Here is a 55,977-nt window from a genome sequence, read left to right as displayed (position 1 = left end):
TCAGATCGCCCGCCAGACCCTGCACTTCGGTGATCTGGCCGTAAAGCTGAACCGCGGTCGTGTCGAGTTGCGTGCCGTCGCGATAGTTCTCGACGGTCAGATCATAAAGCCCGTCCGGCAGGGCGCCCCCAGTCATGTCGGACGGGGTCCAGTGATAGCTCTCGGCGTCAACGGGCAGGTCAATCCGGTTGACCACCATTCCATCCTCGTCCGTGACGACAAGGACAGCCCGGTCCGCCCCATCTGCGATCTGCGGCAGGATCGGAATCGGCGTTCCCCCTTCGACAAGCGCCGGCATCACCGCGCGCGCCTCGCTTCCGACCCAGGACGCCGCCTGCGCAAGGCCAAGTGCGCCGATCTGCATGTTCAGTGCCGAGAGTTGGCTGTTGGTCAGAGTCTGCTGCTCGACCGCAGAGAAGCTGGCGAGTTGCGACAGGAACTGTGTGCTGTCCATCGGCGACAGGGGATCCTGTTCCTGCATCTGCGTGGTCATCAGGCGCAGGAAGGTCTGGAAATCCGACGTCAGTGAACTGGAGCCGGTGGTGCCGCTGGCGGTGGTCTGGGTGGCGCTGGATGCGCTGCTGATCTGCATGTGCTGTCCCTTCAAACTCGGATGCATAGGCCCGTGTCGCCTGCCGGGATCGGCGCCGATTGCAACGTCGATGTCACCGGGCCCGGAGGCATCTCTTCCAGTGCATCCATAATCGCAGCTTCCGCAGCAGACCGGTTCGTGTGGGACGGGTCACGCCCCATATCAAAGCTCATCTGCGCATCGCCGATTCCGGCCGCGCGCAACTCTGCCAGCAACTGATCCGAATTGCGGCGCATCAGATCAAGCGTATCGGGCCGCTCGGCCGTGATTCGCACGACCAGCGAATCTTCGTTGCCCTGAAGAACGATGGAGACCGCGCCCAGTTCCGCCGGATCAAGGCGAAGTTCGATCTGCCGGTCCGTTACCTGCCCCGACGCGACATCGAGGGAATGGGTTACGACGGGAGCGGGCAGTGCAGATTGCACAGCGCGCCGGATCTGCGAGGCAACGGGCGGTGGCGCGGATCGGTCGACCCCTTCAGCCCGCACCGCAAGAATGGCACCGCTCGATGGCGCCGACGCTTCGGTCGGGGCAGGCCTGGCATCATCGGGCATCCCGAAGGACGCGACCTCGGAGCTTTCTGCCGTCTCAACCGATCCGTCAGAGCGTGCAGCACCCCCACCGGCAAGCGCCGCACCCGATTCTTGCGGCATGAACGCCAGATGCCGACCCTCAAACAATATGCGCCCGGCGGACTCGGCGCGCTCTGCGGTCTGCGGGGGCAGGTGCCGGGCGCGGACCTCGGCCAAGGCATCTTTCGGCGTATTGAGGGCAGAATCAGGTATAGCTACCTTTTCTGATGAGTGTGGATCAGCGGCGATCCCGACCAGTTCCGGCTCGGCCGCTGTAGCCCCAGGCACGGCAGAAGTCAGGGACACAGACGGCGCACCCGGCATTGTACCGGGCTTGCCCGGTACCTCTGCCATCATCGCGTCACCGGAATCGGGCAACTGGGCTGGCGGCGGCATAAGCAGGATCTGCGCTGCGACCAGCGGCGGGCATGTCTCGGCAGATAGAGGTTCGGTCGCCTCATCCTCTTCAACCGCCTCGCCCTCAAGCGGCAGAAGTGCCGCAAAGGTGCCATCGCCCAACAGGGCAGGCGCGGCTACAGGCTTGGGCAAGATGGCGGCCATGGCATCAAGGGCGGGAATCATCGGCGGCATGCTCCGGTCAGCGATACCGGCAGTCTCGGATGAATGAGTTACCGAGTGTTTACCCACCTGCAGCCAGACTGCCGAAATCAGCCATGGAGACGCAGATGATGATCCCGACCAGCCTTCCGGCCCCCACGACCACACAGGCCACAGCCGACCAGCGCGAATCCCGGATGCGTCACAAGGCGCAAGAGCTGGAGGCGGCATTTCTCGCCGAGATGCTGGCCCATGCCGGCGTCGCCGAGGCGCAGGGCGCGATGACCGGCGGGATCGGGGAAGAGCAGTTCGCATCGTTCCTGCGGCGCGAACAGGCGAACGCTATCGCCCAGCACGGCGGCCTGGGTCTTGCAGAGTCAATTTTCGAGGCGATGAAGGGGGCAGAGGGCAATGAAAACTGACGGCGCGCGCGCAATCGCAGGGCTGCTTGATGATCTGCACAAGGCGCTGCTGACCGGTGACCTGACAAGGCTGGAAACCATCGAAGCCCGGCTGGCAGAAGTGACCCCCACCGCAACCCTGACAACGGCGGATCGACGCAGGCTTGCCTCGCGCGCGGAAGACATACGCCCGTTGCTGCAGGCAAGCGGACGCGGATTGCGCAGCGCCAAGCGTCGCCTGGCCGAGATCGAGCGCGTTCTGGCGGGGCAGAGTTTCTATGATCGCCGCGGCAGACTGGGCGCCACGATGGCGCAAGGTCAGATCCTCGCAAAGCGTTTCTGATCTGTCTCAAATGCCACGCATCTGGATGGCGCTGCCGCTTGTGCCTTAGCGATCTGTTAGCGGTTGGCGGGCATCAATCGAAGGGCATCCCGACCGGGTTGGCGCGGAACCGAACAGACGCTCCGCAGGGCGAGAAAGCCGCAACAGCCACAAGGCAGAGATCGCCGCAGGCATGCCCTCGGCGCATTGAAAGGAACATGAAATGTCGTCCATTCTCACCAACACCAGCGCGATGGTCGCCCTGCAAACGCTGAAGGGCATCAACAGCGGCCTGAACAAGGTCCAGAGCGAAATCTCCACTGGAAAGACCGTGGCCACTGCCAAGGACAACGCCGCCGTCTGGGCGATCTCCAAGGTCATGGAATCGGATGTTCAAGGCTTTGACGCGATCGGAGACAGCCTCGATCTTGGCTCATCGACCGTGTCGGTGGCCCGTCAGGCATCCGAGTCGGTGACCTCGCTGCTGACGAACATGAAGAAGACCATCATCTCGGCACAAGAGCAGAACGTCGACCGCGCCAAGCTGCAGACCGAAATCGAATCGATGACCAAGCAGATCAAGTCGGTCGTCGGCGCGGCGCAATACAACGGCCTCAATCTGGTGAACGGCACCACAGCCAATACCAACGTCAACGGTGAAACCGGGGTGAACGTGCTTGCCTCGCTGGATCGCGACAGCGATGGCACGGTGACGGCGAGCTATATCGGTGTCGATGCACAGAACCTTTCAACCGAACAGGGCGTCACGCTGACGGGCACTATTGGCGCAACGCTGGATGGTGCGAACCCCAGCATCGGCGCCCTCGCGCTGACGGCATCGGGTGGCGCGAACGATGCGATCACCCTGACAGGTCTGGCCCTTCAGGGAGGTGGCACGGCGCTTGCCAGCACCGATGCGGCAGCCGATCCGGCGCTGAACACCGGCCTGATCGAAGGCGATACCATGCGTCTGCGCATTGGCACGGTCGAGGGCACCTACTCGGTGAAGGCTGGCGACACCGAAGATGCGATCCTGGCGGGGCTCAAGAACTCGCTGACCTCCAACGGGCTCGATTCGTCGAAGTTCTCGCTGGATATTGGAACGGCAGGGGAACTGACCGTGACCAATCTGTCGAACGAGACGAATCATGGGGTTGAATTCACGGCAACCCGTGGCGCCGGCGCATTGTCAGGGCTTGAGACGATGAACGTGACGAGTGACGCGGGTGCTGCGGCGGCGCTCGCCTCGGTCGAGACGATGATCCAGGCGGCGACCGATGCCTCCTCGGCCTTCGGTTCGGTCGAGACGCGGCTTGAGACCCAATCGGACTTTGTCTCGAAGATGTCGGATGCGCTGACCACCGGCATTGGTTCCATGGTCGATGCCGACATGGAAGAGGCATCGGCACGGCTGCAGGCCCTGCAGACCCAGCAACAGTTGGGTGTTCAGGCTCTGTCGATCGCCAACCAGGCGCCGCAGAACATCATGTCGCTGTTCCGCTGAGCACGCTGGCCCGTGGCGTGATCGCGCGCCACGGGCACCCCACGAACCTCAGCTTTCAGGGGACTGACCCATGACCACGAACCTTTCCGCGCGCGCCGCCTATGACGGGGCGACATCTCGCGAACGGTCCGCGCGCCAGGTCGAATACGAGGTGTTTGCCCGCGTGACGCGCCAGATGAAACAGGCGAATGCCGCGCCTGCAGATGACATGCCGGGCTTCGCTCGCGCCGTGCATGACAACATGCGTCTCTGGCGGGTCTTGTCGGCAGATGTCTCGCGCCCGGGAAATGGCCTGCCAAGCGAGTTGCGGGCGCGTCTTACTTACCTCGGCGAGTTCACGCGCCTGCACAGCCACAAGGCCTTGAAGGGCGCAGCCGACCTCTCGGCGCTGATCGACATCAACACGGCCATCATGCGCGGCCTGCGTGGTGAGGGGGCAAGGCAATGACGGGCCTCGTTCTCAAACTCGGGCCACATGAGCGTGTCCTGATCAATGGCGCGGTGATCGAGAACGGCGAGAGGCGGTCGCGCCTGTCGATCAAAAGTCCCAATGCCAACATCCTGCGCCTGCGTGATGCGATCCACCCGGAAGAGGTCAATACCCCGGTCCGGCGCGTCTGCTACATCGCACAGCTTGTTCTATCCGGAGATGCCGTCCCTGCCGAAGCGCGGCTGCAACTTCTGCGCGGCATCGAACAACTAAGCCAGGTTCTGACCGACTCCGACAGCCGCGCCTGTCTGGCCGAAGCCACGAGGGCCGTGCTCGACGACCAGCATTATCAGGTGCTGAAATCGCTGCGCGGACTGCTGCCGCGTGAAGAACGCCTGATGGCTGCGCATCCGACATGACCTACAGCGTTTCCCTTCCACTTTCAGGCTACTCCGGGTGGACCTTCCTGAAGCGCACGCAAGATCGGCAGATGGCGGTTCTTGCGAAAGACCCGCAAGTCAGTCGAGACGAGACTTACTTCCGGTCCCGCATTCAGGGCGCAACAACGGCCGAAGCTCTGGTAAAGGACAAGCGCCTGCTGCGCGTCGCCCTGCGCGCCTTTGGGCTGGAGGGTGACGTGGGCAAGACCTACTTCATAACAAAGGTACTCTCCGAAGGCACCGATGCCGCCACCGATCTTGCAAACAAACTGTCGGACAAGCGCTATGCGCAATTGACCGACGCCTTCGGTTTCGCAGACGGAACACCCGCAACCACAGACGAGGGCTTCGCTGACCGCATTCTGCAACGCTATCGTGAACAGACGTTCGAAAAAGCTGTTGGTGATGTCAATTCATCGTACCGGACCGCACTTTTTGCCGAGTCGCAACTGCCGAACATGGCGACGAGCACCAGTAGCGAAAGGACCAAATGGTATTCGGTGATCGGGTCGACTGCGCTGATCGAGGTCTTTCAGACCGCTTTTGGCCTTTCGTCCTCTTTCGGGGCGCTTGATGTGGATCTGCAGGTGGACATGCTGCAGCGAAAATCGCGCCAGTTGCTGGGAAGCGGTTCGGTCGGCCAGTTCTCTGACCCGGCAAAGGTGGAGAAGCTGATCAAGCTCTACCTTATCAAGAACCAGATCGCCGAGGGTGTCACGACCACCAGCACAGCAGTTTCGCTGCTGCAAAACGCAAGCTCTGGCTTTCAGTCCCGCTATTGAGGGTCGGGGCCCCGATCAAGTCTCACCCACCATCGCGGTCAGTTGATCGGCGACATCTGCGATAGCCGCCGGGCTCAGGCTATCGACCGGCAGTTCGTTACGCGGGACCTGCGTCCTTGCACGATGCTTGGCATAGCGCGGATCATAGTGCGCCTGCATCAGTCCCTCGGCCAGTTCAACAAAGTTGCCCCGTTCGGCCAGCCTGATCCAGTCGGCGATCCGCTCGGCTGGATGATACGGACGCAACCGCGCGATGACGCCGATCAACCGGGCTGGCTCGGCGACGAGATCGGTGTAGGTCCGCGCAAGATAGGCGGCACGCTCGGCGCGCGGCGCCACAACTTCGATCCGTGGCGCCGCGCACATGGCCCGCCACAGAACAGGCGGAATGCGGCACTCGCCGATCTTTGAGCTTTCCGCCTCGACCACCACCGGGCGTGCGGGATCGAGGGCGGCAAGTGCATGTGCCAAGCGACCCTCGAACATGCGCTGCGACGGCTGTGCGCCCTTCGCCCCGAACAAGGATCCACGATGGCCTGCCATCGCCTCAAGGTCGATGACCTGCACATTTCGCTGACGCAGGTGGGCCAGAAGCTCCGTCTTGGCCGATCCGGTATTGCCATCCAGTACGCGCAGAGGCGCGCGGATCGGCGCCTCGCCCAGTTCGCGCAAGACGAGCGCGCGCCACGCCTTGTAGCCCCCTGCGATGGTTTCAACCCGCCAGCCGATCTGCGAGAGGATCGAGGCGAAAGAGCCTGACCGTTGTCCGCCCCGCCAGCAGTAGACCAGCGGCCGCCAGCCGCCCGGCTTGTCGGCCAGAGCCCCTTCAAGATGCGCTGCCGCATTGCGCGCCACCAATGCCGCACCGACCTTGCGTGCCGTGAAGGGGGCAACCTGCTTGTAGATCGTCCCGACGCGCGCACGTTCGGCATCATCCAGAACCGGCAGGCTGATCGCACCGGGCAGGTGGTCCTCTGCATATTCTGTCGGGGCGCGGACATCGATGATGTCATCGAATCCGTGCCGGGCGAGGTCAGTCAAGCATGTCAGCGTTATGGCCATGCTTTAGCGATAGACCAATCCGGGCTGCGCGAACAGTGTCGGCCCGGTTTGGCCGCCGTCGGGCGAACCACCCCCAAGGAACACGAAATCGTGAGCGGCGTAACGTCGGCGGCTAAAGGGGCGAATGGACAGCCGTGGCCCGATGGAAGGACCACCTGGTCTGACATGGAGAACGACATGACCCTTATGAAATCGACCCTTGGCCTTGGCGCATCGCTTGCTTGCGCATTGACACTGGCGGCTGCAACCACCGCCAGCGCCGAAGGCGAAATGGAAAAGTGCTACGGCGTGGCGCTTGCCGGCCAGAACGACTGCGCGGCAGGCCCGGGAACGACCTGCGCCGGTACATCCAAGGTGGACTATCAGGGCAACGCCTGGAAGCTGGTTCCGGCGGGCACCTGCGCAACGATGGAACTGCCCGCAGCCAGCGATGGCATGGCACGCGCCGGCTCTCTGGAACCCCTGATGCGCGACATGGCCTCCTGATCACAGCCCGGCGAGGCGGGTCAGCCTGCCTCGCCGTAGCCACGCTGACAAATGGGTGACACGATGCAAGGCCTGCCAAACCGCGCTGGACTGGGCTTCAAGCCCGAGCATTTCGCGGCAATCCGTCAAAGTGCTGCGTCCGTCGGTTTCTTCGAGGTGCACGCCGAGAACTACATGGGCGCCGGTGGCCTGCCGCATGCACAGCTTGCCGCGCTGCGCGCTGACTACGCCTTGTCGCTGCATGGCGTAGGTCTGTCCATCGGCGGTCCTGGGCGACTGAACCGCAATCACTTGATGCGCCTGCGTACCCTTTGCGACCGCTATGAGCCCGAGAGCTTTTCCGAACATCTGGCCTGGTCCAGCCATGGTGCCGACTATCTGAACGACCTGCTGCCGCTGCCCTATACCGAAGAGACCCTGGCCATCGTCTGCGACCATGTCGATGAGGTGCAAGAGGTTCTGGGCCGACGCATGCTGCTGGAAAACCCTTCAACCTATGTGCTGTTCGAACAGTCGACGATCCCCGAAGTTGATTTCCTGACCGAAGTCGCCCGGCGTTCTGGCTGCGGTCTGCTGCTCGATGTGAACAATGTGTTCGTTTCGGCCACCAACCATCGCATGGATGCCCGCGCCTATCTGGCGGCATTTCCGCTGGAGATGGTCGGAGAGGTCCATCTTGGCGGCCATGACGCCGAGGAACTGCCGTCGGGGCCGCTTCTGATCGACGCGCATGGCACCCCGGTGGCAGAGCCGGTCTGGGTACTTTATGCCGAGGCCATTGCGCGCGGCGGTCCGCGCCCCACCCTGATCGAATGGGACAATGATCTGCCCGAATGGCCGGTTCTTCTGGCCGAGGCACATCGCGCGCAGTCGATGCTCGATCATCAGGGGGGAACAGCGCTTGCACGCGCATCGTGAATTCATCGCGGCCTTTGACGCCAGCCTGAAGGGCGCCACTTTGCCGCCCGGCGTGACCGCTTGCGCACCGGACGAGACCGAACGTCGTTTTGCCGTCTATCGCAACAATGTCGCAAGCAGCCTGACCGAGGCTCTGGCCCGGCGGTATCCCGTGATCCAGCGCCTCGTCGGGGCAGAGTTCTTTGCCGCCATGGCGCGGCTCTATGCCGAGGCCAAACGGCCCCGCTCGCCGGTTCTTCTGGAATGGGGCGACAGCTTTCCGGACTTTCTGGCAGGCTTCCCCCCGCTGCAGACCTATCCCTACATGGCCGATGTGGCGGCGATCGAGTTTGCCCGCGGCGTCGCCTTTCATGCCGCCGACGCCCCACCGGCGGCGCCCGAGGTCTTTGCCAGCGCCGACCCGTCGCGGCTGCGCCTGCGGCTGCACCCGTCGGTACAGGTGCTGCGCCTGACCAGCCCGGCCGTCTCGATCTGGACGCTCAACCAGCCCGGCAGCGCGCCTGCACCGCTGACCCAGACACAGCCCGAGATTGCGCTCATCCTGCGCGACCGGGCCTTCAACGTGCCGGTTTTCGCAATCTCGGCCGGAGACGCCGCACTGATCGAGCAGCTTGGCCAGGGGGCGACCCTCATGGCCGCTGCCGAGATGGCGCATTGGGCCGAGCCGCAACATGACCCCCAACCCCTTGTCCTGCGGCTGATCCAGTCCGGGGCAATCCTCGATGCAATGGAGACCCCGGAATGCGCGCCCAAATCCGCACTCTGAATGCGCTGTTCGACCGTATTCCGTGGAATGTCGCGGCACTGGCGCTGCGCGTTTTCCCGGCGATTGTCTTCCTGCAATCCGGCAGAACCAAGGTCGAGGGGCTGTTCTCCATCAAGGAGTCGACCTGGTTTCTGTTTGAGCATGAATATGCCCTCCCGATCCTCCCGTCGAACCTCGCGGCGGTTCTCGCCACCACGGCGGAGCATCTGCTGCCCGCGCTGATGATCATCGGGCTGGGCACGCGATTTGCCGCACTTGGCCTTTTGGGGATGACCGCGGTGATCCAGATCTTCGTCTATCCCGATGCCTGGATCACCCATGGCCTTTGGGCTGCGGCGCTCTTTGCCCTGATCGCGGGCGGACCGGGGGCTTGGTCTCTAGACCGGCTTCTGGGGCTTGATGTCGGGGCAGAGGGGTCCGGCGCCGCTGCAAACCGGGCTGCCAGATAGAGCGCAAACGCAGGCCCGGTTGCGCCGGTGACGCGCCCTGACACGGGCGCGTCACTGCGATTACCGCCCGCTGACGCTGGCCTGATAGGCATCCAGGTCCGAGAGCAGCGCGGCACCCGTTGGCATATTGGCGCGGGCGCAGACCTCGGCCCAGACGGCAGCAAAGGGCAGGTCCTTGGCCTCTTCGGTCAGAACCAGACGCGTAGTGTAATCAAGCGCGGCTTCAGCCGATTTGAGCCTGTCCTGCGGCAGAAGCAATGCGCGCAGAAGCGCCTTTTGCATGTTGCGCACGCCCAGAACCCAGGCAGCCGTCCGGCTGATCGTGGCATCGAAGAAATCGAGCCCGATACTGGTGCGCGCCAGAAGATCAGCAAAGACCAGCTCCTGCGCCATTGCCAGCAGATCGTCATTCAGCAGCACCACGTGATCGCTGTCCCACCGCATCGGTCGGCTGACATGCAGCAGCATGTGATCCACCGACAGGGCCACCGCGCTCAGCTTGTCGGCCACGCTTTCGGTCGGGTGAAAATGCCCCATGTCAAGGCAGAGCGCCGTTCCACGACGAATGGCATAGCCCATGTAGAACTCGTGGCTGCCGACGGTCATGGCCTCAACCCCGATACCGAACAGCTTCGATTCCACCGCATCGATGATCTGGGTCTTTGGCAGATCCCCGGCCAACATGGCATCGAGCGAGGCTTCGAGCCTGCGCCGCGCAGCCATACGGTCAACCGGGATGTCCTTCGATCCGTCAGGCACCCAGATGTTGTTCACCGCAGGACTGCCAAGCTCGGCCCCCATGCGGGCTGCGATCTCGCGACAGCGGCGACCATGCTCGATCCAGAAGGCACGGATGCCCGCATCGGGGTGCGAGAGCGTCAGGTTGTCGTCGGCCTTGGCATGGGCAAAGAAGGTCGGGTTGAAATCAAGTCCCAGCCCCTGTTCCTTCGCCCAGTCAACCCAAGTGGCAAAGTGACGGTACTCGATGGCGTCACGGTCAGGCGTCTCATCGGTATCAAGGTAAAAGGCGTGCAGGTTCAGACGGTGCATGCCGGGGATGAGGCTATAGGCGAACTCAAGATCCGCGCGCAGCTCGGCGGCATTGCGCGCGCGACCGGGGTAGTTGCCCGTCGCCTGAATGCCGCCCCCCGAGGCGCCTGTCTTGCGTTCAAACCCGCCGACATCATCGCCCTGCCAGCAATGAACCGAGATCGGGATGGAAAGCAGCGTCTTGATCGCGGCCTCGGTATCGACGCCCCAATCGGCAAAGGCAGCGCGCGCGGAATCATAGGTCATGCTCGCCATCCTTATCGCGTGAACGCCTGAACATTGCCGGCATCGACATTGAGAATGTTGCCGGTCGATTTGCCCGCAAGTTCAGAGGCAAAGAAATAGGCCGCCTCGGCGATATCCTCGGGCAGGACCGACCGCTTCAGCATCGAACGCTGGCGATACATCTCTTCCAGCCCCTCCTTGTCGGTCTTGTAGGTCGAGGCGCGCTGATCCAGCCATTCGCCCGACCAGATCTTTGATCCGCGCAGCACGGCATCGGGGTTCACCACGTTGACGCGGATTCCAGCCTCGGCGCCCTCCAGCGCGAGGCACCGCGCCAGATGGATCTCGGCGGCCTTGGCCGTGCAATAGGCGCTGGCATTGGGGCTGGCGGCGAGCCCGTTCTTCGAGGCGACAAACACCACCGATCCGCCGATGCCTTGCGTGCGGAAGGTCTTGAACGCCTCGCGGCTGACCAGAAAATAGCCGGTCGAGAGGATGTCCATGTTCTTGTTCCAAAGCGCGAGCGTGGTCTCCTCGACGGGTGCCGAGGATGCGATGCCCGCGTTCGAGACAAGGATATCCACGCCGCCAAACTCGACCGCAGCATCGGCATAGGCGCCAATCACCTGCACTTCGTCCGTGACATTCATCTGCACCGCGCGAACCTGATCGGCGCCAAAGACCTTGGCCATACCGGCTGCAACATCAGAGGCCGCCTTGCCATCGATATCGGCCAGAACAACGCAGGCCCCCTCTTTCAGGAAACGTTCGGCCGTCGCTGATCCGATGCCACCTGCACCCCCCGTCACCAGCGCCACCCGCCCGGCAAGGCTTTTCGGCTTGGGCATCCGTTGCAGCTTGGCCTCTTCCAGAAGCCAGTACTCGATGTCAAAGGCCTCCTGCTCGGGCAGGCCCTGATAGGTCGAGATACCTGATGCGCCGCGCATCACGTTGATCGCATTCACATAGAACTCACCCGAAATGCGCGCCGTCGCCTTGTCGAGCGCGAAGGTGATCATGCCCACGCCGGGAACCAGCCAGACCACCGCATTCGGGTCGCGCAGCGCGGGCGAGTCGGATTTCTTGCAGCGGTCGTAATAGGCGGCATAGTCGGCGCGATACGCCTCGGCCGCGGCGGAGAGACCGGCAAGGGTTGCATCCAGATCCGGATTTTCCGGGTCGAAATCGACGACCAGCGGGCGGATCTTGGTGCGCAAGAAGTGATCGGGGCAAGACGTGCCAAGCGGCGCCAGATCTTGCAGCATTTGTGAACCCACGAACTCCAGCACGGCAGGCTGGTCGTCAAAATGGCCCACTTTGTGCCGATCCTGCGAGATCAGCCCGCGAATCGCCGGCATAAGGCGGGCGGCGACGGCACGGCGCTGATCCGCCGGCAGGGTCGGCAGCTTCTGGCCACCGAACGCAGGCTTGCCCGCAGTTCTGGCTTCCAGCCAGGCGGCCGCCTTGTTGATGATGTCGAGCGTGGTCAGGTAGCAGTCCTTGGCGTCATCCGCCCAGGTGAAAAGCCCATGGCTTTCAAGCACCGCGCCCCGCATCTGGGGGTTCTCGGTCGCAAGCTTCTCAAGCCAGAGGCCCAGCTCGTAGCCCGGCTTCTTCCACGGCAGCCAGCCGATCTCGTCGCCAAACAACTCTGCCGTCAGTTCGCGAGAATTGACCGAAGCAGCAATCGCGATGATCGAATCCGAGTGGACGTGATCGACATGTTTCTTCGGCACATAGGCATGCAGCGGCGTATCGATGGAGGCGGCGCGCGGGTTCAGGTTGAAGGTGCAGTGCGGCAGATAGCCGACCATCTCATCCTCGAAGGCAACGCCCCGGTACTTGCCCTTCAGTGCGCGCAGCTTGTCCATGTAAAGCGTTGAAAATCCGTCCATCTTCATGGAACCGATGTCCCCGCCGGAGCCTTTGACCCACAGCACCTCGACCATAGCGCCGGTCAGGGGATCGCGCTCCATCACCTTGGCCGAGGTATTGCCGCCGCCATAGTTCGTCACGCGCTTGTCCGACCCTAGAAGATTCGAGCGATAGAGCAGCTTTTCCGATTCGCTCATCGACGCAGCCGTCGCGTCATCCCAAAGGTTTTCAAGCCGGTTGGCGGCGGGGGTCGTGGTCATCCTGTCCTCCATCTGCGCGGGACATTCGCCGCGCCTCCGGGGAAGAACATGCCAGTGTCTGACCGAAAGTCAATCATATTCGATCAGATTCAATCATTATGCAGATGCAGAATGAAGTTCTGCGATTGAAAATGATTGACAATGATCGAATCGCGCACCACTCTCGGCTGCAGGGAGGAACCGATGCACGAAAGCGAACGCCACAGGATCATTCTGTCCGCAGTTCAGGAACGGCCCGTCGTCACGGTGCCTGATCTGTGCCAGCTGACAGGCGCATCGGAAGCCACGATCCGGCGCGATATCGCGCAGCTTCACATGCAGAAAAAGCTGCGCCGCGTGCGTGGTGGCGCCGAAGCCATTGCTCCACCTTCGTTCGTCGGCATCAACGCGCGGCCATTCTCGGTACAGGAAACCATCCATTCCGCCGAAAAGCGCGCGATTGCCCGCGCGGCGGTCGATCTTTGTGCCGATGGCGATGCGATCATCATCAACGGGGGCACGACGACCTTTCAGATGGTCCACCCGCTGACCGCCAAGCGGCTGCAGGTCTTCACCAACAGCTTTCCCATTGCGGAACACCTTCTGAAGCATTCCAAGAACACCGTGCTCTTGCCGGCAGGGGCGATCTACCGCGAGCAGAACATCATCCTGTCGCCCTTTGACGAGGATGGCAGCCGGCATTTCTATGCCCGCCGCATGTTCATGGGATGTCGTGGACTTGGCCCGCTTGGATTGATGGAGGGAGACCCGCTTCTGATCCAGGCCGAGCAGAAGCTGATCGGACAGGCGGATGAGTTGATCGTGCTGGCCGACAGTTCCAAGTTTGCACAGCGATCAAGCCTGCTTCTGTGCCCCTTGGCCCGCATCCATACCGTTATCACCGACGACCGCATCGACGACCGTGCCGCCCAGATGCTGGAGGCGGCAGAGGTGCGGCTGATCGTGGCCGAGGTTCCGGCCTCGGACCGAACGCTTCGCGCCCAGCAGGACTGACGCGACCGAACACAGCCCCGGCGAAACCGGGTAACGCTCAGGGAGGAGACCACATGAGCATTCTGAAGAAGGCACTGACCACGGCGGCACTGGCAACCGTGCTGATGGCGACCGGCGCCCATGCCGAGACCAAGCGCATCGCGCTGGTCGTGAAGGCACTCGGGATCGGCTTCTTTGAAGCCGCAGCCAAGGGCGCCGAAGAGGCCGCCAAGGAGCTTGGCGATGTCGAGATCATCTACACCGGTCCGACCGATACCACCGCAGAAGGCCAGATCGAGGTCATCAACAGCCTGATCGCGCAGAAGGTGGATGCGATTGCGGTTTCGGCCAACGACACCGACGCGCTGGTGCCCACGCTGAAAAAAGCAATGGACCGCGGCATCACCGTCATCAGCTGGGATTCGGGCGTAGCCCCCGATGGCCGCCTGATGCACCTTAACCCCTCGTCCTCGGCGCTGATCGGTAACACCATCGTCAAGCTTGCGGCAGACCATCTGCCCGATGGCGGCGATGTGGCGATCCTCTCGGCCACCACCACCTCGACCAACCAGAACGTCTGGATCGAAGAGGCCAAGAAGGTGCTGCCGAACTATCCGGGCATCAACATTGTCGCGACCGTTTACGGCGATGACCTGGCCGACAAGTCCTATCGCGAAACCCAGGGCCTGCTGCAGACCTATCCCGACCTGAAGGCGATCATCGCGCCCACCTCGGTCGGTATCGTGGCTGCGGCACAGGCGGTGACCGATGCAGGCAAGATCGGATCGGTCAATGTGACCGGCCTTGGCCTGCCCTCGGAAATGGCGGGCCATGTGAAGTCGGGCGCATCCAAGTCGTTTGCGATCTGGAACCCGATCGATCTGGGCTATGCCGCGACCATGATCGCCTACAACCTGTCGAACGGCACTGCAAAGGCCGAAGCTGGTGCCGAGATCCCGATGGGCCGCATGGGCACGGTGAAGCTTGACGACAACAAGGAAGGCGCCATGGCGGACCCCTTCACCTACGACGCCTCGAACATCGATCAGTTCTCGTCGATCTTCTGATCTGACGGTCTGACCCATGGCCCGGCCAGCTCCCGGCCGGGCCAATCCCCTTATTGCAGGGCCAATCCCAATGCAGTCGCAATCCGCCCCCGGCACCGCCCCGGTGCTGTGCCTTCGTGGCATCTCGAAATCCTTTCCAGGCGTGCGTGCATTGAATGGCGTGCAGCTTGACCTCTACCCCGGACAGGTCACCGCCCTGATCGGCGAAAATGGCGCGGGCAAGTCCACAATCGTCAAGATCCTGACCGGCATCTACCAGCCCGACGACGGCACGATTGAAGTCGACGGGAAAGAGACACAGTTCCCGACAGCACAGGCGGCGGGCGCAGCGGGCGTCACGGCCATCCATCAGGAGACTGTGCTCTTTGACGAGATGACGGTCGCCGAGAACATCTTCATCGGCCATGCGCCACGGGGTCGTTTCGGCCTGATCGATACCCGCCGGATGGAGGCCGAGGCGCAGCGCCTGCTCTCCTCCATCGGTGCCGAGCTTGATCCGAAGGTGCGGCTGCGTGATCTGGGCATCGCTTCCAAGCACCTGGTCGCCATCGCCCGCGCGCTATCAATCGACGCGCGCGTCGTGATCATGGACGAACCCACCGCCGCGCTGAGCCACAAAGAGATAAACGAGCTTTACGAGCTGGTCGACAAACTGCGCCAGCAGGGCAAGGCGATCCTGTTCATCTCGCACAAGTTCGACGAGATCTTTCGCATCGCCGATCGCTGGACCGTGTTCCGCGACGGCCAGTTCGTGGGCGAAGGCCGCATGGCTGACGTGACCGAGGCGCGGCTGGTGCAGATGATGGTGGGCCGCGCGGTCGATCAGATCTATCCCAAACGCCCGGCCACGATTGGCGAGCCGGTGCTGACCGTATCGGGCTACAGCCACCCGACCGAATTCGAGGATATCGGCTTTACCCTGCACCGAGGCGAGATTCTGGGCTTCTACGGCCTTGTGGGCGCCGGGCGTTCCGAGGTGATGCAGGCGCTTTTCGGCATCACGAAGCCATCAAAAGGCGCCTGCCGCATTGAGGGCAGCGTGCGGGTCATCCGCTCCACCGCCGAGGCGGTCGATGCAGGCATCGTCTATGTGCCCGAGGATCGCGGCAAGCAGGGTGCGGTCAAGGGCCTGCCCATCTTCCAGAACGTCACCCTGCCCTCACTGGGACGCACCAGCCGCGCAGGCTTTCTGCAGCTGGCCGAAGAATTCGCGCTGGCTCGCGAATACACCCGGCGGCTCGACCTCAGGGCTGCAAGCCTCGATCAGGACGTGGCGCTTCTGTCGGGCGGCAACCAGCAAAAGGTGGTGATCGCCAAATGGCTGGCCACGCGCCCCCGCGTCATCATTCTGGACGAGCCAACCAAGGGCATCGACATCGGATCGAAAGCGGCCGTGCATGACTTCATGTCCGAACTTGCCGCGCAGGGCCTTGCCGTCATCATGGTCAGCTCGGAAATTCCCGAGGTTCTGGGCATGTCGGACCGCGTCATCGTCATGCGTGAAGGCCGGATCGCCGCCGAGTTCACCGGTGATGCAATGACGCCGGAAAACCTTGTGCGCGCAGCCGTCGGCATCGAGGAGGCCGCCTGAGATGATGACCACCTTCCTGAAATCGCGCGAGGCCATTCTGGCGCTGGCCATCCTTGCGCTGCTGGCGGTGATCGCCTTCCGCTTTCCGGGCTTTGTTGCCCCGGCCAATCTGGCGAATGTGCTGACCGACACCTCGCCACTGATCATTCTGGCGCTTGGCCAGATGGCGGTGATCCTGACCAAGTGCATCGACCTGTCGGTCGCAGCGAACCTCGCGCTTTGCGGGATGATCGCCGCGATCCTGAACGGGATCGGCGTGCCGCTGCCCCTGATCCTGATTGCGGTGGTCGCTCTTGGGGCGGGCCTTGGCGCGGTGAACGGGCTTCTGGTGTGGAAGCTCAACATCCCCTCGATCGTGGTCACGCTGGGCACAATGACGATCTATCGCGGCATCATCTTCGTTCTGACCGATGGCAAATGGATCAACGCGCATCAGATGAGCGAGGGATTCAAGGCCTTTCCGCGCGCCGTGATCCTTGGCCTGCCGGTCATGGCCTGGATCGCGGTCGGCGTGGTTCTGGGCTTTGCGCTCTTTGTAAACCGCACGGCGCCGGGCCGCGCGCTGTTTGCCGTGGGGGGCAACCCCCATGCGGCGGTCTATACCGGGATTTCGGTGGGCCGGACGCAGTTCATGGCCTTTGTCCTTTCAGGCGCCTTGGCAGGGCTGACCGGCTATCTGTGGGTTGCGCGCTATGCCGTGGCCTATGTCGATATCGCAGGCGGGTTCGAGCTTGATGTCGTGGCGGCCTGCGTGATCGGGGGCATCGCCATCGCAGGCGGCGCGGGCTCGGTCGCGGGGGCCGTCATGGGGGCGCTCTTCCTTGGCATCGTCAAGAACGCGCTTCCGGTCGTGGGCATCTCTCCCTTCTGGCAGATGGCCATTTCGGGCTCGGCCATCCTGATCGCCATTGCGTTCAACGCCCGTGGCCAGGGGCCGAAGGGCCGCATCATCCTGAAACAAGCGGAGCACCGGGCATGACCGCCACGACCGAAGACCAAGCGGGCCAGGACCAAGCGGGTAAAACCGGCGCGGGACGCCATATCCCTGACCGTCTGACCTCTCCTGCCGCCCGCGCGCTGAAAAGCTGGGAGATGTTGCTCTTTGTCGTGGCAGTCGCGATCTTCATCGCCAACTCCATCGCCTCTCCCTACTTCCTCGATCCGTGGAATCTGTCGGACGCCAGCTTCAACTTTACCGAGAAAGCGATGATCGCCTTTGCCATGGCGATGCTGATCATCGCGGGTGAGATCGATCTGTCGGTGGCCTCTATCATCGCGCTCGCCTCCACCGTGATGGGCCTTGCCATGACAGCGGGCGCCCCGGTCTGGATGCTGGTGGTGCTGGGACTTGGCACGGGGCTCGTCTGCGGCGCGATCAATGGCGCGCTGGTTGCCGGGCTGGGCCTGCCCTCGATCGTCGTGACCATCGGAACCATGAGCCTCTTTCGTGGGATCAGCTATATCGTTCTGGGCGACGGGGCCTACACTGGCTACCCCGAGGCCTTCGGCTGGTTCGGGCAGGGCTATGTCTGGTGGGTGTTCAGCGTCGAGCTGGCGCTGTTTGTCATCGCGGCCATCGTCTTCGGCATCCTGCTGCATCGCACCAACTTTGGCCGCATGGTCTATGTCATCGGCAATAACGCGACCGCCGCGCGTTTTTCGGGCGTCCGGGTGGAGCGGATCCGCTTCATCCTGTTCCTGCTGACCGGGCTGATGAGCGGCATCGCGGCGGTCTGCCTCACCTCGCGCCTCGGATCGACCCGGCCCTCCATCGCCACAGGGTTCGAGCTTGAGGTCGTGACGATGGTCGTTCTGGGCGGTGTGAACATCCTTGGTGGATCGGGATCGATCCCCGGCGTCGTCATCGCGGCGCTGGTCATGGGACTCGTCACCTTTGGCTTGGGGCTTCTGAACGTGCCGGGGATCGTCATGTCGATTATCGTGGGTGCCCTGCTGATCGGGGTGATCGCCCTGCCCCGGCTATGGGCGATGTGGAGGAAATGATGGAGAAGTACGCCTTCCGCATGACGCTGAAACCCGGCATGGCCGAGGAATACCGCCGCCGCCATGATGCGATCTGGCCCGAACTGGTCGCGCTGCTGCACGAGGCCGGGGTGCGTGACTATTCGATCCATCTGGACCCTGAAACCAACGCGCTGTTCGGCGTGCTCTGGCGGCCAGAGGATCATGGCATGGCCGATCTGCCGACCCATCCGGTCATGCAGAAATGGTGGGCGCATATGGCCGATATCATGGCGACACACCCTGACAACGAACCCGTCGCCGTGCCGCTGGTTCCGATGTTCCATCTGCCATGAAGCACGTCGCCGTCATCGATATCGGCAAGACCAATGCCAAACTGGCACTGGTCGAGGATGGCTCGCTGCAGGAAATCGCGGTCGTCACGCGGCCGAACACCGTGCTGGCGGGGCCGCCCTATCCGCATTTCGACCTTGAAGGGCATTGGGATTTCCTGATCCGCAATCTGGCTGCGTTTCATGCCCAGCATGGCGTGGATGCGATCTCGGTCACCACCCACGGTGCCTCAGCAGTGCTGCTGGATGCAAAAGGTGCGCTTGCCACTCCGATGCTCGACTACGAACACGGCGGCCCGGACGATCTGGCCCAGGACTACGATGCCCTCCGGCCCGCCTTTGCCCAGACAGGTTCGGCCCGCCTGCCACACGGTCTCAACCTTGGCGCTCAATTGCATTGGCTGCTTGAAACCCAGGCAGGACTGAGCGATCGCCTCGCCCATGTTCTGACCTATCCCCAGTACTGGGGCTGGCGGCTGACCGGGCAGATGGCCTGCGATGTCTGTTCGCTGGGCTGCCACACCGATCTGTGGGACCCATGGCGTGCGCAGTTTTCGGATCTGGCTGACCGGCTCGGCATCGCCGGAAAGATTGCGCCACCGCAACGCCCTGACGCGGTGTTAGGCCATCTTTTACCCGATCTCGCTGCGGCCACAGGCCTGTCGCCCGATACGCCAGTAACGGTCGGTATCCACGATTCCAATGCCTCGCTCTATCCACATGTTCTGGGGCGCGACGGGGCGTTCTCGGTTGTCTCGACCGGGACATGGGTGGTCGCAATGGCGGTCGGGGGCGAAACCCCGGCGCTGGACCCCACCCGCGACGTGCTGGTCAATGTGAATGCACTCGGGGCGCCCGTGCCATCGGCCCGCTTCATGGGCGGGCGCGAGTTCGAGGTGATCAGGGCCGGATCGACCGTGCAACCCGACGACAGCGACCGCCACATGGTGCTGGACCGCGACATCGCCCTTCTGCCGACTGTAGAGCCCGGATCAGGCCCGTTTCCCACCCACCAGATGCGCTGGACTGCAGAACCCGGGACTGACGGCGCGCGATTGGTGGCTCTGTCCTGGTATCTGGCCCTGATGACGCATACCTGCCTTGGCCTGATCGGCGCACGCGGTCCGGTGATCGTCGAGGGCCCCTTTGCCCGGAACCTCGACTACCTTGACATGCTGTCGAGCCTGTGGCCGGAAGGGATAGAGATCGCAACCTCGGCCACAGGGACCTCGGTTGGCGCAGCACTTCTCAGCCTCGGGGCCGTTACTGCGCCCGCAACCCGTGCTGTCCGACGCCCCGACACGGCACAAGTCCTGACAGCCTATGCCAAACGCTGGCAGCAGAGAACCTGAAAGACCGCCATGCGCCTGACAGATTGCCACAACTTTCACGACTTCCGCCGTCTGGCGCAGCGCCGCCTGCCCGGCCCGATCTTCAACTATATCGACGGCGGCGCCGACGACGAGGTGACGCTGCGCCGGAACACCGCAGCCTTCGAGGCCGTGGACCTGATCCCGAATGTGCTGCGGGGCGTCAGTGACGTGGACCTTTCGGTGACCGTCATGGGGCAGAAGCTGGCATTGCCGGTCTACCTTTCTCCTACCGCATTGCAGCGGCTGTTCCATCATCAGGGCGAACGCGCAACCGCCGCCGCGGCCGAACGGTTTGGCACGATGTTCGGGGTGTCATCGCTGGGCACCGTCTCGATGGAAGAACTGGCGCAGAAGCACCGCACCCCGCAGGTCTATCAGTTCTACTTCCACAAGGATCGCGGGCTGAACCGCGCCATGATGCAGAAGGCCAAGAACAGTGGCATCAAGGTGATGATGCTGACCGTCGACAGCATCACCGGCGGCAATCGCGAACGCGATCTGCGAACCGGATTTTCCATTCCCTTCCGGCTGACATTGGGCGGGATGATGCAGTTCGCCATGAAGCCCATGTGGGGCATCAACTACGTCACGCACGAGAAGTTCAGCCTGCCGCAGCTCGATGCCCATATCGACATGAAGGGCGACAGCCTGACCATCGGGCGCTACTTCACCGAGATGCTGGACCCGGCGATGAGCTGGGACGACGTGGCGCAGATGGTTGCCGAATGGGGCGGCCAGTTCTGTTTGAAGGGCGTGATCAGCGCCGATGATGCACGGCGTGCAGCCGACATCGGCTGTACCGGGATCGTGCTCTCAAACCACGGGGGTCGCCAGCTTGACGGGTCGCGCACCGGGTTCGAGGCTCTGGATGAGGTCGTTCAGGCCGTGGGCGACCGGATCGACATCATGATCGACGGGGGCATCCAGCGGGGCACCCATGTTCTCAAGGCGCTGTCGCTGGGCGCAAAGGCTGTCGGTCTGGGGCGGTTCTACCTGTTCCCGCTGGCTGCGGCCGGGCAGGCCGGGGTCGAACGCGCGCTGGCCTTGATGCAGGCCGAGCTTCAGCGTGACATGCGGTTGATGGGCGCACGCTCGGTCGCCGATCTGGGTCGGGCCAATCTGCGCCTGCGATAAGCTGCGTTCAACCGGTGTAACCGCGCACCAGTGCGGCAGTGACCAGCGCCCAGCCATCGGCCACCACGAAGAACGCGAGCTTCACCGGCAATGAGACGATTGCCGGTGGCACCATCATCATGCCCATCGACATGAGGATCGCCGAAACCACCATGTCGATCACCAGAAATGGCAGGTAGATCAGAAAGCCCACCTCAAAGGCGCGCTGGATCTCGGACAGCATGAAGGAGGGCACGAGGAGCGACAGGGGGGCGTCAACCGCTGCGCCCTCAAATCCGGGGCGGAGGTCCAGAAGGGCTGCAAAGGTATCGGGATCGAGCCGGGCCGCGAGAAAGACGCGGACGGGCTGCATCGCGAGTGGAAACGCCTGCTGCAACTCCATCTCGCCACGGCTGAACGGGCCGATCCCGGCCTGCCAGGCCTCTTGCAGCACCGGGTCCATGACAAACCAGGTCAGGAACATCGACAGACTGACGATCAGCATGTTGGGCGGCGCCTGCTGCAACCCGATGGCCTGACGCAGGATCGACAACACGGTCACGATGAAGGGAAAGCAGGTCACCATCACCGCGATGCCGGGCACGAGGCTCAGCACCGTGATCAGCCCGATCAACTGGACGGAACGCAGAGACAGCTCACTGTTGCCCGCGATCAGATCTGCCGGTCCTCCCTGCGCCCAAGCCGGCACAGCCACGGCCAGCAGCACCGCGCCCAGCAGAAGCTGCCGCATCAGAACTCTCCCCGGATCGGGGCAACTTCCAGCAAGCGCACGGCCAACTGTCCGGCGGGCTCTCCCTCAAGCTCCTGCAACTCGCCACGGGCAATCAGGCGGTCTCCGACATAAATCTCGACCGGGTCCTCGATCCGACGGTCGAGCGCCAGAACAGTGTCCTTTTGCAGCCGCATCAGATCACGCACCAGCGGCCGGGCCTTTCCGACAGAGATCGTGATTTCGATCGGCACAAGCGCGAAGGGGTGGGTTTCGGTCAGGTCGTCCATTGCCTGCTCCTGTTCGGGGAATTGAGACATGTCGCTATCGTCGACAGCAGCGCCTCGACCGCGCGCGGCATGTCGATCTCCAGCTCCTGATCCTCAAGCCGGATCAGCACTTGGCCGGCTGCCAGACTTGGCTCAAGCTCCAGCGTGATCACCTCGCCACGATCCTCGATCAGCGAGGCGACCGCCGGCTGGTCTTGCGGAGAGATGCGCAGGATGATCCGGCTATTGCCCATGCCCTCGGTCAGCGCGCCCAATTCGTCGGAAAGAACCGCCCCAAGGCTTTCCCGCGCAAGGCGCGGCAATAAGAGATGGCACAGTTCCAGCACAGCAGGCCCAAGCCCAGCAAGCACCTGTGCCCGAGCGGTTTCCAGCGTCAGGTCAAGAGCCGCGAGGTTCCGCGCCAGATCCGCTCGGATGGTTGTCTGCTCGTCGCCCAGCGTGCGGGCGGCATCCTCCCATCCGGCGGTATAGCCTTGTTCATAGGCGGCGAGCCGGCCCTGTTCTGCCGCATCTCCCTCGGCCTCGGCCTCCTCGATCGGGGCTGCTGCGGGGTCTACAAACTCTTCCAGGTTCAGAAGCGGCTTCATGCTGTCTCCTCACCCCGATCCAGCCAGCCGCGCAGAATCTCCAGCGACTCGGCCTGACGCTGGTCGATCATCCGGCGCAGGCGTTCGACCGGATCGTTGGGCAGCTCGGTCGCCTCGACATCGACAAGGCCGCTGCGCGTGCCATCGGCCGCATCCTCGATCTCACCCGTGACGACACGCGGGGCGACGGGGTTATCTTCCCAGCCAGCCCGACCTGAGCCTGCAATCGCCAATGGATCTGCCGCCGGCAGGACAGGCCTTGCGCGCGACATCAGTGCCGGACGCACCACAAAGGCCGCAAGCGCGATGGCCACAGCCGCAGCAAGCGCCATCTTGACGAGACCTGCGATATCCACTGCGCCAGCCGGGGCGACCGCCTCTGCGCCGGTTCCGAGGGACGGCACCGGCGAGAACGTCATGGATTTCAGCGTCAGCACATCGCCACGCGCCTCATCATATCCCACCGCCGATGCGACAAGCTGGCGAAGGTCATCCAGTTCCTCTGGCGTTCGCGGGGACGCGCCAGAGCCCTCTGCGGGCGGATTGTCGACCAGAACGGCTACGGTCATGCGGCGGATCGCGCCGGGCTCGCGCAGAAGCTCCCGGTGAACCTCGGACACTTCGAAGTTGACGCGTTCCCTGGTCTCGCTCGACCGGCTTTCAGTGCCCTGCCCGTTCTGCGCATCGCCATCGGGCAGGTTTGAGGCGACGGTGACATCAGCCGGTGCATCCGTCGACTGATCCGACTTTTCTTGCGAGTCGGTCGAGATTGCAACGCGGCCCTCAGGGTCTATGCGACGCTCGGAAATCTGCTCGCGGTCGGACACCAGATCGAGGCTGACCTCCACGACCGCGCGCCCATCGCCGACACGCGCGAAGAGCAGCCGCTCGGCCTTTTCCTTCAGCGCTTTGGCCCGATCCTGGGCGTCCTGCGGCAACGGACTGTCCTTGCCCTGGTCCGAGACAATCCCCGCGACCGGGTCGATTACGGTGACATCGCTGGCCGTCATACCGCCGACCGAGGCTGCGACCAGATGCTGGATCGCTTTGGCCTGCGACGAACCGATGGTCCCTGACGCCTGCGCAACCGTGATCGATGCGGTCGGCCGCCGGTCCCGCTGAAACGGGCCGTCCGGCGCTGCGGCGATATGAACGCGCGCCGAGCTGACCCCCGGCATCGCGAGAATGGTGCGCGCCAGCTCTCCCTCTTTCGCACGCAAGAGCGCCGCATCGAACATCTGGGAGGTGGTGCCAAACCCCGACATCGAATCGAGCAATTCATAGCCCTGTGGACCAGTTGCTGGCAGCCCTGCGGCCGCAAGATCGAGACGCAATCTGTCGCGCAGGGCGCGATCCACGAGGATCGATTCGCCCTGCACCTGATAGGGCACACCCCGTTGCTCCAGCGCGGCTACGACCTCTCCGGCCACGCGTGGATCGAGCCCGGCATACAGCAGGGCTGTCTCGCTCGCCCCGCCCATGCGGCCCAGCATCAGAACCGCGACGGCCATCGCCACCAGCGCCCCGACAAGTGCACCGCGGCGCGCATTGCTAAGACCCGACCAAATCGCGCTGATATTCCTCAAGGCACGTCTCCGACATCGACGGCTTCTGCCGCATCCGCCTTCTTGATCAGGGATGCAGCTTAAGAATCGGTTAGTGTCCAAACGCTATTCGTGGGCCATCCGGACGATGGAGAGCCACATGGCCGACGACGCGACCCAGCAACCGCCTACCGCATCGAAACGCGGAGCAAAGGTATTGAGCGCACTGGCGATTCTTGCCGCCTTGGGGGCTGGCACTGCCGGATTTGCCGTGGCGTGGTTCGAGCGAATCCCCTTTTCAGGGCATTCCGATCATGCGGCAAGCGCGTCCGCGCATCAGCCGCTGCCGGACATTGCCTTCGTCCCGATCGATGCGATCACGATCCCGCTGGGCGAGGCCGGGGGGCATCAGATGCTGCGTCTTGGTGCGCAGCTGGAGGTCGCGCCCGCGCAGGCCACAAACGTCGCCCATCTGATGCCGCGCATACTTGATGTGATCAACACCTACCTGCGCGCCGTTGACGTGGCCGAGCTTGAGGATCGCGCGGCACTGGTTCGCATAAGGGCGCACCTGCTGCGGCGCATCAAGATCGTGACCGGCGATGATGGCGTGCACGATCTGCTGATCACCGAATTCCTGCTGAACTGAACGGGGGCCGAATGGGACTTCTTGCAGACATCCTGCTTGTCGCGGGCACTTTGGCCGTCGCGGCCTATTGTTATGTGCTTTCAGCGCGGTTGCGAAAGTTCGCCACGCTGGAATCGGGCATGGGCAGCGCAGTTGCCCTACTGTCCGCGCAGGTCGATGACATGACGAGGGCGCTTGATCGCGCGCGCGGCTCGGCGCAGGCCTCGGCCACGGGGCTTGAAGCATTGACGGCGCGTGCCGAAATGGCCGCCGCGCGAATGGAGGTGTTGCTGGCTTCCATGCACGACCTCCCCTCACCCGACCGCGCCACGGACAGCCGACCGTTGCGATTTATCCGACGCAAGACCTCCCGGGCAGTCGAGGAGGACGCATTATGAACGCTACGAGGATGCTTCAGCGCAGCCTGATGTGGGGAATCGGCGCCTGTCTGGTCACCAGCGCAGCCCTTCGGATTGGTGCCCATGCAGATGCGGCGGTGGCCGCCACCGAAAAGCCCACAGCTGCCATAGCCCCCCTGACCTGCCCCGAGCCGCCGGCCGAGATCGCCAAGGCCCTGCTTCAACGTGAGGCAACCTTGCGCACGCGCGAGGCCGAGTTGACCGCCGAGGCGACCCGACTCGACGCCCTGCGGAAAGAGGTGGAGGCGCAGGTAGCGACGATGCGATCGGCCGAGGATGAGTTGCGCAAGACGATATCGCTCGCCGAGGGCGCGGCAGAGCGGGATGTGCAGCAACTGACCGAGATTTATCAGGCCATGAAGCCAAAGGAAGCAGCGGCGCTGTTCAATGGGATGGATCCGCAGTTCGTCGCCGGTTTTCTTGGGCGGATGCGGCCAGCCGAGGCGGCGGGCATCATGGCCGGGATGGATCCCGGCGCGGCATACGCCATCAGCGCCCTTCTGGCCGGACGCAATACCGATGTGCCCCGGCAGTAACCGACCATCAAGCCGAATCAGTCAGTCATGGTTTGAGCAACAGACAGGAGCGCCCCATGTTCGGCATCGTCGGGATCGTCATCATCTTTGTCATGGTGTTCGGCGGCTACACGCTGGCCGGTGGCAAGATGGGGATCATCCTGAAATCTCTGCCCTTCGAGATGATCATGATCGCCGGCGCCGCCACGGGGACGTTCCTGTTGTCGAATGACATGAGCTCGGTCAGGCACACGCTGAAGGACATCGCAAAGGTGTTCAAGGGACCGAAGTGGCTGCCAGAGGACTACCGAAATCTGCTGTGCCTGCTGTTCGAACTGATCCGGCTGTCGCGCAGCAATCCGGTCGCACTCGAGGAACATGTCGAGGCACCCGCAAACTCAGGCATCTTCGGGCAATACCCCAAGATCCAGGCCGATCATGAGGTTGTGGACCTGATCTGCGACACCTTCCGCGCGTCATCAATGAACTACAACGACCCACATCAGGTTGAGGAACTTCTCGCCCACCGGATGGAGTCCACGCGCCATGCTGCGCTCCATTCGAGCCATGCGCTCCAGACGGTCGCAGACGCGCTACCCGCGCTTGGGATTGTCGCGGCGGTTCTGGGGGTGATCAAGACCATGGGTTCCATCGACCAGCCGCCTGAAATCCTTGGGAAAATGATCGGCGGTGCGCTGGTCGGCACATTTCTGGGCGTGTTTCTGGCCTATGGGCTGATCGGACCTTTCGCGACGCGGCTGAAGGCGGTTGTCGAGCAAGACGGATACTTCCTGCAGCTTATCCAGGAGGTTCTGGTTGCAAATCTGCATAGCCACCCGGCACATATCTGCATCGAAGTAGGGCGGCAAACGACCCCTTCGACCTTGCGTCCAACCTTCAATGACATTGAAGCCGCGCTGAAATCAATCAAGCAGGCGGCGGCATGAAACGCGGTGTCGCGTCGCTTGCATGTTCGATCGCTCTTCTCGCCCTGCCCGCCTCGGCGCAGCAGGCCCGGGTTCGCACGGGCGAGCACCGCGACTTCACCCGGCTGGTGGTCATGCTGCCAGCGCCTGCCGACTGGTCGCTGCGGCAGACCGCGACGGGCTACGATCTGACCGTGGATGAAGGCAAACTCCAATTCGACCTGACCGAAGCTTTCGCACGGATCGATCAAACCCGTATTCGCAAGCTCGGTGCCGAGCCGGGGGTCTTGCGGATCAATGAGGGCGATCCTTGTGAATGTCGGGCAGAGGCATTCGAGTTCCGCCCCGGCATTGTCGTTGTCGATTTTCGGGACGGCAAACCCGAGGCGCCCCCCGAAATCCCGATTTTTCCGACGGTCGCTCTGACAGACAAGACCCTGCCTGCAATCACCGAACCAGGCGCGGGTCCAATGATGCCGGATGTGTCACGCAATGACATGGTTTTGCAGTTCGCGCGATCGATCGCCACCGAGCGCAATCTCAGCCTCGGCGACACCACGGGAGAGGTTGCAGCCGCCGGTGCAGGCGCCTTGCCGGAGGCTGATCCATGCAGGATTGGTGCCGACCTCGACATCGCCAGTTGGGCGCCACTTGACGGCGATCTTGCATCTGGGATCGCATCGGCACGTTCGGAGGTGATGGATGCCCGCGACGCTCTGGACACCGAAGCCGCGATGACCCTTGCGCAGCGCTATATTGCCGCTGGCTTTGGGGCCGAGGCGCTGCAGATCCTCGGCCTTGTCGGTGAAGACGATATCGGGCCGGCGATGCTGGGCGCCGTGGCGCGCCTGATCGATGCTCCGGGAATCGCTGAACCGCGATTGAACGGGCTGGAAACCTGCCGCTCGCCTGCCGCCCTTTGGGCAGTTCTGGCACGCGATCACCTGCGCCCCGCAGAGCCTGTTGCCGCGGCTGACATCGTCATTGCCTTTCTCCAGTTGCCCCCGAACCTCAAGATGGGGATCTTCCCGGACCTTGTAAGCCGCCTCTCCGAGGCAGGATACGAGGCCGAGATCACGCGCCTGCACAACGATATGGATCGATTGCTGGCGGCTGAAGAGGCTGACGCGCGCTATCGAAATGCGGCAGATCTGCTTGCACCGCCCGCCAGTTTGCGCACCCCACGTGAGGCCGCAGCCCGTGCAAAGGATACCCTCGACAGGCTGGCGGCCGGTCAGGAGGTGTCAGCAGGCACAGTAGATGACCTTGACGCCCTTTTGCATCAGACCCGAAGACCCGAGGACAGAGAGGCGCTATTGCGAGCGCTCGCACTTGCCAGGGCCAATGCCGGGCAGTTTGAAGCGGCGCTCAAGCTTTCTGAAAGCACGCCGGGGGTGCAGGCCGAGGTGATCGGAGTACTGGCACATAAAGGCTCGGATAACGACTTGCTTTTGCATGTGGGCCGATCTGCTGCCGCAGAGATACAAGACGTGGAAACCAGCACCCAACTCGCAAAGCGGTTCCGCGCGCTCGGCTTTGGGGATGAGGCGCGCTTCTGGGAAGAGCGGGCAGGGCATGGTCCGCTTACGCCGGGCACACGTTTGGCCGATTTGGCAGACGAGTATCCTGTCGTGCAATTACAAGGGCCTTCGGATGCCCCTGCCCCTGTACCGCCCCGCGACGGCGCAGCAACCACGCTTCCACCGCAGGTGCCACTTGGCCTATCGGCGGCAAAGCGACTGGTTGAGGAAAGTGAACGGATCACAGCGGATGCGGGTCGAAGACCGCAACCGTGACCCACAATTCGCCGTGACACAGCAAGATCCGCACAATCTTGCATTTCACGTGTAACACTTGCGCTGTTCCGGCGAATGGACAGCTACGATGACAACGCGTGAAGACGAATGGGCGGCGCTGCTGAGGGCCGCGATTGCAGGGGATGGGCGTGCCTATGCCCGGTTCCTGCATGCCGTCAGCCCCGTCCTGCGCGGAATCGTCCGGGCGCGAGGGTCATCGCTGCCGCCTGACCACCATGAGGATATCGTGCAAGAGGTGCTGATCGCGATCCACGCCAAACGTCAGACCTGGGATAGTGCCGCGCCGTTGCTGCCCTGGCTCTATGCCATCACGCGCTACAAGATCGTCGACGCCTTTCGCCGTCGCGGTAACCGCGTTCATTTGCCGATCGAGGACTTCGCCGAGTCACTGGAGACTGCCATCGATGATCCCACAGTGGCACATGATAGCGAATACCTGCTCGGCCAGCTCGATCCGCGATCGGCCGGGATCGTCCGCGCCATCAGTCTTGAGGGCGAAACCGCAGGCGCAGTCGGGAAGCGGCTTGGAATAAGCGAGGGCGCTGTGCGCGTGGCGCTGCACCGTGCGATGAAACGCATGGCCGTGCATGTCCGGAGAGACGAGAGATGAAGACACATGAATTGATTGACCGGCTGTCAGCCGAGACCGCCTTGCCCGCCCTTCACCCGCGCAGCATCGGGCTGCAGATCGTGACGGTGGTCGGGGTCGTGTCGGCACTGTTCCTGCTGATTGCCGGGCCGCGCGATGAACTGATGCAGGCGATGTCGAAACCCGTGGTTCTGACAAAGACGGTCCTGCCTGCGGTTCTTTGCCTTGTCGCCCTTGCCCTCGCGTTGCGCCTGACGCGGCCCGAGCGCGATGCGCGCGTGTTGCCCCTGCTCTTGCCGCTTGGCGCCGCCACGGGGCTTTGGATTTGGTCCTATGCCTCTCAGCCGCCAGCCCAGCGTTTTGCCGACGTATCGGTCCCGGCACTTGCCGAATGCATGGGGTTGATCCTGCTGCTTTCCGCCCTGCCTGCGGCGCTGGCTCTGCGCTGGCTTTCCAGAGGGGCTACGACCTCGCCACGCATCAGTGGCGCCTTGGTGGGTCTGGCGGTTGCTGCGGGTGTGGCCACAGGCTATTCGCTCTTTTGCGTGCAGGACAATCCTCTGTTCTTCGTGACCTGGTACGGCGCCGCGATTGTGATTGTTGCGGGGCTCTGCGCACTGGCTGGCGGGCGTGTTCTGCGCTGGTAGGCGCTCTCAATCCACGCGCACAGCCAGACGCCCCCGCAGGCCGGGAAGCTCGCGCGCTGCGTGTGAAAGGCTGGGCAAAAGTGGGAAAAGGCAGGCCTGGATCGCATGATAGATATCAGGCTTTCCGGTGAACTGGCTATCGTCGGGGCGATCGTCCTCGTCGATCTCGGGAATCCAGCCGCCATGCGTCTTGTCGATGAACAGCCGGTCCACCGTCGCCCAGAAGAGGCTATAGTCGTCGGAAGCGCCAAGTCCAGCCTTCAGCAGTGCGGCGGCGGCCCCGATCGCCTCGGTCAGCGGCCACCAGTATCGGCTGCGCCGCATCGGGGCGCCATCCGCGCCGACCGTGTAGAAGATACCCCCTCGGGCGTGGTCCCAGCCATCGGCCAGAGCGCGCTGATAGAGGTGCACCGCCCAATCCCGCAGATCATCATTGCGGCACCCGTCGAGATCCCAGGCTTGCAGCATCAATCGCGCAAACTCGAAGGAATGGCCCGGTGTCGTGCCCGCGGGGCGAAACATCGGATTACCCTCGTATCCCGCATCGACGGACCAGTCTTCGGTAAAATGCTCGGGCAGGCGCCAGTTCTGCGCCGCCCCCACCTTGCCGATGAAGAAATTGAAGATCCCGATCGCGCGGTCCAGAAACATCCGCTCGCCCGTAGCCTCGAAGGCGGCGAGTAGCGCCTCGGCCATATGCATGTTCGCGTTCATCCCGCGGTAGGCCGAGATCTTCTGCCAGTCGCGGGCGAATTCCTCACGCATGCGGCCAGCCGCGTGATCCCAGAAGCGCGCGTCGATCACCTCGCAGATATCATCATGCAGTGCGGCTGCATCCGGATGCCCTGCCATGCGCGCGCTGGAGGCCGCCAGCAGGACGAAGGCGTGACCATAGGCCAGCTTGGCGCCATCGGCGACCGTGCCATCGGGCGCAAAGGACCAGACATAGCCGCCATGGTCACTGTCGCGATGCAACTGGCGGAGCGCGGTCATGCCATGATCGATCATGCGATCCGCACCGGCCAACCCGGCCAGATGCCCAAGCGCGTAGGAATGGACCATGCGCGTCGTCGCGTGCAGTTCCTTCACCGCTCCGGAAAGGATGCTTCCGTCCATGGCCTGCGCGTGAAATCCGCCAGCCGGATCAAGGCTGCGGCCAAAGAAGGCGAACTGCCGGGCTGCGTCATTCAGGAGATAGGCGTCATGTGCGGCGGTGCCCCACCAGGGCAGGGCTGCATCAGGGGCGGCGGGCGCTGGCATGGGGTCTCCTCGGGTATGTCGTTTGAAATGGGTATCGGCTGGGACCCGCCCTGTCGAGCGGTCTGCGCCTTACGCCGACAGCAGCCCAGACATGATCTGCCGGGAAAGTCCCGCGTCTCCTGCCTCGATGGCAGCGACAAGGCGGGAATAGCCATCGGCACGGGTGCCTGCCAGACCCTCGGCCGGGGGCTGCAACGCGGGGCCGAGCTGACGCAGAACGATTGACGCCACACCGAATTCTGAAAGAGCCGTCGCCGCCCGCAGAAACGGATTGCCCGACGCCTCGGCCACCACGCGATGGATCTCGAACTCGGCCAACGCGAAGGGCTCGGGCTGCATCGACATGAGGCCACGCTGCTTGAGCCAGTAATGCAGAAGCCGCATATGCTCGGCCTCACGGTTGCGGGCAGCCCCCTCGGCGGCCTCCAGCTCCAATGCCAGGCGCACAGTATGGAAGTGCTGCAAAAGCGCAGGCGAAGGCCCGCTCTCCAGCAGCCAGGACAGAACCTGCCGGTCGAACAGGTTCCACCGTGGCTGTGGCAGGACACGCGTTCCGACCTTGGCGCGCGCCTCGACCAACCCCTTGGCCTCAAGCGTCTTCAGCGCCTCGCGCAGCACAGTGCGCGAGACGCCGAAGCGGTCCATCATCTCGGCATCACCCGGCAGGATCGATCCAACCGGCATCCGCCCTGACACGATGGCAAGCCCGACCTCGTTGATGACGAAGGAGTGGTAGTTTCTGGCCGGCTGGCGCCCGGTGAGCGCGCGGATCAGGCTCCCGGGTTCGCTCATGTCATGTCTTCCAAGCAAGCTTCCGTCGGCGGGGCGTCGCGGTGAATACCAGCCGCTGCAGCAGGATGAACATAAACAAAAGCCCGCCGATGACAATCTTGGTCCACCAGCTGGACAAGGTTCCGTCAAAGACGATGTAGGTCTGCACCAGCCCTTGCAGCATGACCCCGATGAAGGTGCCCGCTACAAGCCCGTATCCGCCGGTCAGAAGGGTGCCGCCAATGACAACGGCGGCAATCGCGTCAAGTTCGACCCCCAGTGCCGAAAGCGAGTAGCCCGCCGAGGTGTAGAGAGAGAACACCACCCCGGCGAGCCCTGCCAGCGTCGACGACAGCATGTAGATCAGCACTGTCGTCCGCGCCACCGGAACACCCATCAGCGCCGCCGAACTTTCCGACCCGCCCAAGGCATAGACATTGGAGCCAAACCGCGTGCGATGCGCCAGAAGTATGCCAACCGCAAAGACCGCCAGCATGATCATACCGATCACCGTCAGTCGCCCACCGCCCGGCAGAAGGATGTAGGATTTGGATATCGCGGTGTAGAACTCATGCTTGATGCCAATGCTGTCCGGCGACAGGACCGAGGCCGCGCCACGCGCAAGGAACATCCCCGCCAGCGTCACGATGAAGCTTGGAACCTGCAGATAGTGGATAGCAGCCCCCATGGCGGCGCCAAAGGCTGCCGCAACGATCAGGGCAATCCCAAAGGCAGCCAGCGGATGCAGGCCCACCCACATCACCAGAGCCGCGATCAACACCGTGGTAAAGCCGATCACCGCGCCCACCGACAGATCGATCCCGCCCGACAGGATCACGAAGGTCATCCCCACGGCGGCGATGCCGAGAAAGGCATTGTCGGTCAGAAAGTTGCCCAGGACACGTGTGGACAGCATGCCCGGAAACTGGGCGACGGCAAGAATATAGGCCAGCACAAAGATGGTGGCCGTGGCCAGAAGCGGTCTCAGGCTGCGGTTCATGCCCGGCCCCCCTTGATGCGGCGCTTCTGCAGGATGCTGGCGGCCATGGGTGATTGCAGAACGAGGATGACGATGATGACCCCCGATTTGACGACAAGGTTGAATTCGGGCGAGAAGCCGGAAATCAGGATGCCGGTATTCATCGCCTGGATGATCATGGCACCCACGACCGACATCGGGATCGAGAAGCGCCCGCCCAGAAGCGATGTGCCGCCGATGACTACGGCAAGGATTGCGTCAAGCTCCAGCCAGAGGCCTGCGTTGTTCGCGTCAGCCCCCCGGATGTCGCCCGTCACGATCAGGCCGGCGATGGCCGCGCAGAGCCCGGCAAAGGCATAGACGAGCAGAAGCAACGCCGAGGCGCGGATCCCCGCAAATCGCGCGGCTGATCGGTTGACGCCGACCGCCTCGATCAGAAGCCCCAGCGCCGTACGCCGCACCAGAAGCGTGGCGCACAGCATCAGGGACAAGGCGATGACAACGGGCGTCGGCAAACCCAGCACCGAACCGGTACCGATGAAGATCAGCAGCGGGTCCGAGAAGGTGACGATCGAACCCTCCGTCACCAATTGCGCAAGCCCGCGCCCGGCGACCATCAGGACCAGCGTGGCAATGATCGGCTGGATTTGCAGGACCGTGACCAGAACCCCGTTCCACAGCCCGCAGACCAGCCCCACCGCCAGCGCGGCCAGAACGGCAAGACCGGCGGGCCAGCCCGCGACCACCATCGAGGCGGCGACGGCCCCTGCTATCGCCATAACCGCACCGACCGACAGATCGACGCCCTTGGTCGCGATCACGGCCGTCATGCCGATGGCGAGGATGGCGACCGGCGCCCCACGGTTCAACACGTCGATCAGGCTGCCGAACAGGCGGCCATCCTGCCAGGTGATCGTAAAGAAGCCAGGAAAGAGCAGCCAGTTTACAAGCAGGACTGCGGCCAGCGCAAGGAACTGCGGTCGCAACAGCGCCTCGGCCCATGGCCTGTGCCGGTGCCCCGGCGGTTCATGCGCGGGGCGCAACTCCACTGTCGGCCGGGTCATTGCGCCACCTCTACGGCGGGAACGCCTGCAATGGCCTGCACGATGGAATCGGGCGCCACAGCCGCGCCTGTCAGTTCAGCCACCATCTCGCGGTCGCGCATCACCACGACACGGTTCGAATAGGCCACAACCTCGTCGAGTTCGGACGAGATGACAAAGAGCGCGAGCCCCTCTTCACGCAAACGGTTGATCGTGCGCACGATCTCGGCATGGGCGCCGACGTCGATGCCACGCGTGGGCTCATCAAGGATCAGAAAGTTCGGATCCAGCGCAAGCCAGCGAGCGAGGATGACCTTTTGCTGGTTTCCCCCGGACAGAAGCTTGACCGGCATGTCGTGATTGGCGGCCCGGATGTCCAGCGCCTCGGCATAGCGACCGGCAAGTTCGACCTGATCCTCGCGGTTCAGCGCGCGGAACCATCCGAGTTTGGCCTGAAGCGCGATGATGATGTTCTCGCGCACTGAAAGATCACCGAAGATGCCGTCGATTTTCCGGTCTTCGGGGCAGAAGCCAAAGCCCGCAGCCACCGCTTGTGCCGGATTTCGGATGGTGACAGGGGCGCCGTCCACGAGGATTTCACCGCTGTCGGCCGCATCGACGCCGAACATGAGCCGCGCCACCTCTGTCCGGCCCGAGCCGAGAAGACCCGCGACGCCGACAACCTCACCCTCATGCACCGAGAGCGTGATCGGGGCCACGCTGCCCGTGCGTCCAAGGTCGCGGAACGTGACCCGTGTTGCCCCGCGCGCGGCATCGGCGATACCGGTCACATGGTGATCAAGCGACACATCCTTGCCCAGCATCATCCGCACCACATCGGCGGTGGACAGTCCGGCCAGCGGCTGTGTCGCGATCTTGCGCCCGTTGCGCAGGATGGTCACGCGATCGGAAAGCTCAAAGACCTGATCCAGAAAATGCGTGATGAAGATGATGCCAAGCCCGCGCGCCTTGAGGTTGCGCACGACGTCGAAAAGCCGCTGCACCTCGTTCCGGTCAAGGCTGGCGGTCGGTTCGTCCAGCACCAGCACCTTGCCCGAGAGTTCAACCGCACGCGCAATGGCCACGATCTGCTGAACGGCGACGGAATACTCGGAAAGCTCGGCCCGCACATCGATCTCCAGCCCGTAATCGGCAAGCAAGGTTCGGGCGCGGCTCTCGATCTCGCGCCGGCGGACCAGCCCGAACCGGGTGGGCTGGCGGCCCAGAAACAGATTCTCGGCCACTGACCGGTTCGGCAGCAGGTTCACCTCTTGATAGACCGTGCCAATGCCATACCCCTGTGCCTGAAGTGGGTCGCGAAAACTGACCGGCGCGCCATCGAGCAATACTGTCCCGCCATCGGGCTGATAGGCACCGGTCAGGATCTTGATCAGTGTCGATTTGCCGGCGCCATTCTCGCCCAGAAGGGCATGCACCTCGCCTGCGCGCAGATCGAAATCCACCCCGCCAAGCGCCGTGTGCTGGCCAAACACCTTGACGATGCCGCGTGCATCGAGAACCGGCACCCCCTCTGTTGCCTGCATGCGCAAGCCCCTCCCCCCTTGGATGTTCCTCCGCCCACAAGTGTCATGCCGGGGCGGTTCAAAAGCAACCTCCGGCCAGGGGCACCCGGCCGGAGGAATTGGCAGTTTAGTAACCCAGGCCCTTGCGGGCTTCATATTCACCCTGCGGATTGTCGGCAGGGGTATAGAGCTTCGATTCCGTGATGATGAACTTTTCAGGCACCGTGCCGCCGTTCAGGAAGGCATCCAGCGCATCGAAGGCCGGGCCAGCCATGTTGGGGGTCAGTTCCACCGTCGCATTGGCCTCGCCTGCAGCCATGGCGGCGAAGATATCCGGCACGGCGTCGATGGACACGACAAGGATATCGCTGCCGGGTTTGAGACCTGCATCCTTGATCGCCTGAATGGCGCCAACCGCCATATCGTCGTTATGGGCGTAGACGGCGCAGATCGACTTGCCGCCACCTTCGGCTTTCAGGAAGCCTTCCATGACCTCTTTGCCCTTGGCGCGGGTGAAGTCACCGGTCTGGCTGCGGGTCAGCGTGATGTTGGCGTGACCTGCGATGCCCTCTTCGAATCCCTGCTTGCGGTTGATCGCGGGCGACGAGCCGACGGTGCCTTGCAATTCGACCACGTTGCAGGGCTTGTCACCCACGGTCTTGACCAGCCATTCGCCTGCGACGCGGCCTTCCTTCACCTGATCCGACGCAACAGAGGTCAGATAGAGGTCTTGTGAGGCGTCGATGCCGCGATCCAGCAGCACCACGGGGATCGATGCTTCCTTGGCCTCGGTCAGCACCTCGTCCCAGCCGGTCGAGACAACCGGGGCGACAAGGATCGCATCGACGCCCTGCGCGATGAACCCGCGGATCGCCTTGATCTGGTTTTCCTGCTTTTGTTGGGCATCCGCGAACTTCAGGTCGACGCCACGCTTTTCGGCCTCGGCCTTGGTCACAGAGGTTTCCGCCGCGCGCCAGCCCGACTCAGAGCCGATCTGCGAAAAGCCGATGACCTTGCCGGAAAGATCGGCATGGGCTGCGGTGGACAAAAGCGCGGCCAGTCCCGCGCCGAGCGCGAGTTGCTTATAAAGTGCCATGATTCCTCCCATGTGATTATGGCCACGCTCCTCAACGTGGCTCGTCCATGACGCTAGCAAAAGTAATACTATATGCAAAGATAGTAATCCTGCATCTGCACAGCCGCATCCGTGCGGCTGCAGAAAACCGCAAAACCTGGTGTATTTGAAATGGGTTACGTGGGCAGCAGGTGGTGAGCGCGTCGTCAGACGCCGCCGATAAGCATCGCGAGGTGCTGCGCCATCTGACCCACATTCTGGGCATGCAGCAGTGTCAGGTGATCGCCGGGGACATCCACCATGGTCAGCCCACCACGCGCGACGGGTTCCCACCCCAGCTTCGACCGTAGCGCCTCGTCGCTGTCCCAGTAGCTGTCGCCAGCCCGAAACACCGCGATCGGCCGCGTGAATGGCGCGGGTTGATAGCTTTCAACCGCGTGGACATTCGCCATCACGAGGCTCAGCCCGGTCACCTCGTCGGGCGGGGTATTGGCAAGCTCGCGTGCCTCGCGACGCGCCTCAATCCGGCTGCGGGCAATTGCGGCAAGATGGTCGATCCCATGGGTCAGAAACTGCCGCATATGGGCGCCCAGCCTGCGCATCCCGCGCAGGGCCGGACGGCCACCCGGCCCATCGGCATCAATGGCCGCAAGAACACGCACATCCCGTCCGGCGGCGATCAACTGCTGGGCCAGTTCATACGCGAAGTATGCAGCCATCGAGACCCCCCCCAAGGCGAGCGGGCCCTGCGGGAAGGCTTTCTGCACATCCTCGAAGTACCGGCGCGCCACCCCCTCGACTGTAACTTCCGACAGGCTGGACGGTGGGCCTACCGTCAGCCCATAGACCGGATAGTCCGGGCCAAGAGCGGCAGCAAGCGGGCGGAACAGCATCTCTTTCTCGCCCAGCACATGCACCGCAAGGAAGGGGGGCTTGGTGCCGCCGGTCTGGATTGGCACCACCGTGCGCGGAACGTCGAACTCAGTTTCAAGAAAGCGGGCAATCTTGCGCGCTGTCGGGTTTCGATAGAGATCTGTCGCTACAACCGGGCGGCCAAAGCGCCCCTCCAGCACCGAGGCGAGCCGTAGCGCGACCAATGAATTCGCCCCGAGGTCGCGAATGTCCATGTCCGGATCTGTCGCACCCTTGCCCAGAACCTCGGCCAGGCAGGCGAGGACGGCCTCGGTCTGCGCATCAACCGGGCCAGACTCTGGCGCGCCGCCTCGGAAGACCGGGCGGGGCAGGGCTGCCATATCCACCTTGCCATTCGGCTTTAGTGGAAAACCCGACACCGGCACGATCACAGGTCGTGTCGCCCCCGACATATGGCGCGCGACATTCTCGACCAATCCCGCAGGCACAGGCCGACCTTCGGCCATATCCGGGCCGGTGACCCACGCGATCAGCCGCGCGGCATCCGTTCCCGCGGCGTCAACCGCCACACGTGCCTCGCGCACCGCGTCAAACTGGCCTAGGGCACGCTCGATCTCGCCAAGGTCGATGCGCTGCCCGCGCAGCTTCACCTGCCGGTCACGCCGCCCGAGGAAGTCAAGCGCCCCATCGGGACGCCAGCGCGCCCTGTCGCCGGTGTTGTAGAGACGTCCACCCACTGACCCGAACGGATCTGACCCGAAGACTGCGGCCGTCGCCTCAGGCTGGTGCAGATAGCCGCGCGTTACGGCCGGGCCACCGATGTGCAGTGTCCCCTCTGCCCCAGGGGGGGCAAGACTTCCATCAAATGCAAGGACATGCGCCGTCGCATGGGCCAGCGGGCGCCCGATGGGAACATCGGCAACAGGGTCAACGGGCGGTCCCGTCAAATCGGGCGCGTGGATCGTCGCGGTAATGGTGGTCTCGGTCGGGCCATAGCCATTGATCCATCTGCATCCCGGCGCAAGCTGCTGCCATTGCGCCAGCGCCGCGGGCAGGATCCGCTCGCTGCCGGTGACGACAAGTCGAACCGACTCGGGCAAACGCAGGTTGCGATGGGCCATCTCAGTGACCAGAACATGCCAGAAACTTGCAGGCAGGTTCAGCACAGTCAGCTTCCTGGCCTGCAGAAGCGTGAGGAACGCATTTATCGATTCAGCCCTGTCCTCGGCCCGGACGACGAGGAGAGCGCCGCAAAGGAGCGTCGGGAAAATCTCTTCCAGCGCGACGTCAAAGCCCGGCGAGGCAAAGTGCAGGACCCGATCTTCAGCGTGAAGACCATAGGCCGCGATCACCGCCGAGGCGTGTGCCGAGAGCGCGCCGGTGGTGCCCATGACCCCCTTTGGCCGCCCGGTCGAACCCGACGTATGGATCAGATAGGCCAGCCGTCCGACATCGGGTGCCGGGCGCGCCGGCGGATCGTCCCGCTGCGCTGCATCCGGGGCCAGAACGGCAACCGCAAGACCGGCCAGCCCCTCATGCCCGATCACGACATCGACGCCTGCCTCGGCCGCGCGAATAGCGCGCTCGGTCTCGGGGAGCGCCATGTCCAGAGGCAGGAAGGCACCCCCGCACTTCAGGACCGCGAGCATTGCGATGATGAATTCCACCCCGCGCGGCAGGTTGATCGCACAGATGCGCTCGGGGCCGCAGCCTACCTTGCCCAGCCGGTGGGCAAGCGCGTTCGCCCGCCGGTCAAGCTGAACGTAGGTGATGGCATCGCCATCGGTGTCGGAGATCAGCGCCCAGGCTTCGGGCTGTGCCGCGGCGATCGCCTCGAAGCGCGTGATTGGGCACGGTGATGCCTCGGCCAGTTCCACATCCGGCGAGGCAAGGCGCAGCAACTCGGCCCGCTCGCCCGGATCAAGCATGTCCAAAGCGCAAAGCGCTGAATCTGGGCCGGCGGTAGAGGTCGCGTCGAGCAGCCGTGCAAAACCGGCAGTCAGCGAAGCGCCCTGCAGGAAGGCAGAGAGCGGGTTCGCCTCTCCGCCGGGCAACTGCCGGGCAAGCAGGGTCACCGGGCCATCACTGCCGATCTCAGCACGCACCTGAAAGGTCAGTCCAATCGCGTCGGCCCCAGTGCCCGTTGTGTCCAGCAGCGTCTCGTAGACCGGCTGGCGATCCGCATGCTCTGGCCAGTTGGCAAGCTGCGCAACTTCCATCTGCGGTGCGCCGGTCTCTGCATGTGCGGCCCCCAACAGATCAGACAGGGTCTTGCATCCCACCAGATCAACGGTGCGCAGTTCCACTTTCCCTGAGGTCGCATCCCCGCGGGTCGCAAAGGCCGCATGGTCCAGGCCGCAGGTCCGGGCCAGAATCAGAGCCCATGTCGATACCAGAAGACCTTCCATATCCGTGCCACAGCGCTGCGCGACCGACCTCAGCGTCGATCCGGAAACGCCGGTCTGGGCCTCGTGCTTCATCAGGCAGATCGACCCATCGGCGGCATGGATCAGCACCGAGCGCGCAGCCCCGTGATGCAGAAGGATCGCAGTCGACGCCGCGCGATCCGTGATCGCAAGCTGTTCGGCGGCACCTGTCGAACCCTTCCACTGCCCAAACCTGACAGAAACAGCGTCGACAACCGCGCAAAATGCGCCAACCGGAATGCTGGTTCCTGCGGGCGGCATCAGCACCAGCGCGAATCCGCGCTCTCCTATCTCGGCAAATGCGGCGGTGCATGTGTTGGCAGCGGGTACCTCGGCAAGGGCGTGCGCTGCACCTAGGGCAGCTGCTGGCGACCGGCTGGACGCTGCTTGGCGAAAATCAATCGACTGCGATGCCGGCGAACTGGCACCATCGCGCTCAGCCCTGTCGACAAGGGGAGCAAGAAGCTCTTCCAGGATCGATTGCGTCGAGGCCGCAAACTGCCGGAAACGGACGGTTCGTGTCACTGTCTGCCTTCAACTCCACGATAAACGCCCAGGGTGCGACCGGCGGCCGAACGGCAAGGGAAGCAATCACACACTGCAGTCCTGCGGGCAAAGGGCAGGAATGCTTATCGGCAATCTTGATATTTTGCGCCGTTTTCGCCTCAGGGGCAAGCCTTGATGAACCTAGCATGAACGGATCACTGAGCCAGATGTAGTACAAGACCGTGCCTCATCGCCCAGTGTTGTGCAGAATCCGTGCTTGACCGCCCCGCCCAACAGGAATATCCGAACGATTGGACCGATATTCTGGGGCGCGCATGGGACGCAGGAAGACAATCGACCGTCAGGCGACCTTGCGCGCGATCGAGACCGTGGTGCGCGAGCGTGGCTTTGCCGCACTCAGCATCGACGCAGTGGCCAAGGCGGCCGGCATCAGCAAATCCAGCGTCCTTTATGACTTTGGCAGCAAGTCTGCCCTGCTAGAGGCCTATATCGACACCCGCCTGTCCGAATGGCGGGCCAACATCACGGACCGGGCCAGCCTGCATGGGGATGCCACCGATGCCTGGCTGCGGGGCTGGGTCGATTGCCTGCGCGAGGAGCCGACGGCAGATGACCTCGATGTTGCGACGATCGTGGCTTCGGGCACCGGGGACAGCGAATCCTGCCGGGCCATTATCGCCCGCACCGTGGCCGAAGATCTGAACCGGATCGACACGGACTCCCCCGCCCCCCGCCGGGCGATCCTTGCCTACCTTGCGATTCACGGGCTGCAATGCCTTGAATATTCCGGCTTTCACGCTTTCTCTTCGGACAGACGCCAAGAGATCGCTGACGATATCATGGATCTTCTGACTGCATCCCAAGATCCGAATCACCCTGAACACTCCGTTAGGTGAAGACAAATGAAACGCCCCCTCTCATTCCGGATTCTGGTTGCGGCGCTCTGCCTGCCCTTCCTTGCTCCTGCTGCGATCTCTCAGCAAGGCGGAGAGATGCCCCCAACGCCGGTCAGCTTTCTGGAGCTGAAGCCCCAGCCTCTGCCGGTGATCAATGAACTGCCGGGCCGTGTCTCGGCCACGCGACTGGCCGAGGTTCGTCCGCGGATCAGTGGAATCGTGCTGGAGCGGGTGTTTGAGCAGGGCAGCACCGTCAAGGCAGGTGACGTGCTCTATCGCATCGACCCTGCGCCATTCCGTGTGCGTGTCGCCAGTGCCGAGGCGACGCTCGCCAAGGCCAAAGCTGGTCAGCTGAACGCGCAAGACCAGCAGAAGCGCGCCCAGACCCTGCGTGATCGCAATATCACCGCAGGCGTCGATCTTGAGAACGCGGTCACCACTCTTGCCCAGGCGGACGCGGATGTGGCGATTGCCGAAGCCGCGCTGGCCGAGGCGCAGCTCAATCTCGACTACACCGAGGTCAAGGCGCCGATCTCCGGCATCATTGGCCGGGCACTGGTGACCGAGGGCGCGCTGGTGACCGCGCAGACCGAGATCATGGCAACGATCCAGCAGCTTGACCCGGTCTATGTCGACTTTACGCAATCCTCGGCCGAGCTGTTCAAGCTGCGCCGTGCGCTTGAGGTGGGCGAGCTGGTTGCCGTCGATGCGAATACCGCACAGATGCGTCTCTACTTTGACGACGGGACCGAATACGAACAGCCCGGTGAGGTTCTGTTCTCGGAAGCGACCGTGGACGAGTTGACCGGACAGGTCACGATGCGCGGCGAGTTCCCGAATACAAAAAACCTTTTGCTTCCGGGGCTTTACGTTCGCGTCGCCGTCGAACAGGCCGTCCGCGAGCACGCGCTGGCAGTGCCGCAGATGGCCGTGCAGCGAGATGCCCAAGGCAATGCGCAGGTCTATGTCATCGGCACCGACAACAAGGTTTCCGTCCGGTCAATCCGGCTTGGCACCTCGGTCGGCTCGTCATGGATCGTCGAGAGTGGTCTGAACGCCGGGGACAAGGTTGTGGTCGAGGGGGCGCAGAAGCTGTTCCCGGGCGCCGCCGTCGTCCCCGAACCGTGGCAGCCCGCGGCCACTGACGCGCCGCAGAACTGAGGGCAGGCAAACATGGCCCATTTCTTCATCCACCGTCCGGTTCTGGCCTGGGTTATCGCGATCTTTATCGTGATCGCCGGGCTGGTGGCGCTTCCGATCATTCCGGTTGCGCAATACCCGTCGGTCGCCCCGCCGCAGATCTCGGTTTCGACCTTCTATGTCGGGGCCTCTCCTGAAGAGATCCACCGCAGTGTCGCCCAGCCCATCGAGGAAGAGCTGAACGGCGTCGAAGGGATCATGTATTTCGAATCGACTGCCGACTCGTCGGGCGCGGTGTCGATCACGGCAACCTTTGAGCCCGGCACGGATACCGGCGATGCCCAGGTAGATGTGCAGAACGCCGTCCGCCGGGTAGAGCCCCTGCTGCCGCAAAGCGTGATCGATCAGGGCATCCAGGTCGAAGAGGCAGGCGCAGGTTTCCTTCTGGTGGTGGCGCTGACCTCGGAAGACGGCAGCCGCGATGCGACCGACCTGGGGGACTACGTCAACCGCAACGTGGTCGGCGAACTGCGCCGGATCTCGGGCGTGGGTAGCGCGCAGGTGTTCTCGTCCGAACGCGCGCTCAGGGTATGGCTCGATCCGTCGAAGATGACAGGCCTCAGGCTTTCAACGGCCGATGTCTCCACCGCGATCCGTGCCCAGAACGCGCAGGTCTCGGCCGGGGCCATCGGGGCGGAACCGAACCCGCTTGCCCAGCAACTGACCGCGACGGTCCTGATCAAGGGTCAGCTCAGCACAATCGAAGAATTCGAGAACATCGTGCTGCGCTCGAACCCGGACGGATCTCTGGTCCGGCTGAAGGACGTCGCGCGGGTTGAGATCGGATCGGAAAGCTACGCCCAATCAACCTGGCTCAACAACCAGCCCACCGCCGCCATCGGCGTGCAGCTGACCAGCACCGGCAATGCCCTCCAGACCTCGGCGGCCATCGCTGCCAAGATGGAGGAGCTGTCAAAGTTCTTCCCGGAGGGCGTCAGCTATTCGATCCCCTATGACACCGCGCCTTTCGTGGCAGCCTCGATCGAAAAGGTGGTGCATACGCTGATCGAAGCTGTGGTTCTGGTGTTCATCGTGATGTTCATCTTCCTGCAGAACTTCCGCTACACCGTGATCCCCACGATCGTGGTCCCGATCGCGTTGATGGGCACGATCGGCGTGATGTATATGGCGGGCTTCTCGATCAACGTGCTGACGATGTTCGCGATGGTTCTTGCCATCGGCATCCTTGTCGACGATGCCATCGTGGTCATCGAAAACGTCGAGCGGATCATGGCAACCGAAGGCCTGCCACCGCGAGAAGCGACCGAAAAGGCCATGGGCCAGATCACAGGCGCGATTGTCGGCGTCACGCTGGTTCTGGCAGCCGTGTTCATCCCGATGGCCTTTTTCCCTGGCGCGACCGGCATCATCTACCGCCAGTTCGCGCTGACCATGGTGGTGTCGATCCTGTTCTCGGCCTTCCTTGCACTGACCCTGACGCCTGCGCTGTGCGCGACGTTCCTGAAACCCGTCAGCGGGCATCACGAGCGCGGCGGCTTCTTTGGCTGGTTCAACCGCAGCTTCGAGAAGCTGACCCAGCGCTATGGCCGCAGTCTCTCGATCATCACGCGGCGAACGGTGCTGATGATGCTGATCTACCTCGGTCTCGTCACCCTGACGGCGCTTGGCTTCGTGCGCCTGCCCACGGGCTTCCTGCCGAACGAGGATCAGGGCTATCTGATCGCTGACGTGCAGACCCCGCCCGCCTCATCGGTGAACCGCACCGATGCCGCGCTCAAGTCGATCAGCGAGCACTTCATGGCCGATGATGCGGTCGAGAACGTGGTTGCGATCCGTGGGTTCAGCTTCTCGGGTCAGGGCACAAATGCGGGCCTGATGTTCATCACCCTGAAAGACTGGGCCGAGCGTGACCGTTCAGCGCAGGATATCGCCAATGCGGCCAACATGCAGCTTTACGGCATGCGGGATGCACGGGTGTTCGCGCTTTCGCCGCCTGCGATCGCGGGCTTTGGCACCTCGGGCGGGTTCTCGTTCCGTCTGCAGGACCGCTCCGGTCTAGGCCAGCAGGCCTTGCAGGCCGCCGCCGGGCAGTTGATGGCGGGCGCCGCGCAGGGTGGCATCATCGTCGGTATGTATCCCGAAGGCATGCCTGCATCGGCACAGGTGCAGGTAGAGATCGACCGAGAGAAGGCCGATACCTTTGGCGTGACCTTCGCCGCGATCAACGCCACGATTTCGCAGTATCTGGGGTCATCCTACGTCAACGACTTTCCCAACAACGGAAAACTGCAGCGCGTGATCCTTCAGGCGGATGCAAATGCGCGGATGCAGGCCGAGGACATCCTGAAGCTGATGGTGCCCAACACCAACGGCGGCATGGTGCCCTTCTCGTCCTTCGCGCAGCTCCGCTGGCAGATGGGGCCGTCGCAGGTGGTGGGCTACAACGGCTATCCGGCCGTCCGCCTGTCGGGTCAGGCCGCGCCGGGCTTCAGCTCGGGCGATGCCATGGCTGAAATGGAGCGTCTGGCATCGCAACTTCCGCCCGGGTTTGGCTACGAATGGTCAGGCCAGTCGCTGGAAGAGATCAAGTCGGGCAGCACCTCGACCCTGCTGTACGCGATGTCGATCGTCTTCGTGTTCCTGCTGCTGTCGGGTCTCTATGAAAGCTGGTCGATCCCGCTTTCAGTGATGCTGGTGGTGCCCTTGGGCGTGCTGGGATGCGTGGTTGCGGTGATGCTGCGCGACATGCCCAATGACGTCTACTTCAAGGTGGGCCTCATCGCGATCATCGGGCTTTCGGCCAAGAACGCCATCCTGATCGTCGAGTTTGCCAAGGAGCTGCGCGCCGAGGGACAAAGCCTGATCGAGGCGGCAGTCGAGGCCGCGAAGCTGCGCTTCCGGCCGATCCTGATGACCTCGCTGGCCTTCACGATGGGGGTTGTGCCGCTGGCCATCGCGACGGGCCCCTCGGCCGCCAGCCAGAACGCCATCGGCACCGGGGTGATCGGCGGGATGATCTCGGCCACGATCCTTGCGATCTTCTTTGTGCCGGTGTTCTTCGTCTTTGTGCTGGATGCCGTCAGCCGGCTGCGCCGCAAGCCTGCCGTGGCGGCCTGAGCGGCCAAAAAGAAACTCCGGGGGGCGCTCGCACGCTCCCCGGAGTTTGAGGCGGGCCCCGATGCACCACCCCCGCCCGCGCCGCAATCCCCTGCGGCGAATGGCTTTTGTCAGCCGTGCTTGATCATCACATGGCGGACGACGGTGTAGTCCTCGAGCGCATACGAGGACATGTCCTTGCCGTAGCCCGATTGCTTCAGTCCGCCATGCGGCATCTCGTTGACCAGCATGAAGTGGGTGTTGATCCAGGTGCAGCCGTAGCGCAGCCGTGCCGCCGTCGCCATGGCGCGGCCAACGTCCTTTGTCCAGACACTGGAGGCGAGGCCGTAGTCACTGTCATTGGCCCAAGTGACCGCCTGGTCCACATCCGAGAACGGCGTGATCGAGACGACCGGGCCAAAGACCTCGCGCCGCACGATCTCGTCCTCCTGGCGCGCGCCGGCGATGACGGTGGGGCGGTAGTAATAGCCCTGATCCATCACTTCGCCGCCTGCCGTCACCTCGATATGCGACAACTCACGCGCGCGGTTCACGAAGCTCGCAACCCGGTCACGCTGGCGCAGTGAGATCAGCGGGCCGATCTCGTTCGTGGTGTCATCCTCATTCGCCAGCGCGATGCCAGAGACGGCCGAGGAAAGGTCGGCCACCAGACGGTCATAAACCTTCTTGCCCGCATAGATCCGGCAGGCGGCGGTGCAGTCCTGCCCTGCGTTGTAGTAGCCAAATGCACGCAGACCCTCGACCACCTCAGATACATCGGCATCGTCAAACACCACGACCGGGGCCTTGCCTCCCAGTTCCAGATGGGTGCGCTTGACGGTCTTTGACGCGGCATCCAGCATCTTGCGGCCCGTGGCCACGTCGCCTGTCAGCGAGATCATGTCGACGCCGGGATGATTGATCAGGTAGTTACCGACCGTCTGGCCGCGTCCGGTGATGACGTTCACGACACCCTCGGGCAGTTCCTCGGCCAGGATACGAGCCATCTTGAGCGCGGTCAGCGGCGTCTGCTCACTGGGCTTGAAGACGACAGTATTGCCGCCCCCGATGGCCGGGCCCAGCTTCCACGCCATCATCATCAGCGGATAGTTCCAGGGCGCGATGGAGGCCACCACACCCACCGCGTCACGGCGGATCATGCTGGTATGGCCGGCCAGATATTCGCCCGCAACCTGCCCGTGCTGTGTACGCACCGCGCCTGCGAAGAAGCGGTAGCAGTCAACGATTGCCGGGATCTCGTCATTCAGGGCGGCATTGATCGGCTTGCCGCAGTTCAGCGCCTCAAGCGCGGCAAAGGCTGCGGCCTCGGCCTCGACCCGGTCGGCGATGCGCAGAAGGGCGGCCGAACGTTCCGCCGGTGTCGTGCGCGACCAGCCCTCGAACGCCTTGCGCGCGGCGGCCACGGCCCCATCCACCTGTGCCAGCGATGCCTCGGCCACGTTCAGGATCAGCGCGCCGGTGCGCGGGTTCAGGATCGGCTCGGGCGTCTCTTGCCCCAGCTGGAACTCGGCCCCGATCAGCAGGCCGGTCTCGATCCGGGCGGTATCAATCGCGTTCATGTTCTTCTCCCTCATTTGCCCGCGCCGGCGGTCTGATCGCCGTCTCGGGTCAGGTAATAGGCGGCAAGGATTGGCAGGAAGGTCACGGCAAAGACCACGATGGCGACCACGTTTGTGACGGGCCGCTGGCGCGGGCGCACCAGTTCCTGCAGCATCCAGATAGGCAGCGTCGATTGCTGTCCGGCGGTAAAGGTGGTGACGATCACCTCGTCGAACGACAGCGCGAAGGCCAGCATGCCCCCCGCCAGCAGGGCCGAGCCAAGATTCGGCAGCAGCACATGCCGGAAGGTCTGAAACCCGTTGGCGCCAAGATCGCTCGATGCCTCGAGGATCCCGCCTGACAAGCGACGAAACCGTGCGACGGCGTTGTTGTAGACGATGACGATACAAAAGGTGGCGTGGCCCAGAATAATGGTCCAGACCGAAAACGGGATGTCCATCACCGAAAAGGCCGAGCGCAGCGCCATGCCGGTGATCACCCCCGGCAGGGCGATGGGCAGCAGGATCAGCAGGCTGATCTGGTCGCGCCCGAAGAAGCGGGACTGTGCCATGGCGGCGGCGACGAGCGTGCCAAGGATCATCGCAAGCACAGTGGCGATGGCGGCAACCTGCAGCGACAGCCACAGGGGCGGCCAAATGTCAGCGCGCTCCCACGCGACCCCGAACCATTTGAGCGTCAGCCCCGGCGGCGGGAACTGATAGCTCTTTTCCTCGGTCGTGAAGGCATAGAGGAAGATCAGCAGGATCGGCAGGTGCAGGAAGGCGAGTCCCAGCCCGGCCCCCAGTTTCAGGCCCCAAGAGGCGCGATCAGAGTGCATCGAAGGCCCCCATGCGTTTGGCAACGGTCAGATAGACCAGCATGATGACGATGGGCACGACGGCGAATGCCGCGGCGAGCGGGATGTTCCCGGCGGTGCCTTGCAGCTGATAGACCGCGAGCCCGATGAACCGCGCCGAGGTGCCGACGATCTGCGGGATGATGTAATCGCCCAGCGTCAGCGAGAAGGTAAAGATCGACCCCGCAACGATCCCCGGCAGTGCCAGGGGCAGGATCACCGTCCGGAAGGCCTGCGCCCGGCTGGCGCCCAGATCCGCTGCCGCCTCGAGCATCGATCCCGGCACGCGTTCCAGCGCGGCCTGCATCGGCAGGATCATGTAGGGCAGCCAGATATAGACAAAGACGATGAAGGTGCCGACCGGCGAGGTGGACAGCGACGAGCCGCCGAACCACTGCTCATCAAGGGCACGCCCCCAGATGGCGCCGACGCCCATATGCTCGGCCGTCCAGGTCAGGATCCCTTCCTTGGCAAGGATCAGCTTCCACGCATAGACCTTGACCAGATAGGACGACCACAGGGGCAGCATGACCCCCAGATAGAACACCGCCTTCCAGCGACCACGGGCAAAGCGCGCGGCGAAATAGGCGATGGGAAAGGCGATGACCGCGCAGGCCAGCGTGACCAGCGCCGACATCAGCAGCGTGCGAAGGATGATGTCAACGTTCTGCGCGCGGAACAGCTCGGCATAGGTTTTGAGGGTAAACTCCTCTTTCACCACGCCCGAAAACTCGTCGATCGAATAGAAGCTCTGCAACAGCAGCGCAAAGAGCGAGCCCAGATAGACGACGCCCAGCCACAGAAGCGGCGGCACCAGCAGCAGGGCCAGAAGCACGCGCGGGCGGCGCCAGAACAGTGCCGTCAGCCGGTCGCCCAAGCCCCGCTCGGGAAGGATGGCGGTTGCGGGCTGCATCATCAGCCCTCCATCACATGCAGCGCGGCGGGGTCGAAGGCGATGGCGACCTCGGCCCCCTGCTCGGGCACGGTCTGACCTGCTGGAACCAGTGCCGCCACTTCGGCCTCACCAATCCGCAGGGCGACGCGCGAGCCCGCACCCAGATAGCGGATCGAGGTGACGATCCCCCGGCCCTGACCCTGATCCGCGATACGCACCTGTTCAGGCCTGAGGCTGGACCAACGGGCCGGTCCGCCAAGCGCCCGTGTCAGATCTGGAGGCAGCACATTGGAGGACCCCACGAAATCAGCGACGAAGCGGCTTTGCGGGCGGGCATAAACCTCTTCCGGTGTGCCTATCTGGGCGATCTTGCCGTCCGAGAAGACTGCAAGACTGTCCGCCATGCTCAGCGCCTCGTGCTGGTCATGGGTCACGAAGACAAAGGTGATGCCAAGACGCTTTTGCAGGGCCTTCAGTTCATCCTGCATCGCCTCGCGCAGCTTCAGGTCAAGCGCGCCAAGCGGTTCATCCAGCAGAAGGACGCGGGGCTCGTTCACCAGCGCGCGAGCCAGGGCCACACGCTGCCGCTGACCGCCCGACAACTGCCCCGGCTTGCGGTCGCCGTAGCCCGGAAGCTTGACCAGCGAGAGCATCTCTTCGGCCCTGTCCAAACGGGTCTTGCGATCGACGCCCTTGACCATCAGCCCGTAGGCCACGTTGTCGCGCACGCTCATATGCGGGAACAGCGCATAGTCCTGGAACACCGTGTTTACGTTGCGCCGGTTGGGGGGCACGTCGCTGACATCCTGTCCGAAGATGCGGATCTGTCCCGAGGTGGGCTTTTCAAACCCCGAGATCAGCCGCAGGCAGGTGGTTTTGCCCGACCCCGAAGGTCCGAGCATGGCGAAGAAGGCGCCTTCGGCGATCGTCAGATCCACGCCATCGACGGCGCGGACGGATCCGAAATGGCGGGTAACGGCGCGAAATTCGACGGCCGGGGTGGCGGGCGAGGTCATGGCAGGTCCGATGGATTGCTTGGGCGGGAGAGGTCGCGGGGGGCTGTCTGCCCCCCACGGGCCGCGAAGCGGCCCTCCCCCCGAGGATATTTGGGAAAAGAAGAAGGGGGCAGGCGGCTCTGTCGCCCGTCCCCGAAGTGATCAGCGACCGCCGATCACGCCGATATAGTCACTGACCCAGCGGTAGTAGGGCACGCAGGCACCCTCGCCCTGGCTGCAGTTGGCGACCGGCGTGCGCCAGAAGCGGATGCGGTCAAAGTCTTTCAGACCGTTGGCGTCGCAGCCTTCGGCCGTCTGCATGCCACGTCCGTCGGTGCAGGCCGCGGGAACCGAAGGCACGGCGCCAAACCAGACCGAGAGGTCGGACTGCAGGTTCGAGGACAGCTGATGTTCAAACCACATGTAAGCGCAGTTCGGGTGTTCGCTGTCGGCGTGCAGCATGGTGGTATCGGCCCAGCCGGTTGCCCCTTCCTGCGGGATGGTGCTGGCGATCGGCTGCCCTTCACCCTTGAGCAGGTTGACCTGGAAGGGCCACGAGCCCGAGGCAACAACGCCTTCGTTCTTGAAGTCGTCGATCTGGATGAAGGCATCGTGCCAGTAGCGGCTGACCAGCAGGCGCTGTGCGCGCAAAAGGTCAAGCGCGGCCTTGTACTGGTCTTCGTTCAGTTCATAGGGGTCCTTGATGCCCAGTTCCGGCTTGTGGAACATCAGATACTGCGCGGCATCGGCGATGTGGATCGGGCCGTCATAGGCCTGCACCCGGCCCTCATTCGACTTGCCATCGGCGAGGTCCATCTTCTCGAACACGACGTTCCAGGAGGTCGGCGCCTCTTTGAACGTGTTGGTATTGTACATCAGGACGTTGGGGCCCCACATGTAGGGCACACCGTAATGCTTGCCATCAACCGTGTGCCAGGGGGCATCCTGCAGGCGCGGGTCGATGGTCGACCAGGACGGCACCAGATCCTTGTTGATTTCCTGCACCTTGCCGCCAGCGATCAGCCGCAGCGACGCATCCCCCGAGGCGGTCACAAGGTCAAAGCCGCCTTCGTTCATCAGCGCGACCATCTCGTCGCTGGTGTTGGCGGTCTTCACGCTGACCTTGCAGCCCGTCGCGGCCTCGAACTTGGTGACCCAGTCGAACTTGGGGTCGGTCTCGCCGCGCTCCACATAGCCCGCCCAGGCGACGATCGACAGCGCGCCCTCGCCCTGACCGACTGCGGTCATCTGGGCAAAGGCCGGTCCGGTGGCGGTTACCGCCGCCAACGCCATCACCGCGGCGCGTTTCATCGCATGCGTCTTGGTCATTTCCGAAATCTCCCTGATTGAGATGCGCAACCTTGCGCTGCCGGTATTCCGGTCTGCCGGCATGCTGCGACCAAGCTTCAGCTTTCGCAAACACAAAATCAGGATAGGCAGTATCGGAAAATCCGATGGCTTAGCGTTCTGCCAGACCTGACTGTGCGGAACGTACGAAGTTTAGCGCCGGGGGCGACAGGGGGGCACCGCGCCGCCAGGCAAGACCCACCTGCACCGTCGGAAGGTCGCCCGAAACATCGCGGATCTCGATCCGGTCGCCTTCCAAAGACCAGGGCCGGTAGACAAGGCTGGGCAGTATCGCAAGGCCCGCGCCAGTGGCGACAAGGCTACGCACCGCCTCGACGCTGCGCGTACGGAAGGCGATCTCGGGCTTCACCGGCAGAGCGGCGGTCAGGCGGCGCGTCGATTCCTCGATCTCATCCACCATCAGTTGGATCATCGGGCGACCGGCCAGTTCCTCCAACGCAATCGACTCTTGCAAGGCGAGCGGATGGCCAAGCGGAAGCCAGAGCCGATAGGCCGAGACGACCAGTGTCTCAACATGCAGGGCCATGCGGTCCTTGACCGATGAGGTCAAAAGCACCGCGACATCCAGCTCTCCGCCGATCAAGAGGTGCTGCAGATACTCGCCAGTATCCTCAATCACATTCAACTCGATCAGCGGAAAGGCACGACGGAATCTTTGCAGGATATCTGAAAGCACATAGCCTGCGACCAGCGAGGTCACGCCAAGCGACAGGCGCCCGGTGACTTGCTCGGCCTCATCTCGAAAAGCGGTGCGGGCGGCGGCGACATCGGCAAGGATCTGGCGCGCATGGCGCAGAAAAGCCGAACCCTTGTGGGTGATCAGCAGTCCCTTCGCCTGCCGTTCAAACAAAAGTACGCCCAGATCATCCTCAAGCGCGCGGATCGCCTCGGTTACCGAGGATTGCGAGATCGACAGCGCGCGAGCGGCGCCCGAGACGCTGCCAGCCTCGGCTGCAGCGGTAAAGAACTGTAGCTGTCGCAGGGTAAAGGCCATGATGCGCTCCGCGGGTGCCGCGCAAGGATTGCCGCGGTTGCGGATCGCCGCAAGCCCCGGCGGAGATCCGCGACGCGATGTCAGACCATGCGGTGGATCAGCCCGGTCTTCCACCAGAACTGATGTACCGCCACCGCCGCGACATGCAGGCCGATCAGCGCGAGCAGCAGTGTCGTCATCACCTCATGCACCTCGGCGGGGCTCGAAAGCTGCATGAACCATGCAACCAGCCCACTTATCGGCAAGAGCAGCAACAAGGCGTAGAATGCAGCATGCGCGGCCCTGCTGAGCCATTGCAGAGGGGCAGGCTCCTCTGGCGGCGTGGATGGAGCGCCATGGCGCAGGCGCAGGGCGATGCGCGCCATCATCAAGACAAGGACCGCGCCGCCCACAACGATATGGCCCAGCACATCTGCGGGATAGGTCAAGCCTGCCCCGCGCATCGCCGCGCTGAAGGTGCGGCCGATGGAATCAAACGCCAGATATTGCAGCGCAATCAGTGCAGCGATCAGCCAGTGCAGGATCTTTTGACTGCGCAGGTAGCTTCCGGGGGAAGTGCTCATGTGTGGGCTCCAGGTCGGATTGCCCCTGGATTCACGCCAGAGGCCAAAGGGTTCAGGCCAGGTGCTTGGCGAACCAGTCAAGTGTCCGCTGCCAGGCGAGTTTCGCGGCCGCCTCGTCGTAGCGAGGCGTGGTGTCGTTGTGGAACCCGTGATTCACTCCGGGGTAGATATAAGCCTCATAGGTCACGCCTGCGGCCTTGAGGGCGGCCTCATATCCGGGCCAGCCTTCATTGATGCGGGTGTCAAGCTCGGCATAGTGCAACAGAACCGGCGCCTTGATGCGCGCGACGTCCGCGGCGGCGGGCTGGCGGCCATAGAAGGGCACGGCACAGGCAAGCTCGGGATAGGCGACGGCCGCCGCGTTTGACACGCCACCGCCATAGCAGAAGCCGGTGATCCCGACCTTTCCGGTCGTCGCCTCATGCGCCATCAGGAATTCGATGGCGGCAAAGAAGTCATTCATCAGCTTTTCGGGGTTCACCTGCTGCTGAAGCTCGCGCCCCTTGTCGTCATTGCCCGGATAGCCACCGACCGAGGTCAGCCCATCGGGGGCCAGCGCGATATAGCCCGCCTTTGCCACCCGCCGCGCGACATCCTCGATATAGGGGTTCAGGCCCCGATTTTCGTGAACAACCACCACGGCCGGCAGTTTGCCACTGGCCGAGGCCGGACGGGCCAGATAGCCGCGCACCTCTCCATGGCCCTTGGGCGAAGGATAGGCGATGTATTCGACGGTGATGTCAGGGTCGGATGCCGGGACCTGTTGGGCTAGCGCATAGTTCGGTGACATCGCGGAAAGGATCGCCACGGCGGTCATTCCGCCCACAGTGAACTTCGAGGCGCGGTCCAGAAACTCGCGCTTCGTGATCTTTCCGTGGGCGTAAAAGTCATAAAGCTCCAGCAGTTCGGGGGCAAAATCCTTCGCAGTCAATCTGGTCATGGCGCGCTCCTGTCAGGTTGGATCTGGTGTTCGTTTCACCCTTACGCAGCCTGACAGAGTTTCCGTCGCGGCAAGGCATCACGAAAACGGGAGCTTGCGGCCTCACCCCCCCATTCCGGCGAGGCAGGCGGACAGACGGTCAAAAGCCGCACCGATCCCCTCCGGTGCATCGGCAGCCAGAAAAGCATCCAGCGCCGGCCAGAGCCGGATCGCCCGATCAACAACCGGGTCGCTGCCCGGCACATAGAGCCCGGCCTGTATCATCAACTCGGCCCGGTCATACGCGCCCAGCAGTTTGCGAATCTCGGCAATCAGCCGGTTTTCGTCATCGCTGGCGGCATGGGGCAGACTGCGCGAGACAGAGCGCAGCAGATCGATCGCCGGGAACCGCCCCCGCTCGGCAATGCGGCGATCCATCACCACATGGCCATCCAGCACACCGCGCAGAATATCGGCGACAGGCTCTTCCATGTCCGACCCCGCAACAAGAACCGAAAAGACCGCCGTGATATCGCCCGCGCCATCGCGCCCCGGTCCCGCGCGCTCGGCCAGCGCCATGATCGTGTGGCTGGTTGACGGAGGAAAGCCGCGCAGGCTGCCCTCTTCGCCCGCAGCAACCGCGACCTCGCGATGCGCCTCGGCAAAACGGGTGATCGAGTCGGCCAGCAACAGCACCTGCCGCCCCTGATCGCGGAAATGCTCAGCCACCGCCATCGCAGACCATGCGCAGCGCCGCCGTGCCAGCGCGGATTGGTCCGACGTCGCGGTGACGACCACCGACCGCGCCATGCCTTCCGGACCCAGGACACTTTCGGTAAACTCGCGCAACTCGCGTCCGCGTTCACCGATCAGGGCAATCACGACGACATCGGCCTGCACCCCACGCGCAAACTTTGCCAGAAGCGAGGACTTTCCGACCCCCGATCCGGCAAATAGCCCGATCCGCTGACCACGCACCAGCGGCAGCACCGTGTCAAAGCAGGCCGTTCCCGTCGCCAGCCTCTCGCCCATCCGTCGCCGTGCGGCGGCATCCGGTGGTTGCGCCCGCAAGGGCCTGCTTGTAGCCCCGCGAAAAAGCGGTCTGCCATCCAGAGGACGCCCGAAAGGATCGACGATCCGGCCGATCCAGCTGTCATCCGGCGCAATCATCGCGGGCCCGTTCAATTCGACCGCAGCACCGATCTGAACCCCTTCAGCTGCGGTTTCGGGCAGCACTGTCGCGTGGTCGCGTGCCACCCGCACAACCTCACCAGCCAGTCCGGTGCCTGATCGGATAAGGACCCGATCCCCCAGCGTCGCCGCACGCGAAAGACCCGAGACGAGAACCGTCCCGCGCGACAGCTCGACCACGCGACCAAGGCGACGTGCCAAAGGGATCGACCCAAGCTCTGCCAGCAGTCCGCGAAAGGGGGTGTCGATCGCATCGATCATCGGATTCCTCATTTGTTCCTGATTACGGTTTCTAAAGGAATCACCCTTAAGCCTTGGTGAAGCTGGTCGAGGGAGAAGCCCCGATGTTTGAAAAACTCGAAATAACCAAGATGACGCAAGGATTTGCGCGGCATGCAGGCGCGCGGCAGGCCGAAATTGCGCGCAACATGGCCCATGCCGATACGCCCGGTTTCAAGGCGCGCGACATGCCCCCCTTTGCAGAAGTGTATGGCGCGGCCCAAGGTCAGGGGATGCTCGCCACGCGGCCGGGTCATCTGGGGTCTGCGAAAGGCCCGGAGGGAGCGGCCGTCGCACGTGTCGACGGCTCTGCAGCCTCGCCCGATGGCAACACGGTTTCCATCGAGCGCGAGATGGTTCGCGCGGCGGAGGTGCGTCAGGACCACGCGATGGCGCTGTCGATCTATCAAAGCGTCTCCAACATCCTGCGCGGCAGTCTTGGAAAGGCGCGGTGATCATGTCAGACCTTGGATCATCCCTTTCGTTCGCGGCCTCGGGCATGCAGGCACAGGCCAGTCGGTTGCGCCACGTTTCGGAAAACATCGCAAACGCCGATACGCCGGGCTATCGCCGCAAGACCGTCGCGTTCGAAGAAATGGCCGATCAACCCGGCGTCGCGCTTTCGCCGGTCCGGCTTGACCAGAAGCCGCTGGACCGGATCTTCGATCCCGGCCACCCCCTCGCCGACGAGGCGGGGTTTTATGATGGATCGAATGTCGATCTGATCACGGAAATCGCTGACGCGCGCGAAGCGCAGCGCAGCTACGAGGCCAATCTTCGCATGTTTGATCAGGCGCGGCAGATGACCAGCGACCTGCTTGCACTGCTACGCCGATAAGGAGTTCCAGAATGGACATTCATAATAAACTGGTATCGCAAACCTACACCGCCGCACGCTCTGCCGCCGCGCCCATGCCGGGTACGACCGACCC

The 55,977-nt window shown here is 63.5% G+C and carries 56 protein-coding genes (2 of these 56 running past the window's edge); 31 read left to right on the top strand and 25 right to left on the bottom strand.

Translation table 11 applies throughout. The features are described 5' to 3' along the window. A protein-coding gene (locus FQU74_RS14150) for a flagellar hook capping FlgD N-terminal domain-containing protein (protein WP_158635597.1) crosses the window boundary here: on the bottom strand, window positions 1-592 show its 5' portion. It extends 62 nt beyond the left edge of the window; only the first 592 of its 654 coding nucleotides appear in the window; the start codon lies at window positions 590-592; the stop codon falls past the left edge of the window. 11 nt (window positions 593-603) lie between these two features. Continuing rightward, window positions 604-1,755: a flagellar hook-length control protein FliK gene (locus tag FQU74_RS14145; RefSeq protein WP_158635596.1), complete on the bottom strand. Its 1,152-nt coding sequence runs from the start codon at window positions 1,753-1,755 to the stop codon at window positions 604-606. Between the two features lie 95 nt (window positions 1,756-1,850). Between FQU74_RS14145 and FQU74_RS14140 the strand changes: the two genes are divergently transcribed. From FQU74_RS14140 to FQU74_RS14115, 6 genes are all read left to right on the top strand, one after another. Beyond that, a complete protein-coding gene (locus tag FQU74_RS14140; RefSeq protein ID WP_229704403.1) occupies window positions 1,851-2,144 on the top strand; it encodes a rod-binding protein in 294 nt (97 codons plus the stop codon). Next, window positions 2,134-2,466 carry a hypothetical protein gene (locus FQU74_RS14135; RefSeq protein WP_146287115.1) on the top strand — a complete coding sequence of 111 codons (333 nt, stop codon included), beginning with the start codon at window positions 2,134-2,136 and terminating at the stop codon, window positions 2,464-2,466. Before FQU74_RS14140 ends, FQU74_RS14135 begins: the two co-directional genes overlap by 11 nt. Window positions 2,467-2,668: 202 nt before the next feature. Further along, window positions 2,669-3,949, top strand: coding sequence for a flagellin (locus FQU74_RS14130; RefSeq protein WP_146287114.1), 1,281 nt, complete (start codon window positions 2,669-2,671; stop codon window positions 3,947-3,949). Window positions 3,950-4,019: 70 nt separating this feature from the next. Beyond that, window positions 4,020-4,397: a flagellar biosynthesis regulator FlaF gene (gene flaF, locus FQU74_RS14125; RefSeq protein WP_146287113.1), complete on the top strand. Its 378-nt coding sequence runs from the start codon at window positions 4,020-4,022 to the stop codon at window positions 4,395-4,397. Further along, complete coding sequence (gene flbT, locus FQU74_RS14120) at window positions 4,394-4,798, top strand: flagellar biosynthesis repressor FlbT (RefSeq protein ID WP_146287112.1); 405 nt, start codon at window positions 4,394-4,396, stop codon at window positions 4,796-4,798. The genes flaF and flbT overlap by 4 nt, the downstream gene beginning before the upstream one ends. Further along, window positions 4,795-5,601: a DUF1217 domain-containing protein gene (locus FQU74_RS14115; RefSeq protein ID WP_146287111.1), complete on the top strand. Its 807-nt coding sequence runs from the start codon at window positions 4,795-4,797 to the stop codon at window positions 5,599-5,601. The genes flbT and FQU74_RS14115 overlap by 4 nt, the downstream gene beginning before the upstream one ends. Before the next feature lie 15 nt (window positions 5,602-5,616). On the opposite strand, the gene mnmH is transcribed toward FQU74_RS14115, so the two are convergent. Further along, window positions 5,617-6,663 carry a tRNA 2-selenouridine(34) synthase MnmH gene (gene mnmH / locus FQU74_RS14110; protein WP_146287110.1) on the bottom strand — a complete coding sequence of 349 codons (1,047 nt, stop codon included), beginning with the start codon at window positions 6,661-6,663 and terminating at the stop codon, window positions 5,617-5,619. A 177-nt stretch (window positions 6,664-6,840) separates the two neighbouring features. Between mnmH and FQU74_RS14105 the strand changes: the two genes are divergently transcribed. The 4 genes from FQU74_RS14105 to FQU74_RS14090 are packed head-to-tail and all read left to right on the top strand — an operon-like array spanning window position 6,841 to window position 9,282. Further along, the gene (locus tag FQU74_RS14105; protein ID WP_170246245.1) at window positions 6,841-7,149 is read left to right on the top strand and encodes a BufA1 family periplasmic bufferin-type metallophore; all 309 of its coding nucleotides are present in this window, start codon (window positions 6,841-6,843) and stop codon (window positions 7,147-7,149) included. Window positions 7,150-7,200: 51 nt separating this feature from the next. Continuing rightward, window positions 7,201-8,067: an MNIO family bufferin maturase gene (gene bufB / locus FQU74_RS14100; RefSeq protein WP_229704402.1), complete on the top strand. Its 867-nt coding sequence runs from the start codon at window positions 7,201-7,203 to the stop codon at window positions 8,065-8,067. Beyond that, complete coding sequence (locus FQU74_RS14095; protein WP_158635595.1) at window positions 8,051-8,833, top strand: HvfC/BufC N-terminal domain-containing protein; 783 nt, start codon at window positions 8,051-8,053, stop codon at window positions 8,831-8,833. The genes bufB and FQU74_RS14095 overlap by 17 nt, the downstream gene beginning before the upstream one ends. Next, on the top strand, window positions 8,809-9,282 hold the full coding sequence (locus FQU74_RS14090) for a DoxX family protein (RefSeq protein ID WP_146287108.1): 474 nt from the start codon (window positions 8,809-8,811) through the stop codon (window positions 9,280-9,282). The genes FQU74_RS14095 and FQU74_RS14090 overlap by 25 nt, the downstream gene beginning before the upstream one ends. Before the next feature lie 60 nt (window positions 9,283-9,342). Here FQU74_RS14090 and FQU74_RS14085 read toward each other — a convergent pair whose 3' ends face one another. Next, entirely contained in the window at window positions 9,343-10,578 is a 1,236-nt protein-coding gene (locus tag FQU74_RS14085) for an L-rhamnose isomerase (protein ID WP_146287107.1), read from the bottom strand. 11 nt (window positions 10,579-10,589) lie between these two features. Continuing rightward, window positions 10,590-12,692 (bottom strand): bifunctional rhamnulose-1-phosphate aldolase/short-chain dehydrogenase, encoded by a 2,103-nt coding sequence (locus FQU74_RS14080; protein ID WP_146287106.1) that lies wholly within the window; start codon window positions 12,690-12,692, stop codon window positions 10,590-10,592. 183 nt (window positions 12,693-12,875) lie between these two features. Here FQU74_RS14080 and FQU74_RS14075 point away from each other — a divergent pair, with 183 nt between their 5' ends. The 8 genes from FQU74_RS14075 to FQU74_RS14040 all read left to right on the top strand — a co-directional run bounded on the left by FQU74_RS14075 (window position 12,876) and on the right by FQU74_RS14040 (window position 21,144). Then, window positions 12,876-13,685 carry a DeoR/GlpR family DNA-binding transcription regulator gene (locus FQU74_RS14075; protein ID WP_146287105.1) on the top strand — a complete coding sequence of 270 codons (810 nt, stop codon included), beginning with the start codon at window positions 12,876-12,878 and terminating at the stop codon, window positions 13,683-13,685. Between the two features lie 53 nt (window positions 13,686-13,738). Next, the gene (gene rhaS, locus FQU74_RS14070; RefSeq protein ID WP_146287104.1) at window positions 13,739-14,731 is read left to right on the top strand and encodes a rhamnose ABC transporter substrate-binding protein; all 993 of its coding nucleotides are present in this window, start codon (window positions 13,739-13,741) and stop codon (window positions 14,729-14,731) included. 70 nt (window positions 14,732-14,801) lie between these two features. Beyond that, window positions 14,802-16,322, top strand: coding sequence for a sugar ABC transporter ATP-binding protein (locus FQU74_RS14065; protein ID WP_146287103.1), 1,521 nt, complete (start codon window positions 14,802-14,804; stop codon window positions 16,320-16,322). 4 nt (window positions 16,323-16,326) lie between these two features. Beyond that, entirely contained in the window at window positions 16,327-17,301 is a 975-nt protein-coding gene (locus FQU74_RS14060; RefSeq protein WP_146287185.1) for an ABC transporter permease, read from the top strand. Further along, window positions 17,298-18,326 (top strand): ABC transporter permease, encoded by a 1,029-nt coding sequence (locus tag FQU74_RS14055; protein ID WP_146287102.1) that lies wholly within the window; start codon window positions 17,298-17,300, stop codon window positions 18,324-18,326. Before FQU74_RS14060 ends, FQU74_RS14055 begins: the two co-directional genes overlap by 4 nt. After that, complete coding sequence (locus tag FQU74_RS14050) at window positions 18,326-18,640, top strand: L-rhamnose mutarotase (RefSeq protein ID WP_146287101.1); 315 nt, start codon at window positions 18,326-18,328, stop codon at window positions 18,638-18,640. Before FQU74_RS14055 ends, FQU74_RS14050 begins: the two co-directional genes overlap by 1 nt. Next, window positions 18,637-19,989, top strand: a complete 1,353-nt coding sequence (locus tag FQU74_RS14045; RefSeq protein WP_146287100.1) for an FGGY-family carbohydrate kinase — start codon at window positions 18,637-18,639, stop codon at window positions 19,987-19,989. The genes FQU74_RS14050 and FQU74_RS14045 overlap by 4 nt, the downstream gene beginning before the upstream one ends. Before the next feature lie 9 nt (window positions 19,990-19,998). Beyond that, window positions 19,999-21,144 (top strand): alpha-hydroxy acid oxidase, encoded by a 1,146-nt coding sequence (locus FQU74_RS14040; RefSeq protein ID WP_146287099.1) that lies wholly within the window; start codon window positions 19,999-20,001, stop codon window positions 21,142-21,144. A gap of 7 nt (window positions 21,145-21,151) precedes the next feature. Here FQU74_RS14040 and fliP read toward each other — a convergent pair whose 3' ends face one another. The 4 genes from fliP to fliF are packed head-to-tail and all read right to left on the bottom strand — an operon-like array spanning window position 21,152 to window position 24,316. Further along, complete coding sequence (fliP, locus tag FQU74_RS14035) at window positions 21,152-21,874, bottom strand: flagellar type III secretion system pore protein FliP (RefSeq protein WP_146287098.1); 723 nt, start codon at window positions 21,872-21,874, stop codon at window positions 21,152-21,154. Continuing rightward, the gene (locus FQU74_RS14030; RefSeq protein WP_146287097.1) at window positions 21,874-22,143 is read right to left on the bottom strand and encodes a FliM/FliN family flagellar motor switch protein; all 270 of its coding nucleotides are present in this window, start codon (window positions 22,141-22,143) and stop codon (window positions 21,874-21,876) included. Before FQU74_RS14030 ends, fliP begins: the two co-directional genes overlap by 1 nt. Next, window positions 22,131-22,730, bottom strand: a complete 600-nt coding sequence (locus FQU74_RS14025) for a FliH/SctL family protein (protein WP_146287096.1) — start codon at window positions 22,728-22,730, stop codon at window positions 22,131-22,133. Before FQU74_RS14025 ends, FQU74_RS14030 begins: the two co-directional genes overlap by 13 nt. After that, window positions 22,727-24,316 (bottom strand): flagellar basal-body MS-ring/collar protein FliF, encoded by a 1,590-nt coding sequence (gene fliF / locus FQU74_RS14020; protein ID WP_146287095.1) that lies wholly within the window; start codon window positions 24,314-24,316, stop codon window positions 22,727-22,729. The genes FQU74_RS14025 and fliF overlap by 4 nt, the downstream gene beginning before the upstream one ends. 118 nt (window positions 24,317-24,434) lie before the next feature. Here fliF and FQU74_RS14015 point away from each other — a divergent pair, with 118 nt between their 5' ends. The 7 genes from FQU74_RS14015 (at window position 24,435) to FQU74_RS13985 (ending at window position 29,815) form a co-directional block, all read left to right on the top strand. Continuing rightward, entirely contained in the window at window positions 24,435-24,923 is a 489-nt protein-coding gene (locus FQU74_RS14015) for a flagellar basal body-associated FliL family protein (protein ID WP_146287094.1), read from the top strand. A gap of 11 nt (window positions 24,924-24,934) precedes the next feature. After that, on the top strand, window positions 24,935-25,300 hold the full coding sequence (locus FQU74_RS14010) for a hypothetical protein (RefSeq protein WP_146287093.1): 366 nt from the start codon (window positions 24,935-24,937) through the stop codon (window positions 25,298-25,300). Beyond that, entirely contained in the window at window positions 25,297-25,857 is a 561-nt protein-coding gene (locus tag FQU74_RS14005) for a MotE family protein (protein WP_229704401.1), read from the top strand. Before FQU74_RS14010 ends, FQU74_RS14005 begins: the two co-directional genes overlap by 4 nt. Before the next feature lie 56 nt (window positions 25,858-25,913). After that, the gene (gene motA / locus FQU74_RS14000) at window positions 25,914-26,783 is read left to right on the top strand and encodes a flagellar motor stator protein MotA (protein ID WP_146287092.1); all 870 of its coding nucleotides are present in this window, start codon (window positions 25,914-25,916) and stop codon (window positions 26,781-26,783) included. Beyond that, on the top strand, window positions 26,780-28,558 hold the full coding sequence (locus FQU74_RS13995) for a hypothetical protein (protein WP_146287091.1): 1,779 nt from the start codon (window positions 26,780-26,782) through the stop codon (window positions 28,556-28,558). The genes motA and FQU74_RS13995 overlap by 4 nt, the downstream gene beginning before the upstream one ends. Before the next feature lie 88 nt (window positions 28,559-28,646). Beyond that, window positions 28,647-29,189 (top strand): sigma-70 family RNA polymerase sigma factor, encoded by a 543-nt coding sequence (locus tag FQU74_RS13990; protein ID WP_146287090.1) that lies wholly within the window; start codon window positions 28,647-28,649, stop codon window positions 29,187-29,189. Continuing rightward, the gene (locus FQU74_RS13985) at window positions 29,186-29,815 is read left to right on the top strand and encodes an NrsF family protein (protein WP_146287089.1); all 630 of its coding nucleotides are present in this window, start codon (window positions 29,186-29,188) and stop codon (window positions 29,813-29,815) included. Before FQU74_RS13990 ends, FQU74_RS13985 begins: the two co-directional genes overlap by 4 nt. 6 nt (window positions 29,816-29,821) lie before the next feature. Here FQU74_RS13985 and FQU74_RS13980 read toward each other — a convergent pair whose 3' ends face one another. From FQU74_RS13980 to FQU74_RS13950, 7 genes are all read right to left on the bottom strand, one after another. Next, window positions 29,822-31,075, bottom strand: a complete 1,254-nt coding sequence (locus FQU74_RS13980; protein ID WP_146287088.1) for an AGE family epimerase/isomerase — start codon at window positions 31,073-31,075, stop codon at window positions 29,822-29,824. A gap of 69 nt (window positions 31,076-31,144) precedes the next feature. Then, window positions 31,145-31,867, bottom strand: a complete 723-nt coding sequence (locus FQU74_RS13975; protein ID WP_146287087.1) for a FadR/GntR family transcriptional regulator — start codon at window positions 31,865-31,867, stop codon at window positions 31,145-31,147. Between the two features lies 1 nt (window position 31,868). Beyond that, the gene (gene yjfF, locus FQU74_RS13970) at window positions 31,869-32,846 is read right to left on the bottom strand and encodes a galactofuranose ABC transporter, permease protein YjfF (RefSeq protein WP_146287086.1); all 978 of its coding nucleotides are present in this window, start codon (window positions 32,844-32,846) and stop codon (window positions 31,869-31,871) included. Next, a complete protein-coding gene (locus tag FQU74_RS13965; protein ID WP_146287085.1) occupies window positions 32,843-33,889 on the bottom strand; it encodes an ABC transporter permease in 1,047 nt (348 codons plus the stop codon). Before FQU74_RS13965 ends, yjfF begins: the two co-directional genes overlap by 4 nt. Continuing rightward, window positions 33,886-35,412: a sugar ABC transporter ATP-binding protein gene (locus FQU74_RS13960; RefSeq protein WP_146287084.1), complete on the bottom strand. Its 1,527-nt coding sequence runs from the start codon at window positions 35,410-35,412 to the stop codon at window positions 33,886-33,888. Before FQU74_RS13960 ends, FQU74_RS13965 begins: the two co-directional genes overlap by 4 nt. A 106-nt stretch (window positions 35,413-35,518) precedes the next feature. Then, window positions 35,519-36,487 (bottom strand): galactofuranose ABC transporter, galactofuranose-binding protein YtfQ, encoded by a 969-nt coding sequence (gene ytfQ / locus FQU74_RS13955; RefSeq protein ID WP_146287083.1) that lies wholly within the window; start codon window positions 36,485-36,487, stop codon window positions 35,519-35,521. Window positions 36,488-36,672: 185 nt separating this feature from the next. Next, window positions 36,673-40,026: a non-ribosomal peptide synthetase gene (locus FQU74_RS13950; protein WP_158635594.1), complete on the bottom strand. Its 3,354-nt coding sequence runs from the start codon at window positions 40,024-40,026 to the stop codon at window positions 36,673-36,675. A gap of 560 nt (window positions 40,027-40,586) precedes the next feature. Between FQU74_RS13950 and FQU74_RS13945 the strand changes: the two genes are divergently transcribed. From FQU74_RS13945 to FQU74_RS13935, 3 genes are read left to right on the top strand one after another with little or no spacing between them, the layout of a single operon-like run. Continuing rightward, the gene (locus tag FQU74_RS13945) at window positions 40,587-41,168 is read left to right on the top strand and encodes a TetR/AcrR family transcriptional regulator (RefSeq protein WP_146287081.1); all 582 of its coding nucleotides are present in this window, start codon (window positions 40,587-40,589) and stop codon (window positions 41,166-41,168) included. A 6-nt stretch (window positions 41,169-41,174) separates the two neighbouring features. Beyond that, a complete protein-coding gene (locus FQU74_RS13940; RefSeq protein ID WP_146287080.1) occupies window positions 41,175-42,329 on the top strand; it encodes an efflux RND transporter periplasmic adaptor subunit in 1,155 nt (384 codons plus the stop codon). A gap of 12 nt (window positions 42,330-42,341) precedes the next feature. Beyond that, complete coding sequence (locus tag FQU74_RS13935; RefSeq protein WP_146287079.1) at window positions 42,342-45,446, top strand: efflux RND transporter permease subunit; 3,105 nt, start codon at window positions 42,342-42,344, stop codon at window positions 45,444-45,446. Window positions 45,447-45,556: 110 nt separating this feature from the next. On the opposite strand, the gene FQU74_RS13930 is transcribed toward FQU74_RS13935, so the two are convergent. From FQU74_RS13930 to FQU74_RS13890, 9 genes are all read right to left on the bottom strand, one after another. Next, complete coding sequence (locus FQU74_RS13930) at window positions 45,557-47,005, bottom strand: gamma-aminobutyraldehyde dehydrogenase (protein WP_229704400.1); 1,449 nt, start codon at window positions 47,003-47,005, stop codon at window positions 45,557-45,559. Between the two features lie 11 nt (window positions 47,006-47,016). Next, entirely contained in the window at window positions 47,017-47,823 is an 807-nt protein-coding gene (locus FQU74_RS13925; RefSeq protein WP_146287078.1) for an ABC transporter permease, read from the bottom strand. Further along, the gene (locus FQU74_RS13920) at window positions 47,813-48,757 is read right to left on the bottom strand and encodes an ABC transporter permease (RefSeq protein ID WP_146287077.1); all 945 of its coding nucleotides are present in this window, start codon (window positions 48,755-48,757) and stop codon (window positions 47,813-47,815) included. The genes FQU74_RS13925 and FQU74_RS13920 overlap by 11 nt, the downstream gene beginning before the upstream one ends. Beyond that, window positions 48,757-49,752: an ABC transporter ATP-binding protein gene (locus FQU74_RS13915; protein WP_146287076.1), complete on the bottom strand. Its 996-nt coding sequence runs from the start codon at window positions 49,750-49,752 to the stop codon at window positions 48,757-48,759. The genes FQU74_RS13920 and FQU74_RS13915 overlap by 1 nt, the downstream gene beginning before the upstream one ends. 141 nt (window positions 49,753-49,893) lie before the next feature. After that, a complete protein-coding gene (locus FQU74_RS13910; protein WP_229704399.1) occupies window positions 49,894-51,060 on the bottom strand; it encodes an ABC transporter substrate-binding protein in 1,167 nt (388 codons plus the stop codon). 130 nt (window positions 51,061-51,190) lie between these two features. Next, entirely contained in the window at window positions 51,191-52,093 is a 903-nt protein-coding gene (locus FQU74_RS13905) for a LysR family transcriptional regulator (protein WP_146287075.1), read from the bottom strand. An 80-nt stretch (window positions 52,094-52,173) separates the two neighbouring features. Continuing rightward, entirely contained in the window at window positions 52,174-52,656 is a 483-nt protein-coding gene (locus FQU74_RS13900) for a cytochrome b (protein ID WP_146287074.1), read from the bottom strand. A 52-nt stretch (window positions 52,657-52,708) separates the two neighbouring features. Beyond that, window positions 52,709-53,596: a YghX family hydrolase gene (gene yghX / locus FQU74_RS13895; RefSeq protein WP_146287073.1), complete on the bottom strand. Its 888-nt coding sequence runs from the start codon at window positions 53,594-53,596 to the stop codon at window positions 52,709-52,711. 102 nt (window positions 53,597-53,698) lie between these two features. Next, window positions 53,699-55,027, bottom strand: a complete 1,329-nt coding sequence (locus FQU74_RS13890; protein WP_373289032.1) for a FliI/YscN family ATPase — start codon at window positions 55,025-55,027, stop codon at window positions 53,699-53,701. A gap of 83 nt (window positions 55,028-55,110) precedes the next feature. Between FQU74_RS13890 and FQU74_RS13885 the strand changes: the two genes are divergently transcribed. The 3 genes in view from FQU74_RS13885 to fliE are tightly spaced (at most 11 nt apart) and all read left to right on the top strand, a layout consistent with a single transcriptional unit that may run on beyond the window. Next, window positions 55,111-55,500 (top strand): FlgB family protein, encoded by a 390-nt coding sequence (locus tag FQU74_RS13885; RefSeq protein ID WP_146287072.1) that lies wholly within the window; start codon window positions 55,111-55,113, stop codon window positions 55,498-55,500. 2 nt (window positions 55,501-55,502) lie between these two features. Next, window positions 55,503-55,883, top strand: a complete 381-nt coding sequence (gene flgC, locus FQU74_RS13880) for a flagellar basal body rod protein FlgC (RefSeq protein WP_146287071.1) — start codon at window positions 55,503-55,505, stop codon at window positions 55,881-55,883. Window positions 55,884-55,894: 11 nt separating this feature from the next. Further along, on the top strand, window positions 55,895-55,977 hold the 5' portion of the coding sequence (fliE, locus tag FQU74_RS13875; protein ID WP_146287070.1) for a flagellar hook-basal body complex protein FliE. The gene runs 211 nt beyond the window's last position; only the first 83 of its 294 coding nucleotides appear in the window; it begins with the start codon at window positions 55,895-55,897; its stop codon lies off the right edge, out of view.

It is taken from the genome of Gemmobacter aquaticus (assembly GCF_007859075.1).
GTDB lineage: Bacteria > Pseudomonadota > Alphaproteobacteria > Rhodobacterales > Rhodobacteraceae > Gemmobacter > Gemmobacter aquaticus.
Note: the sequence above shows the minus strand (reverse complement) of the source record. Positions and strands in the feature narration are given on the sequence as shown.

Coding starts and splice junctions, on each gene's coding strand:
- FQU74_RS13995 (WP_146287091.1), top strand. CDS start 26,780: ATGAAACGCGGTGTCGCGTCGCTTGCATGTTCGATCGCTCTTCTCGCC.
- FQU74_RS14115 (WP_146287111.1), top strand. CDS start 4,795: ATGACCTACAGCGTTTCCCTTCCACTTTCAGGCTACTCCGGGTGGACC.
- FQU74_RS13980 (WP_146287088.1), bottom strand. CDS start 31,075: ATGCCAGCGCCCGCCGCCCCTGATGCAGCCCTGCCCTGGTGGGGCACC.
- ytfQ (WP_146287083.1), bottom strand. CDS start 36,487: ATGGCACTTTATAAGCAACTCGCGCTCGGCGCGGGACTGGCCGCGCTT.
- FQU74_RS13915 (WP_146287076.1), bottom strand. CDS start 49,752: ATGACCTCGCCCGCCACCCCGGCCGTCGAATTTCGCGCCGTTACCCGC.
- FQU74_RS13920 (WP_146287077.1), bottom strand. CDS start 48,757: ATGATGCAGCCCGCAACCGCCATCCTTCCCGAGCGGGGCTTGGGCGAC.
- FQU74_RS14075 (WP_146287105.1), top strand. CDS start 12,876: ATGCACGAAAGCGAACGCCACAGGATCATTCTGTCCGCAGTTCAGGAA.
- flbT (WP_146287112.1), top strand. CDS start 4,394: ATGACGGGCCTCGTTCTCAAACTCGGGCCACATGAGCGTGTCCTGATC.
- motA (WP_146287092.1), top strand. CDS start 25,914: ATGTTCGGCATCGTCGGGATCGTCATCATCTTTGTCATGGTGTTCGGC.
- FQU74_RS13900 (WP_146287074.1), bottom strand. CDS start 52,656: ATGAGCACTTCCCCCGGAAGCTACCTGCGCAGTCAAAAGATCCTGCAC.
- yjfF (WP_146287086.1), bottom strand. CDS start 32,846: ATGAACCGCAGCCTGAGACCGCTTCTGGCCACGGCCACCATCTTTGTG.
- FQU74_RS13940 (WP_146287080.1), top strand. CDS start 41,175: ATGAAACGCCCCCTCTCATTCCGGATTCTGGTTGCGGCGCTCTGCCTG.
- fliP (WP_146287098.1), bottom strand. CDS start 21,874: ATGCGGCAGCTTCTGCTGGGCGCGGTGCTGCTGGCCGTGGCTGTGCCG.
- FQU74_RS13960 (WP_146287084.1), bottom strand. CDS start 35,412: ATGCAGGCAACAGAGGGGGTGCCGGTTCTCGATGCACGCGGCATCGTC.
- FQU74_RS13910 (WP_229704399.1), bottom strand. CDS start 51,060: ATGACCAAGACGCATGCGATGAAACGCGCCGCGGTGATGGCGTTGGCG.
- mnmH (WP_146287110.1), bottom strand. CDS start 6,663: ATGGCCATAACGCTGACATGCTTGACTGACCTCGCCCGGCACGGATTC.
- yghX (WP_146287073.1), bottom strand. CDS start 53,596: ATGACCAGATTGACTGCGAAGGATTTTGCCCCCGAACTGCTGGAGCTT.
- FQU74_RS13965 (WP_146287085.1), bottom strand. CDS start 33,889: ATGACCCGGCCGACAGTGGAGTTGCGCCCCGCGCATGAACCGCCGGGG.
- FQU74_RS13975 (WP_146287087.1), bottom strand. CDS start 31,867: ATGAGCGAACCCGGGAGCCTGATCCGCGCGCTCACCGGGCGCCAGCCG.
- FQU74_RS14135 (WP_146287115.1), top strand. CDS start 2,134: ATGAAAACTGACGGCGCGCGCGCAATCGCAGGGCTGCTTGATGATCTG.
- FQU74_RS13890 (WP_373289032.1), bottom strand. CDS start 55,027: ATGATCGATGCGATCGACACCCCCTTTCGCGGACTGCTGGCAGAGCTT.
- FQU74_RS14015 (WP_146287094.1), top strand. CDS start 24,435: ATGGCCGACGACGCGACCCAGCAACCGCCTACCGCATCGAAACGCGGA.
- FQU74_RS14080 (WP_146287106.1), bottom strand. CDS start 12,692: ATGACCACGACCCCCGCCGCCAACCGGCTTGAAAACCTTTGGGATGAC.
- FQU74_RS14105 (WP_170246245.1), top strand. CDS start 6,841: ATGACCCTTATGAAATCGACCCTTGGCCTTGGCGCATCGCTTGCTTGC.
- FQU74_RS14025 (WP_146287096.1), bottom strand. CDS start 22,730: ATGAAGCCGCTTCTGAACCTGGAAGAGTTTGTAGACCCCGCAGCAGCC.
- FQU74_RS14065 (WP_146287103.1), top strand. CDS start 14,802: ATGCAGTCGCAATCCGCCCCCGGCACCGCCCCGGTGCTGTGCCTTCGT.
- FQU74_RS14055 (WP_146287102.1), top strand. CDS start 17,298: ATGACCGCCACGACCGAAGACCAAGCGGGCCAGGACCAAGCGGGTAAA.
- flaF (WP_146287113.1), top strand. CDS start 4,020: ATGACCACGAACCTTTCCGCGCGCGCCGCCTATGACGGGGCGACATCT.
- FQU74_RS13930 (WP_229704400.1), bottom strand. CDS start 47,005: ATGAACGCGATTGATACCGCCCGGATCGAGACCGGCCTGCTGATCGGG.
- FQU74_RS14010 (WP_146287093.1), top strand. CDS start 24,935: ATGGGACTTCTTGCAGACATCCTGCTTGTCGCGGGCACTTTGGCCGTC.
- rhaS (WP_146287104.1), top strand. CDS start 13,739: ATGAGCATTCTGAAGAAGGCACTGACCACGGCGGCACTGGCAACCGTG.
- FQU74_RS14145 (WP_158635596.1), bottom strand. CDS start 1,755: ATGCCGCCGATGATTCCCGCCCTTGATGCCATGGCCGCCATCTTGCCC.
- FQU74_RS13985 (WP_146287089.1), top strand. CDS start 29,186: ATGAAGACACATGAATTGATTGACCGGCTGTCAGCCGAGACCGCCTTG.
- FQU74_RS14130 (WP_146287114.1), top strand. CDS start 2,669: ATGTCGTCCATTCTCACCAACACCAGCGCGATGGTCGCCCTGCAAACG.
- FQU74_RS13945 (WP_146287081.1), top strand. CDS start 40,587: ATGGGACGCAGGAAGACAATCGACCGTCAGGCGACCTTGCGCGCGATC.
- FQU74_RS14060 (WP_146287185.1), top strand. CDS start 16,327: ATGACCACCTTCCTGAAATCGCGCGAGGCCATTCTGGCGCTGGCCATC.
- FQU74_RS13885 (WP_146287072.1), top strand. CDS start 55,111: ATGTTTGAAAAACTCGAAATAACCAAGATGACGCAAGGATTTGCGCGG.
- FQU74_RS13925 (WP_146287078.1), bottom strand. CDS start 47,823: ATGCACTCTGATCGCGCCTCTTGGGGCCTGAAACTGGGGGCCGGGCTG.
- FQU74_RS14040 (WP_146287099.1), top strand. CDS start 19,999: ATGCGCCTGACAGATTGCCACAACTTTCACGACTTCCGCCGTCTGGCG.
- FQU74_RS14050 (WP_146287101.1), top strand. CDS start 18,326: ATGGAGAAGTACGCCTTCCGCATGACGCTGAAACCCGGCATGGCCGAG.
- FQU74_RS13950 (WP_158635594.1), bottom strand. CDS start 40,026: ATGCCGCCCGCAGGAACCAGCATTCCGGTTGGCGCATTTTGCGCGGTT.
- FQU74_RS14140 (WP_229704403.1), top strand. CDS start 1,851: ATGATGATCCCGACCAGCCTTCCGGCCCCCACGACCACACAGGCCACA.
- FQU74_RS14085 (WP_146287107.1), bottom strand. CDS start 10,578: ATGACCTATGATTCCGCGCGCGCTGCCTTTGCCGATTGGGGCGTCGAT.
- FQU74_RS14045 (WP_146287100.1), top strand. CDS start 18,637: ATGAAGCACGTCGCCGTCATCGATATCGGCAAGACCAATGCCAAACTG.
- FQU74_RS14005 (WP_229704401.1), top strand. CDS start 25,297: ATGAACGCTACGAGGATGCTTCAGCGCAGCCTGATGTGGGGAATCGGC.
- FQU74_RS13990 (WP_146287090.1), top strand. CDS start 28,647: ATGACAACGCGTGAAGACGAATGGGCGGCGCTGCTGAGGGCCGCGATT.
- FQU74_RS14030 (WP_146287097.1), bottom strand. CDS start 22,143: ATGGACGACCTGACCGAAACCCACCCCTTCGCGCTTGTGCCGATCGAA.
- FQU74_RS13935 (WP_146287079.1), top strand. CDS start 42,342: ATGGCCCATTTCTTCATCCACCGTCCGGTTCTGGCCTGGGTTATCGCG.
- FQU74_RS14090 (WP_146287108.1), top strand. CDS start 8,809: ATGCGCGCCCAAATCCGCACTCTGAATGCGCTGTTCGACCGTATTCCG.
- flgC (WP_146287071.1), top strand. CDS start 55,503: ATGTCAGACCTTGGATCATCCCTTTCGTTCGCGGCCTCGGGCATGCAG.
- FQU74_RS13905 (WP_146287075.1), bottom strand. CDS start 52,093: ATGGCCTTTACCCTGCGACAGCTACAGTTCTTTACCGCTGCAGCCGAG.
- bufB (WP_229704402.1), top strand. CDS start 7,201: ATGGGTGACACGATGCAAGGCCTGCCAAACCGCGCTGGACTGGGCTTC.